The organism is Ruegeria sp. BA2 (genome assembly GCF_056539605.1).
Window position 1 is genome coordinate 55100 of the sequence record NZ_JBQFVE010000013.1, and the last position, 57671, is coordinate 112770.

Annotated in this window: 56 protein-coding genes and 1 tRNA gene (2 of these 57 running past the window's edge); 28 read left to right on the forward strand and 29 right to left on the reverse strand. The window is 56.0% G+C overall.

The window, feature by feature from the left end; translation table 11 throughout:
- The 4 genes from ACR0NN_RS20585 to ACR0NN_RS20600 all read right to left on the reverse strand — a co-directional run.
- On the reverse strand, positions 1 to 375 hold the 5' portion of the coding sequence (locus ACR0NN_RS20585) for a GcvT family protein (RefSeq protein WP_170723716.1). It extends 2133 nt beyond the left edge of the window; the window shows 375 of its 2508 coding nt (coding positions 1-375); it begins with the start codon at positions 373 to 375; its stop codon lies off the left edge, out of view.
- Between the two features lie 140 nt (positions 376 to 515).
- Positions 516 to 1844 (reverse strand): hypothetical protein, encoded by a 1329-nt coding sequence (locus ACR0NN_RS20590; protein ID WP_170723717.1) that lies wholly within the window; start codon positions 1842 to 1844, stop codon positions 516 to 518.
- An 86-nt stretch (positions 1845 to 1930) separates the two neighbouring features.
- Positions 1931 to 3328 (reverse strand): FAD-linked oxidase C-terminal domain-containing protein, encoded by a 1398-nt coding sequence (locus ACR0NN_RS20595; RefSeq protein WP_170723718.1) that lies wholly within the window; start codon positions 3326 to 3328, stop codon positions 1931 to 1933.
- Positions 3329 to 3355: 27 nt separating this feature from the next.
- Positions 3356 to 4342 carry a 2-hydroxyacid dehydrogenase gene (locus tag ACR0NN_RS20600; RefSeq protein WP_170723719.1) on the reverse strand — a complete coding sequence of 329 codons (987 nt, stop codon included), beginning with the start codon at positions 4340 to 4342 and terminating at the stop codon, positions 3356 to 3358.
- Between the two features lie 175 nt (positions 4343 to 4517).
- On the opposite strand from ACR0NN_RS20600, the gene ACR0NN_RS20605 reads away from it, so the two are divergent.
- Complete coding sequence (locus tag ACR0NN_RS20605; protein ID WP_170723786.1) at positions 4518 to 5000, forward strand: SH3 domain-containing protein; 483 nt, start codon at positions 4518 to 4520, stop codon at positions 4998 to 5000.
- A 22-nt stretch (positions 5001 to 5022) separates the two neighbouring features.
- Here ACR0NN_RS20605 and ACR0NN_RS20610 read toward each other — a convergent pair whose 3' ends face one another.
- Positions 5023 to 5538, reverse strand: coding sequence for a ferritin (locus ACR0NN_RS20610; RefSeq protein ID WP_170723720.1), 516 nt, complete (start codon positions 5536 to 5538; stop codon positions 5023 to 5025).
- 374 nt (positions 5539 to 5912) lie between these two features.
- Here ACR0NN_RS20610 and ACR0NN_RS20615 point away from each other — a divergent pair.
- The 5 genes from ACR0NN_RS20615 (at position 5913) to ACR0NN_RS20635 (ending at position 10145) form a co-directional block, all read left to right on the forward strand.
- Positions 5913 to 5987: transfer RNA gene (locus tag ACR0NN_RS20615), tRNA-Gln, on the forward strand.
- Positions 5988 to 6969: 982 nt separating this feature from the next.
- A complete protein-coding gene (locus tag ACR0NN_RS20620; RefSeq protein ID WP_480685428.1) occupies positions 6970 to 7386 on the forward strand; it encodes a DUF262 domain-containing protein in 417 nt (138 codons plus the stop codon).
- The gene (locus tag ACR0NN_RS20625) at positions 7349 to 8074 is read left to right on the forward strand and encodes a hypothetical protein (RefSeq protein WP_480685429.1); all 726 of its coding nucleotides are present in this window, start codon (positions 7349 to 7351) and stop codon (positions 8072 to 8074) included. Before ACR0NN_RS20620 ends, ACR0NN_RS20625 begins: the two co-directional genes overlap by 38 nt.
- Before the next feature lie 22 nt (positions 8075 to 8096).
- Positions 8097 to 8399, forward strand: coding sequence for a hypothetical protein (locus ACR0NN_RS20630; protein ID WP_480685431.1), 303 nt, complete (start codon positions 8097 to 8099; stop codon positions 8397 to 8399).
- A gap of 57 nt (positions 8400 to 8456) precedes the next feature.
- The gene (locus tag ACR0NN_RS20635; protein WP_480685433.1) at positions 8457 to 10145 is read left to right on the forward strand and encodes a hypothetical protein; all 1689 of its coding nucleotides are present in this window, start codon (positions 8457 to 8459) and stop codon (positions 10143 to 10145) included.
- A 493-nt stretch (positions 10146 to 10638) separates the two neighbouring features.
- Here the strand turns inward: ACR0NN_RS20635 and ACR0NN_RS20640 are convergent, their stop codons facing one another.
- From ACR0NN_RS20640 to ACR0NN_RS20685, 10 genes are all read right to left on the reverse strand, one after another.
- Complete coding sequence (locus ACR0NN_RS20640) at positions 10639 to 11043, reverse strand: methylglyoxal synthase (RefSeq protein WP_170723725.1); 405 nt, start codon at positions 11041 to 11043, stop codon at positions 10639 to 10641.
- The gene (locus tag ACR0NN_RS20645; protein WP_170723726.1) at positions 11021 to 11548 is read right to left on the reverse strand and encodes a 2,4'-dihydroxyacetophenone dioxygenase family protein; all 528 of its coding nucleotides are present in this window, start codon (positions 11546 to 11548) and stop codon (positions 11021 to 11023) included. The genes ACR0NN_RS20640 and ACR0NN_RS20645 overlap by 23 nt, the downstream gene beginning before the upstream one ends.
- 13 nt (positions 11549 to 11561) lie before the next feature.
- Positions 11562 to 12266: an SDR family oxidoreductase gene (locus ACR0NN_RS20650; protein ID WP_170723727.1), complete on the reverse strand. Its 705-nt coding sequence runs from the start codon at positions 12264 to 12266 to the stop codon at positions 11562 to 11564.
- A gap of 3 nt (positions 12267 to 12269) precedes the next feature.
- Entirely contained in the window at positions 12270 to 13187 is a 918-nt protein-coding gene (locus tag ACR0NN_RS20655) for a sugar kinase (protein ID WP_170723728.1), read from the reverse strand.
- A 63-nt stretch (positions 13188 to 13250) separates the two neighbouring features.
- Positions 13251 to 14441, reverse strand: coding sequence for an L-dopachrome tautomerase-related protein (locus tag ACR0NN_RS20660; RefSeq protein ID WP_170723729.1), 1191 nt, complete (start codon positions 14439 to 14441; stop codon positions 13251 to 13253).
- Positions 14442 to 14512: 71 nt separating this feature from the next.
- Positions 14513 to 15163 (reverse strand): RraA family protein, encoded by a 651-nt coding sequence (locus tag ACR0NN_RS20665; RefSeq protein ID WP_170683431.1) that lies wholly within the window; start codon positions 15161 to 15163, stop codon positions 14513 to 14515.
- Positions 15164 to 15260: 97 nt separating this feature from the next.
- Positions 15261 to 16229 carry a C-terminal binding protein gene (locus ACR0NN_RS20670; protein ID WP_170723730.1) on the reverse strand — a complete coding sequence of 323 codons (969 nt, stop codon included), beginning with the start codon at positions 16227 to 16229 and terminating at the stop codon, positions 15261 to 15263.
- A 21-nt stretch (positions 16230 to 16250) separates the two neighbouring features.
- The gene (locus ACR0NN_RS20675; protein ID WP_480685437.1) at positions 16251 to 17261 is read right to left on the reverse strand and encodes a DctP family TRAP transporter solute-binding subunit; all 1011 of its coding nucleotides are present in this window, start codon (positions 17259 to 17261) and stop codon (positions 16251 to 16253) included.
- A gap of 19 nt (positions 17262 to 17280) precedes the next feature.
- On the reverse strand, positions 17281 to 18567 hold the full coding sequence (locus tag ACR0NN_RS20680) for a TRAP transporter large permease (RefSeq protein ID WP_170723731.1): 1287 nt from the start codon (positions 18565 to 18567) through the stop codon (positions 17281 to 17283).
- 3 nt (positions 18568 to 18570) lie between these two features.
- Positions 18571 to 19077 carry a TRAP transporter small permease gene (locus tag ACR0NN_RS20685; RefSeq protein WP_170683434.1) on the reverse strand — a complete coding sequence of 169 codons (507 nt, stop codon included), beginning with the start codon at positions 19075 to 19077 and terminating at the stop codon, positions 18571 to 18573.
- A 124-nt stretch (positions 19078 to 19201) separates the two neighbouring features.
- Between ACR0NN_RS20685 and ACR0NN_RS20690 the strand changes: the two genes are divergently transcribed.
- The 5 genes from ACR0NN_RS20690 (at position 19202) to ACR0NN_RS20710 (ending at position 23268) form a co-directional block, all read left to right on the forward strand.
- Positions 19202 to 19882 carry a GntR family transcriptional regulator gene (locus tag ACR0NN_RS20690; protein ID WP_170723732.1) on the forward strand — a complete coding sequence of 227 codons (681 nt, stop codon included), beginning with the start codon at positions 19202 to 19204 and terminating at the stop codon, positions 19880 to 19882.
- A gap of 278 nt (positions 19883 to 20160) precedes the next feature.
- On the forward strand, positions 20161 to 20928 hold the full coding sequence (locus tag ACR0NN_RS20695; protein ID WP_480685440.1) for a helix-turn-helix domain-containing protein: 768 nt from the start codon (positions 20161 to 20163) through the stop codon (positions 20926 to 20928).
- A gap of 113 nt (positions 20929 to 21041) precedes the next feature.
- Positions 21042 to 21995 carry an alpha/beta hydrolase gene (locus ACR0NN_RS20700; protein ID WP_170723734.1) on the forward strand — a complete coding sequence of 318 codons (954 nt, stop codon included), beginning with the start codon at positions 21042 to 21044 and terminating at the stop codon, positions 21993 to 21995.
- A 60-nt stretch (positions 21996 to 22055) separates the two neighbouring features.
- A complete protein-coding gene (locus tag ACR0NN_RS20705; protein ID WP_170723735.1) occupies positions 22056 to 22565 on the forward strand; it encodes a nuclear transport factor 2 family protein in 510 nt (169 codons plus the stop codon).
- A 10-nt stretch (positions 22566 to 22575) separates the two neighbouring features.
- A complete protein-coding gene (locus ACR0NN_RS20710; RefSeq protein ID WP_170723736.1) occupies positions 22576 to 23268 on the forward strand; it encodes an SDR family oxidoreductase in 693 nt (230 codons plus the stop codon).
- A 204-nt stretch (positions 23269 to 23472) separates the two neighbouring features.
- Here ACR0NN_RS20710 and ACR0NN_RS20715 read toward each other — a convergent pair whose 3' ends face one another.
- Positions 23473 to 24360 carry a MurR/RpiR family transcriptional regulator gene (locus ACR0NN_RS20715; protein ID WP_170723737.1) on the reverse strand — a complete coding sequence of 296 codons (888 nt, stop codon included), beginning with the start codon at positions 24358 to 24360 and terminating at the stop codon, positions 23473 to 23475.
- Positions 24361 to 24486: 126 nt separating this feature from the next.
- On the opposite strand from ACR0NN_RS20715, the gene ACR0NN_RS20720 reads away from it, so the two are divergent.
- The 5 genes from ACR0NN_RS20720 to ACR0NN_RS20740 all read left to right on the forward strand — a co-directional run bounded on the left by ACR0NN_RS20720 (position 24487) and on the right by ACR0NN_RS20740 (position 28771).
- The gene (locus tag ACR0NN_RS20720) at positions 24487 to 25569 is read left to right on the forward strand and encodes an alcohol dehydrogenase family protein (protein ID WP_480685443.1); all 1083 of its coding nucleotides are present in this window, start codon (positions 24487 to 24489) and stop codon (positions 25567 to 25569) included.
- On the forward strand, positions 25566 to 26144 hold the full coding sequence (locus tag ACR0NN_RS20725; RefSeq protein ID WP_480685445.1) for a dimethylsulfonioproprionate lyase family protein: 579 nt from the start codon (positions 25566 to 25568) through the stop codon (positions 26142 to 26144). Before ACR0NN_RS20720 ends, ACR0NN_RS20725 begins: the two co-directional genes overlap by 4 nt.
- A 40-nt stretch (positions 26145 to 26184) precedes the next feature.
- Positions 26185 to 26469 (forward strand): cupin domain-containing protein, encoded by a 285-nt coding sequence (locus ACR0NN_RS20730; RefSeq protein WP_480685447.1) that lies wholly within the window; start codon positions 26185 to 26187, stop codon positions 26467 to 26469.
- The gene (locus ACR0NN_RS20735) at positions 26466 to 27575 is read left to right on the forward strand and encodes an enolase C-terminal domain-like protein (RefSeq protein ID WP_170723740.1); all 1110 of its coding nucleotides are present in this window, start codon (positions 26466 to 26468) and stop codon (positions 27573 to 27575) included. Before ACR0NN_RS20730 ends, ACR0NN_RS20735 begins: the two co-directional genes overlap by 4 nt.
- A gap of 74 nt (positions 27576 to 27649) precedes the next feature.
- Positions 27650 to 28771, forward strand: coding sequence for an aminotransferase (locus tag ACR0NN_RS20740; RefSeq protein ID WP_170723741.1), 1122 nt, complete (start codon positions 27650 to 27652; stop codon positions 28769 to 28771).
- Here ACR0NN_RS20740 and ACR0NN_RS20745 read toward each other — a convergent pair.
- The 5 genes from ACR0NN_RS20745 to ACR0NN_RS20765 form a co-directional block, all read right to left on the reverse strand.
- Entirely contained in the window at positions 28768 to 29850 is a 1083-nt protein-coding gene (locus ACR0NN_RS20745; protein ID WP_170723742.1) for a sn-glycerol-3-phosphate ABC transporter ATP-binding protein UgpC, read from the reverse strand. The two genes, ACR0NN_RS20740 and ACR0NN_RS20745, sit on opposite strands and share 4 nt — an antisense overlap.
- A 3-nt stretch (positions 29851 to 29853) precedes the next feature.
- The gene (locus ACR0NN_RS20750; protein ID WP_170723743.1) at positions 29854 to 31509 is read right to left on the reverse strand and encodes an alpha-amylase family glycosyl hydrolase; all 1656 of its coding nucleotides are present in this window, start codon (positions 31507 to 31509) and stop codon (positions 29854 to 29856) included.
- Between the two features lie 9 nt (positions 31510 to 31518).
- A complete protein-coding gene (locus ACR0NN_RS20755; RefSeq protein ID WP_170723744.1) occupies positions 31519 to 32667 on the reverse strand; it encodes a carbohydrate ABC transporter permease in 1149 nt (382 codons plus the stop codon).
- A 12-nt stretch (positions 32668 to 32679) separates the two neighbouring features.
- Positions 32680 to 33687: a carbohydrate ABC transporter permease gene (locus ACR0NN_RS20760; protein ID WP_170392559.1), complete on the reverse strand. Its 1008-nt coding sequence runs from the start codon at positions 33685 to 33687 to the stop codon at positions 32680 to 32682.
- A 66-nt stretch (positions 33688 to 33753) separates the two neighbouring features.
- Positions 33754 to 35109 (reverse strand): ABC transporter substrate-binding protein, encoded by a 1356-nt coding sequence (locus tag ACR0NN_RS20765; protein ID WP_170723745.1) that lies wholly within the window; start codon positions 35107 to 35109, stop codon positions 33754 to 33756.
- 213 nt (positions 35110 to 35322) lie between these two features.
- On the opposite strand from ACR0NN_RS20765, the gene ACR0NN_RS20770 reads away from it, so the two are divergent.
- Positions 35323 to 36354, forward strand: coding sequence for a substrate-binding domain-containing protein (locus ACR0NN_RS20770; protein WP_170723746.1), 1032 nt, complete (start codon positions 35323 to 35325; stop codon positions 36352 to 36354).
- A gap of 1 nt (position 36355) precedes the next feature.
- Entirely contained in the window at positions 36356 to 37666 is a 1311-nt protein-coding gene (locus ACR0NN_RS20775; protein WP_170723747.1) for a GH1 family beta-glucosidase, read from the forward strand.
- Between the two features lie 42 nt (positions 37667 to 37708).
- Here the strand turns inward: ACR0NN_RS20775 and ACR0NN_RS20780 are convergent, their stop codons facing one another.
- Positions 37709 to 38248 (reverse strand): ZrgA family zinc uptake protein, encoded by a 540-nt coding sequence (locus ACR0NN_RS20780; RefSeq protein ID WP_170723748.1) that lies wholly within the window; start codon positions 38246 to 38248, stop codon positions 37709 to 37711.
- 228 nt (positions 38249 to 38476) lie between these two features.
- Between ACR0NN_RS20780 and ACR0NN_RS20785 the strand changes: the two genes are divergently transcribed.
- The 10 genes from ACR0NN_RS20785 to speB all read left to right on the forward strand — a co-directional run bounded on the left by ACR0NN_RS20785 (position 38477) and on the right by speB (position 49515).
- A complete protein-coding gene (locus ACR0NN_RS20785) occupies positions 38477 to 39745 on the forward strand; it encodes an imelysin family protein (RefSeq protein WP_170723749.1) in 1269 nt (422 codons plus the stop codon).
- Between the two features lie 127 nt (positions 39746 to 39872).
- Complete coding sequence (locus ACR0NN_RS20790; RefSeq protein WP_170723750.1) at positions 39873 to 40166, forward strand: (2Fe-2S)-binding protein; 294 nt, start codon at positions 39873 to 39875, stop codon at positions 40164 to 40166.
- Complete coding sequence (gene bfr / locus ACR0NN_RS20795; protein WP_170723751.1) at positions 40114 to 40599, forward strand: bacterioferritin; 486 nt, start codon at positions 40114 to 40116, stop codon at positions 40597 to 40599. The genes ACR0NN_RS20790 and bfr overlap by 53 nt, the downstream gene beginning before the upstream one ends.
- Positions 40600 to 40615: 16 nt before the next feature.
- Positions 40616 to 42106, forward strand: a complete 1491-nt coding sequence (locus ACR0NN_RS20800) for a di-heme oxidoreductase family protein (protein ID WP_480685453.1) — start codon at positions 40616 to 40618, stop codon at positions 42104 to 42106.
- A gap of 3 nt (positions 42107 to 42109) precedes the next feature.
- Positions 42110 to 43120, forward strand: a complete 1011-nt coding sequence (locus tag ACR0NN_RS20805) for an imelysin family protein (protein WP_170723753.1) — start codon at positions 42110 to 42112, stop codon at positions 43118 to 43120.
- A gap of 3 nt (positions 43121 to 43123) precedes the next feature.
- Positions 43124 to 44209 (forward strand): DUF1513 domain-containing protein, encoded by a 1086-nt coding sequence (locus tag ACR0NN_RS20810; RefSeq protein ID WP_170723754.1) that lies wholly within the window; start codon positions 43124 to 43126, stop codon positions 44207 to 44209.
- Between the two features lie 102 nt (positions 44210 to 44311).
- The gene (speA, locus tag ACR0NN_RS20815) at positions 44312 to 46201 is read left to right on the forward strand and encodes a biosynthetic arginine decarboxylase (protein WP_170723755.1); all 1890 of its coding nucleotides are present in this window, start codon (positions 44312 to 44314) and stop codon (positions 46199 to 46201) included.
- A 14-nt stretch (positions 46202 to 46215) separates the two neighbouring features.
- On the forward strand, positions 46216 to 47427 hold the full coding sequence (locus ACR0NN_RS20820; RefSeq protein ID WP_480685456.1) for a saccharopine dehydrogenase family protein: 1212 nt from the start codon (positions 46216 to 46218) through the stop codon (positions 47425 to 47427).
- 79 nt (positions 47428 to 47506) lie between these two features.
- A complete protein-coding gene (gene nspC, locus ACR0NN_RS20825; protein ID WP_170723757.1) occupies positions 47507 to 48676 on the forward strand; it encodes a carboxynorspermidine decarboxylase in 1170 nt (389 codons plus the stop codon).
- The gene (gene speB, locus ACR0NN_RS20830; RefSeq protein WP_170723758.1) at positions 48673 to 49515 is read left to right on the forward strand and encodes an agmatinase; all 843 of its coding nucleotides are present in this window, start codon (positions 48673 to 48675) and stop codon (positions 49513 to 49515) included. The genes nspC and speB overlap by 4 nt, the downstream gene beginning before the upstream one ends.
- Here speB and ACR0NN_RS20835 read toward each other — a convergent pair.
- The 7 genes from ACR0NN_RS20835 to ACR0NN_RS20865 all read right to left on the reverse strand — a co-directional run.
- Positions 49512 to 50102: an HD domain-containing protein gene (locus tag ACR0NN_RS20835; RefSeq protein WP_170723759.1), complete on the reverse strand. Its 591-nt coding sequence runs from the start codon at positions 50100 to 50102 to the stop codon at positions 49512 to 49514. The two genes, speB and ACR0NN_RS20835, sit on opposite strands and share 4 nt — an antisense overlap.
- Positions 50103 to 50187: 85 nt before the next feature.
- Entirely contained in the window at positions 50188 to 51327 is a 1140-nt protein-coding gene (gene lptF, locus ACR0NN_RS20840) for an LPS export ABC transporter permease LptF (protein ID WP_170683464.1), read from the reverse strand.
- Between the two features lie 72 nt (positions 51328 to 51399).
- Positions 51400 to 52812, reverse strand: a complete 1413-nt coding sequence (gene qhpG, locus ACR0NN_RS20845) for a flavin-dependent monooxygenase QhpG (RefSeq protein WP_480685459.1) — start codon at positions 52810 to 52812, stop codon at positions 51400 to 51402.
- A gap of 7 nt (positions 52813 to 52819) precedes the next feature.
- Positions 52820 to 54130, reverse strand: a complete 1311-nt coding sequence (locus ACR0NN_RS20850) for a radical SAM/SPASM domain-containing protein (protein ID WP_170723761.1) — start codon at positions 54128 to 54130, stop codon at positions 52820 to 52822.
- On the reverse strand, positions 54127 to 55887 hold the full coding sequence (locus ACR0NN_RS20855) for a ferritin-like domain-containing protein (protein ID WP_170723762.1): 1761 nt from the start codon (positions 55885 to 55887) through the stop codon (positions 54127 to 54129). Before ACR0NN_RS20855 ends, ACR0NN_RS20850 begins: the two co-directional genes overlap by 4 nt.
- Complete coding sequence (locus tag ACR0NN_RS20860; RefSeq protein ID WP_170723763.1) at positions 55880 to 57553, reverse strand: hypothetical protein; 1674 nt, start codon at positions 57551 to 57553, stop codon at positions 55880 to 55882. The genes ACR0NN_RS20855 and ACR0NN_RS20860 overlap by 8 nt, the downstream gene beginning before the upstream one ends.
- A gap of 39 nt (positions 57554 to 57592) precedes the next feature.
- On the reverse strand, positions 57593 to 57671 hold the end of the coding sequence (locus ACR0NN_RS20865; RefSeq protein WP_170723764.1) for an FAD-binding oxidoreductase. Its footprint extends 1487 nt past the window's final position; only the last 79 of its 1566 coding nucleotides appear in the window; the start codon falls outside the window, past its right edge — the gene reads right to left on this strand; the stop codon is at positions 57593 to 57595.

Genomic DNA, 57671 nt, shown 5'->3' on the forward strand with positions numbered 1-57671 from the left:
CTTGATCTGATCCGGGGTCAGCCATTCATGGGCAACGTCGCAGGTTTCGGCGGTCGACGCATAGAGCATGTATTCATCCATACGATCCTGCGTCTGGGCCATGCGCAGGTTCCCGACCACAGCAAAACCCGCGTTCAGGCCTGTTTCTTCCTCAAGCGTCTTGTAGAAATCGACCGAGTATTTGTGGATGTGGGTCGTCGCATAAGACATGTTGAACAGCGGCAAAAGACCTGCCGCGTGCCATGTGGACCCGGATGTCAGTTCGTCCCGTTCGATCAGCATGACATCGTCCCAGCCTGCTTTGGCCAGGTGATAGGCGATCGAGGTCCCAACGGCGCCGCCGCCAACGACCAGTGCTTTGACTTGGGTTTTCATAGCCGGGTGTCTCCCCTTGGATTCTGATGACACCATATGGCGCATTTGCGGTACCCGCCGCGACATTCATCCGACCAGTGATAATAGAAAAACGACCCGACCCTTGTACCTGATCGTTTTTAGCCCTCTGACAGAGAGTCTTAGCCCCCTCCGAGCGTGCAACGCTTGAACGCCCCTTTGGACTGGCATTCGCTGATTGAGCCCGAACCGCCCTTGTTGACGCGCACCACAGTTTCCGTGTCGCCTCCCGATCCTGAAAATACCGACATCAGCCCGCTTAGAAACCCGCCGCCCACGCCCTGTGGCACCTCACCCTCGGGTTCAGAATCTCCACCAATCTTCGCAAAGAGCCGTCCGAGTACGCCGCCGCCGTCGGACTCGGCCTTCTGAATCTCGCCTTCCAGGATATCTGCGAGGCCTTTCCGATATCCAACCTGAACCAGATCTTCTGATGAATCGATCCTGTTTGCGGTTAGATCGAACGCGTCATTCGGCAGGCCATATTGACCGGCCAACGTATTGGCCATCAGCGAAAGCTCATCCATGTTCTCAAGACGCAGCTGAGCCAGTTCGCGGCGCAATTTTACGAATTCTTTGCGCAATCCGGCCATCTCTGCGGCCAGTTCACCTTCGCGTTCCGGGTCGGAATTTGCCCCATTGCCGACTCCGGGCACTGGCATGCTGAGCAAAGAGTTCAGTTGATCGTAGTCCAACTGCTCCAAAAAACCGCGCAGCTTTGATGCCGGTGCATCTGAATACAGTTGCAGGCGGATTTCTTCGCCCAATCCGATTGTCGCTTTGTAGATATCAAAGCTAGGCTCTTCTTTAAGATCGGTGATACCGGCGGTGACCATCGACCAAAAAGAACGATCATCCACTGTGATGGGGCTGTATTTGTTCCGCGCGAACTGAAAATACGCGACGCCACCGATCAGGCCGAATGGCGTATAGTCTCGTGTTCCGGTGCCCAAGCCTTCCATCGTCATCGATATGTTTCCGACCAGAGTATTGGACTTGGCGTTTTGTCTGAAACGCATCTGCAGCCATACTGTATGCTTGCCATCTTCATAGACTGCACTGGTGCGATCAAGTTTGATGGCCAATTGCTGAGCTTCCTGTACGGCAAGCTTCTTAGCCAGTGGCTGGGCGGCTTCGCTTATACCATCTTGCAGAACCCCCTCGCGGGCATCCCGGGCATAATCAGCATCAACGATTGCGCGGCGCACCCAGGTTTCACCAGAAGCTGGAAGATGCGGCTTGGGCCCTTCTTTCCAGCGTTTCTGCCGCGCTTGCGCAACCTCTTCGGCAGCGAGTTCAGCCTGATATAAGTTGAACCGATCGTTGATGGTATCCACGTACCCGTTGAAGGATAACCTGCTGTCGGTTTTCTTATCCTGCTGGTAATAGTCCAGACCTGCGATAACTACGGCGGCAACCAATAGGAATCCAATGAATCGCAATGCGCCCATAAATCAACCTCGGAATCAAATACTGCTCTGACCCAGTTTGTTCACATAAAAATGAGGCGTTGTTATGACTGCGCGACAGGATGAATTCAGAGAATCTTACCCGGATTCATGATGTTATCAGGATCCAGCGCAGATTTGATCGCCGCCATATAATCCGTCGCCGCACCAAGCTCTTTCACGAGATAAGGGCGCTTACCCTGCCCAATCCCGTGCTCACCCGTGCAGGTCCCCTCCATTGATATCGCAAGATCATTCAGCCATCCGACAAAGTTCTCTGCATTCGCAACTTCGGCAGCATTATCCATGTCGATCAACAACAGGGTATGGAAGTTTCCGTCACCCACGTGACCCACAATCGGGGCTATCAGGCCCAATTCAGTGGCCTTTTCCTGAGCCGCCGACACGCACTCGGCCAGGCGTGAGATTGGAACGCAGACATCGGTTGAAATTCCGCTGGAACCGGGGCGCAATTGTAGGCAAGCCCAATACATATCGTGGCGCGCCTGCCAAAGCTTGTTACGCTCTTCAGTTGTTGAGGTCGTAGCAAAGTCATTTCCACCGAACTCTTCAGCGATCTGACCAAAGGTTTCTGCCTGCTCCACCGCACCACTTTCCGAGCCATGAAATTCAAGCAGCAACAGCGGTGTCTCAGGAAGGTCCAGCCCGGAATACGCATTTGCCGCACTGACCGACATCTGATCGAGCAGTTCGATCCGTGCGACAGGGATGCCGTATTGAATGGTCATCATCACCGCCTGACAGGCCGCGTCCACCGTTGGGAACGAACACCGCGCCGAACTGATAGCCTCGGGGATACCGTGCAGACGCAGTGTAATCTTGGTGATGATGCCCAGAGTGCCCTCTGCGCCGATCAGCAAACGCGCCAGATCGTATCCGGCCGAGGATTTACGGGCCCGATGACCCGTACGGATCACTTGTCCGTCAGGCATGACCGCCTCAAGGCTGAGCACATTATCTCTCATCGTCCCATACCGAACAGCATTTGTGCCGGACGCGCGCGTCGCGGCCATGCCGCCCAGTGATGCGTTGGCACCTGGATCTATCGGAAAGAACAGACCCTGATCACGAAGGTGGGTATTCAGATCGGCACGAGTTACGCCCGGCTGAACCACGCAATCCAGATCACCAACATTGACCGCCAAAATCTTGTTCATCTGGCTCAGATCGACAGAGATGCCGCCGGCGGGGGCATTCACATGACCCTCAAGCGACGTGCCTGTGCCAAACGGTATTACCGGCACCTTATGTGCAGCACAGGTTTTAACGATCTCGGCCACTTCTTCCGTGGATTGAACGAACACGACCGCATCCGGGCTTTGGTTCTCGATCCACGTTGTGGTGTGTCCGTGCTGTTCACGGATTGCGGCCCCGGTGAGAAACCGATCCCCGAACCTTTGCTTTAATATCCCGATCGCCGTTTCAATCCCGGCTTCATTTCGCGGCAATGTGGCTGCCTGCACCATCAACTTTTCCTTTTCCCAGACCGGAACCTATAACATTGCGGGCACGACCTGATCGGGTGGGCGATGCCCATCCTCGAAAGTCTTGATGTTGATGATAACCTTCTCGCCCATCTCAATCCGCCCTTCGAGCGTGGCCGAGCCCATGTGAGGCAGCAGCACGACATTTGGCAACTGCCGAAGCCGTGGATTTACGTTCGTTCCCTGCTCATAGACATCAAGGCCTGCCCCTGCGATTTCCCCTGCTCGGATCATGCGTGTCAGGGCATTTTCATCGACCACTTCCCCACGAGACGTATTCACAATCACGGCCGACGGTTTCATCAATTTCAATCGCCGCGCGTTCATCAGATGAAAGGTCGAAGGCGTAGAGGGGCAATTGATTGAAATAACGTCCATCCGTGCCACCATTTGGTCTAGACTGTCCCAATAGGTTGCCTCTAAATCTTGTTCGGTCTCCGGGCGAAGTCTGCGGCGATTGTGATAGTGCACCTGCATCCCAAAGGCGCTGGCACGTCTGGCAACAGCTTGCCCGATCCGACCCATTCCAAGAATACCCAGGCGGCGTCCACCAACCCGGCCACCCAGCAATGCGGTTGGGGCCCAACCGGGCCAATCACCTTTCTGCATTACGCCCAGACCTTCGGGGATACGCCGCGTCACAGCCAGGATTAACGCCATGGTCATATCTGCTGTATCATCAGTCAAAACACCCGGAGTGTTCGAGACCAGAATGCCCCGCTGTCGCGCCGTCGCCACGTCGATGTTATCAACGCCCGCTCCGTAATTCGCGATTAGGCGCAAGTTATCACCCGCCTGCCCCAGAACGCCGCCATCAATGGTATCCGTTATGGTCGGAACCAGGACATCTGCCTCGTTAACAGCCGCCACCAACTCGTCCCGTGTCATAGGATCGTCCGTGTCGCGCAGCTTGACATCGAACAGCTCACTCAGCCGTGTTTCCACCATTTCGGGCAACCGTCGCGTAACAACAACACTCAGACGTTCTCTTGGCACCTCGACCCTCCTACCGCTTTGCAAACAGTCGCGCTCCATGGCATCGTGGCGCAGGATTACACGGGGCACAAGAACCCCTGGGGCATCGTCTCAACCTTTTTTGCGTACGATCGACAGGCATAAGAGCAGACAGGCAGTGAGTGCTAGTTTTTCAGTGAACCGCCGTTTTGTGGCGATGATTTCGGCGTTCCTTATCGTGTTCGGCGCATTGGCGGCCTATGGACAAGAAACGCGTGGGCAAGTGACAAATCTGCCGCTTCCCCGATACGTGTCGATGAAGGCTGCCGAAGGCAATGTACGGCGCGGTCCTTCTTTGACTCATCGAATCGATTGGGTGTTCAAGCGGCGTGGCATGCCCTTGCAGATCACAGCCGAATACGGAAACTGGCGCAAAGTGCAGGACCGCGATGGTGCCGGAGGCTGGGTGCACTATGCCTTGCTCTCTGGTGTGCGGACCGTTCTGATCGAATCCGATCTGTTGCCGGTTTACGCTCTGCCCGACCCGCAATCACAAGTGAACGCACAATTTGAGACCGGTGTCGTCGCGCGGCTAGAAAAGTGCTCGCCCGACTGGTGTCGCATATCTGCCGGTGGCTATCGCGGCTGGACTCTCAAAAGCAATCTTTGGGGCGTCGATCCTGCTGAAATTCGCGAGTGAAAAGCGGCGCCGACTAGCAAGCCTAAGCTTCGGGGGCAGCTTCACCACCGCCGCGATTGCCAAGCTCCTGATCCAGCAGCAAAAGGTTCCAACGATCACTACCTGCGGCTTTTGCCTTATCTAGAATCGTTGTGAACAGATCTTCTTCTTCAACTTGCTCGTTCAGAAACCAGTTCAGCATGTTCTGAGTGCCAAATTCCTTGACCTCATGCGCCAACTCAAACAACGCGTTTATCTGCCCTGTTACTGCCTGCTCCTGCGCCAAGGATTGCTCAAGCGCATCAACAGGTGACTCATATTCCGTCCGCGGCTTTGTAATACCGTCAAGCTCAACCCGACCACCACGCTTTGCGATAAAGTCGAAAATGCGCATCGCATGCGTATTCTCTTCAGCGGACTGCTCTCGGTACCAACTGGCAAAACCAGGCAGATCCTGCGCCTCAAAATATGCTGCCATTCCAAGATAGGTATATGAAGCATGAAGTTCGCTGTTGATCTGCCGATTCAGGGCATCTGCGACCGATGAATTCAGTTTCATTGCTCGTTCCTATTTACCGGATTACGACTGTATCCAAGTTAACTTCACATCTGAAAAATTCAATCTTCGTAAGTTATTTTCGATACCTATCAGCACATTACGCGAGATTGGACGTCGCTATAGATTTCGCGTCTGCCAATCTCCAACGCGATTTCGTGGTAACTCACGTGGTAACTTAGCAGTCTCGACAGACCCAATGGACGCTGAAGCAAATCGAACTTTGTAAACTAATAAACCTGTCGCCAATTGCCTAGCAATGGCAAAGCAAAGATCGCTATCAGACTTCGGATAATTTTTTTTGTAGATCGATATAGTTTTTGTCCAAAAAAGCCCTTGAACCCCACAAGCAACAGTCGTAGATAGCCGCTCACCGTTGGGGTGTAGCCAAGTGGTAAGGCAGCGGTTTTTGGTACCGTGTATCGTAGGTTCGAATCCTACCACCCCAGCCATATTTTTCCAATAAAAACAAATACTTGAAGGAAATTAATTTTCGCGTCCGGCCGAAGACTCGCGCAAGTTTGCCTAACATTCTAGGGCCAAACTGGGGGAAGAAGGAAAAAGCTGCGGAAAATCCAGAGTAAACCACTGTTTTAAAACAATTAAATAACCTACGATACACGGTTATAACGCACGCATATCGTAGGTTCTTTCCTGTCACCATTTCGCGCCTCGAACCCACTTTTCAATTACCTTGTCCAACAAATCTTCCCTATATCTTCTATACTTACCAACTTTTACGAACGGCAGTTCGCCTCGGTTAGTCTTGTTATCGACCCAAGTCTTGTTGACGTCGTCCATTCCTAACGCGTGCAGCTTCTCGACAACTTGATCCCAACGCAAAAGTCGTACTTGTTCCTTAGGCTTACGTGTTGTCCTGCGATTCATAAGGGCCTCCCTAAGCTATGGCCCCGATAGCTTACAACGCTAATTTTCCTTTTAATATGATAGTGTTACTGACATTGTAAGTGCATCTTGCAAACATCCGGCCCGGAGTTTCGACTTGATGTAAAAGGCGTGTTCTTCAAAATAACCCGTGGCTGAAAAGATTGTGAATCACGACTACCTAATCAGCGGACCGCTAGAAGGAATTGCGCCGGCAAGAAAATGTTCGCACAATTCGGTTTTTCTCTACTGGGGGAAAATCCCCCAGTTTTTGATCTCCAGCGAAGTTCTCTGATGCACACGTGTGGCGAACAGAATGAGAACCAAAACGGCGATGGCCAGCCAGAACAATCGGATGGCGCGTTGTCGGTAAATTGCGATATGCCAGATGCCATGATTTGCTTACCCGAATTGCGTCTGACTTGACCGAACTCGGCACTTCTCGATTCCCCCACTGGACCTTTGGCCAGCAAAGTTGCTAGATACGAGTGCATTCGAGTTGAGTGAAACACCTTATTGATTTGCTGCACTTTTCTACTGGAAAGCCTAATGACCGACGAAGCCCTGCTGGACACCGAGATAACCGAAGACCTAGAAGACCTAGAACACGTCGACAATTGGGCGGACGGTGCGGCGCTTTGGTCTACGGACTGGACAGCAGAGACGGTCCTTTCGCAGTTGCGTCGAGGCAATATCGATCTCAACCCGTCGTTTCAGCGGCGATCTGCATGGGCAGAAAGCAAACAAAGCCTTTTTGTTGAGTCGCTCATACTTGGCTTACCGATCCCTCAACTCATTCTGGCAGAAGATCGAAATCGAAAAGGTTCATTCATCGTGATCGATGGCAAACAACGTTTGCTGGCGATCAGACGTTTTGCAGCCGAGGATGGGGACGATGGCTTCACCCCGCTAAAGCTCAAGGGACTGAGTGAAAGGCACGACCTCAATAAAAAAACGCTACAGTGATCTGTTAGATGACGATGATCTAGCTGACGATCTTGCAGCGTTTCAGAACGCAAGCATCCGAACCGTAGTCATACGTAACTGGAAGAGTGAAGCTTACCTTTGGGAAGTGTTTCTTAGGATAAACACTGGTAGCGTTCAGCTTTCCCCTCAGGAATTGCGACAAGCTCTGCATCCGGGACCATTTTCAAATTTTGTGGACAACGCCTCGGCGGAATCTGTCGGCCTGAGGAACGCTCTAAATCTAAAGCAGCCTGACTTCAGGATGAGAGACGCGGAGATTCTCCTGCGGTACCTAGCTTACAGAAACTTCGCCGCCGATTATGCCGGAAATCTGAAATACTTTCTGGATGAGACTACTCGCCGTTTCAACGAATCTTGGGAACACAGAGAAAACACACTCATCGATCAAGTAGCTGAGATGGAAGATGCGTTCCAATACACAGAAGAGGTTTTTGGCAAAAAGAACTACTTAAGAAAATGGAATGGCGAAGAGTTTGAATCGAGAAAGAACAAAGCTGTTTTTGACATAATGCTGCAGTATTTTTCAGACGCAGATTTGCGTGCTGCGTTGCAGGGAAAAGAACAAGACGTCGTCAACGCTTTTAAGTCTCTTTGCGACAATGACGCTGATTTTCTTGGTTCGATTGAGCGCACCACAAAGACCAACGAGGCTACCCTCGAACCCTAGGGACCAAGGAAGCGGCAACCGATTGGATACGCTGATCGGAAAAGCAATATCTCTACAAAAAGCGGCCATAAAAAGAAACCACGGTATAAAACCGGAAAACCTATCAGAGCTATTTATTCCAATTGGATTACACCCAGATCAAATTGATGAAACTCTGCTAATTCAGCTTAGAAACTTTGGCGAACGCAGAGGTGATCAGGTTCACACGAACTCACAGATATCGTTACCTAAAATCCGCGATCCCTTTGACGACGAGTTGTCAGATATTTCTTTTTTGATTGATGAAATTGAGAAGTTTGACCTCGAAATCGCAAAACTCAAATGAACTGTGTGCGGCAACGTTCCTGCAAGTTTGAAAAGAAACACTGAAGAAAGGCCTAAAGTGGTTGGACTCGAGGATTTGTTGGAGGTGTCTGTTCCACCAAGTGACAAAAAGTCTACTTGGTTCACTGAGGCCGAAACTGCCGTCGACTATGTGGCGCGCAATGCGCGCGAAAACGAGATCGTTCTGTATACCAACGTTGGACAGACCTATATAAATGCAGTTCTACTTCCTTTAGCGAGCGTTACGCCTCCTGATACTCATGCACTTAAGCACGCGCACTTTGACCCAACCAATCAGTGGCGACTCGAGCACGTGTCCGGTGGCGGTCAACCGGATCGGATGTACCTATCCTCACCTTGTGATGACTTCGGCATCAAAGGATCAGAAAATGGCCAGCAACTGGTTTTTCGACGTCAGTTTGCCGATGTCGACAAAGGAGAGATGCGAACCGAAATATCGCAACAGTTGATACACGCGCTCGAAATCTACTGGCTGGATGAGGAAAACGCGTATTGCCGCCTGAACGAAGAAGGTGACATTGAACCAGTTATCCGGCAGCTCTGTTTAGAAAAGCAGGCAAATCAGCCGGGAGCTATTCTCGTAACCATTTTGGCTAAAGATCTGCACCGGTACATGGCGGTAACCGAGTGTGCATTGGTTACTAAGTTTGATTTTACACGCTTCATCAGCGGTAGCTTTTCGGGATGGCAAGATACTAAGCGTGACAACTTAGAAGCAACTGATTTGTTTTATGATTTCGGCGTGCAGCCCGGAGCAAGTTTCGCAAACGGGATTCTCATCACACGCCCCTTGGTTACAAAAGATGACCTGATCGCGAAAGCTAATGACGAATGGTCAGGAAAGAACAAAGAGTACGCTTCTTTCAAAGCACATGATTGGAAGAACAACCGATTGATCGAAACATCTTGCGCTCCCACATCATTGTCCAGCTACTTCGAAGAAGGCTCATCACTACCGTTCCAAACCACCCCAGCCTTCTTCAAAGGAGAGGTGCTGCAAAGGTATAAGGCTGACCCCGAAAAATTCCAGCTAGAGAACCGGTCCATTCACTCACGAGCTGGTTGGTATTTGAAAGCCTATGACGTAAACGACGCCGGCCAAGTACATGCATATTTATGCGACTTGGCAATGCTACCCTATAATGAGCAGTTGTATTGGAAGTCGTTTAACGAATGGCCCAAAGCTCCCATTTCAACTCGCTCATTCCAGACTGATTTTCAGGGCAGCTTCAGCTCGATTCCGGACCCGTTGGAAGAGCTAAAACACGAGGTGCAAAAGTTAGATAGTATTCGACCGGATTGGTGGAAGCCTCGCGGTAAAGCAGCAGCAAACTCGTTGCATTATCCTACCTCCACTTCCCCGGATGAATGGTCGAACGCAATTCTTGCCCTTGATCAATTTGTGGTCGAGGGCTTCGTCACCAAAGCGTTGAGAAAGAAGATAGACGAAGCTGGTGGTTCCTACGAAAAGCAGTGGCAATCAATTAGGCTACTGCAGCAGGTTCTGGTGCTTTCTAGTCTCAATGAAACAGAGGCTAGTGACTTGATTGAACCGCTCAAGAGAACACACGCTTTGCGCAGCAAGACAAAGGGACACTTAGCTCCGACTGAAAAGTCCGAAACAGTAAAGGAGCTGCGCAAAGAACACGGTTCGCTTTCCTCGCACTTCAGAAGCCTCGTTGAGGACGTTTTGAGAGCATTTGATCGTGTCGTTGAGTTGCTTTGATCTGGACGGAGGCCAACCTTTGTGAAGACCAATTCGATCAAACCGATTGAGCGCAATCAACATCTAGACATACATAGAAAACTGGGGGTTTTTCCCCCAAAAAAATATTGTTGGTCACATTCCATGACGTGAACCAATGCACAAAGTAGATATTAAGGAGGGTTCGGTAAGCAAAAGCACACACATGCCATGTTTGCCTTGCGTAATAGGCTGAAATTGCTGGGTTAAAGCCACACTACATGTAGAGATTGTCACAGATAATTACCTTTTGGTACCGTGTATCGTAGGTTCGAATCCTACCACCCCAGCCACAGATCAAAGCAAATTTGCGGCAGACTATTGACGCTTGTAAGCAACTATCTTTGCTGCGTTATCGGCGCAAAGATTGATAAATTGCAATCAGATTATCCGGCACCCAAAGTTCGACGTCAGATCCAGCCTTGGTCACGCTTTTGACCTAAAATTAGTAGTCGAAAGGGTACTTTGGCCATGCTCAACGGCTTGATTGAACGATTCCGTTCAGAACAAAATTTGCAGTGCTTGGGCTGCTTGCAAAGGGTATGTCGTACACAATCACCAGTCGGCTCAGGGCTTTGACATCCACATCATGAGGCATTGGTGACATTGGGTCGATAAAGAAGAACAACCCATCCAATCTGCCTTCACTTATCATTGCACCAAGCTGCTGGTCCCCACCCAATGGGCCGCTTTTAAGCGCCGTTACCTGCAAATCTGGCAAAGCAGCACTTATACGCGCACCAGTCGTGCCGGTTGCAAAAAGCTGAGCATTTTTCAGTGTATCAGCATGCGATTTGGCCCACTCGACCATCAGGTCTTTCTTGGCATCATGCGCGACAAGGGCCAGACGAAGGCGTTTAGCGGATGAATTGCTCGACATAATCCGCCCCCAAACCAACCTCTTCATAGTGCTTACGGCACATGTCGATCTTGGTAAACACGTCCTCATAGCCCATGGTTTTTCCCCATGGATCGACATAAAGCATGACACCATTGACCTGGAAGTAGGTGATCATTTCCTCGACATCGTCCGGAACCACAAGCGTGTGTGTTTCACCCGGCGGCTCAAAGACATAGCCGCCCTCTTCGGCGACCCAGTCATGTTCCAGATAATGCCAGCGGCCTTTCAGAACAAACCCATGCACGGGCTGAGGGTGCCGGTGCCGCGACAGGACCCCGGATTTGCGCACCCGCAAAAGGTTCATCCAATAGCCCTGTGACCGGTTCAAGCAAAGCGGCCGGAACGAGACGTTCTCGGTCTGAGGCACCCATATACGCTCATCTTCGGCAATAGCGTTGGGGACAACGATTTCTTCCTGCGCATCCTTTGGGAAGGGTAACTGATACGGCACCCTTGGATCGTCGTCGTGTCCTTGAACAGGCATGGGATTGTCCTTTTCACATTGCGGAATAGCCACCATCCACAGGATAGACGGCTCCGGTTACAAAAGCAGCCTCGTCAGACAAAAGCCACGCGGCCAATGCGCCGACCTCTGATGGCTTGCCCCAGCGGTCGAGTGGAGTGCGGCCTAGAATGGGTTGGTTACGGGTCGGATCGGCGCGCAACGCCTCAGTCATTTCGGTTTCGATCCAGCCCGGAGCCACGGCGTTGACGCGCACGCCTTCCGCCGCCCATTTCCCGGCCAGGGCTTTGGTCAACTGCGCCACTCCACCCTTGCTGGCAGAATAGGCCGGAACCAAAGGGCCACCAAAGTAGCTGAGCATCGAGGCCGTGTTCACAATCGCCCCGCCGGAGGCTGCCAGCAGGGGCTGCGCGGCCAGACAGCACCGCATGGTACCGGTCAGATTGATGTCGACGACCTTTTCAAAGGTTTCGATCTCGTATTCAGTTCCGCGCGCCAGAATGCCAGCGCAATTGACCAAACCGTCCAGGTGCCCAAGTCCTGCAAAGAAAGAGTTCACCGCCTGAGTGTCGCGCACATCCAGCTGTGCGGCGGTATCGTCGGGAAATTGCGCCGCATAGTCCGACACTTCGTCTGCACCGACACCAGTAGACGTCACACGCCATCCCTTGTCGCGCAAAGTTTGCGCGATCCCGGCACCGATACCGCGGGTGCCGCCTATGACGACGGCGTGTTTCATGGGTCAGTCCCCTTCAGCCAGAAATGCCTCGACCGCGTCCTTACGCGGCATCGGCGCAACCGCGCCATACCCTTGCGTCGACAAAGCGGCGGCTGCGTTGGCATAGCGTGCGGCGGCGAAGGGATCATCGCCAGCCACGATACGGGACAGGAACGCCCCATCAAACGTGTCGCCAGCGGCGGTTGCATCGACGGCTTCGACTCTGCGGCCCTTGACGCGTTCTCGTTTGTCGGGCGTAGCAACCAGCGTGCCCTCAGCCCCGAGGGTCAAGGCGACGATGTTCGCACCAAGGTCCAGATAGAAATCCGCAATTGCATCGGGATCGGACAACCCGGTCAGCTGTTCAGCGTCATCCAGCCCCGGCAGTGCGATGTCACATTGCGCCATGGCCGCATGGGTCACCGCGCGTGCGCGCTCAATCGGCCAAAGCTTGAGGCGCAGGTTGGTGTCGTATGAAACTAGGCCACCGGCGTCTTTCACGATTTTGATGGCGGCAAACACCGCATCGGCGGCAATGTCTGAAATCGCCTGGCTGATGCCTGAAACATGCAGGATTTTTGCCGATTGCAACGCTGCCACGGGCAGATCATCCGGGCCCATCCGACTGCTGGCAGAGCCCGCGCGGAAATAGCTGAATTCGTGCCCGTTTGCACCGTGGGTCACAAAGTAAACCCCGGTATGGGCGTCCGTCACCTGACGCACCGTGGTTGTGTCAATTCCTTCGGCCTTCCACAGGCCCATGAAGGAATTGCCGAACGTATCCGCCCCGATATGCGTCAAGTACCCGACCGACGCACCCTGCCGCGCGGCGGCGATGGCGCAGTTCGAGGTGTCTCCACCATGTCCCGGCAGGTAATTCCCGTCAGGCTGCTGATTGAATTCCAGCATCGGTTCGCCAAGGCAGAGGATATCAGGGGTCATGTTCATCTCATTTCAATAAAGGGGTCGGCCCTGACGGGCCGACCAAGTTTGTAGGTGGGAGGTTTATTCAGTGGTATAGCTTTTGCCAACACCCGGGATCTTCCAGATGCGGAAGTTGGGGATTTCAGGGTCGTCAAAGTTCATGTCGCCATCGACCCAGATATGCAGGTGGTTCGATACGACATACATCTCACCATCCGGACCCCAAGCCAGCGTATCGGGCCAGTTCATTTCGGGGTGGTGGACGAAGCGGCTAACCTCACGGGTGGATTCGTCGAACTTCATGATCCCGTCCAGCGACAGTGCAGTCATGTAGATGTTGCCCGCGTTATCCGCTGTCATACCGTCGGTGTTCGACGGCAGGACCGCCGCGACCTCAACCGCGTTTTCGATGACGGTCTCATTGGTCTCGAAGTTCCGCAGAATCTCTGTCGGCAGGCTGTAGAGGTGATTGCCGGTCAGGTTGGTCCAGTAGAGCGTTTCCTTGTCGCCCGACAACGCGATACCATCTGCACCAGTGCGCATTCCGCCATTCTTCAGAACCGGACGGTCGTCGATGTTGAAGAAGAAATTCGGCTCGTCATTGGTGAACCGGTGCTGGTCCAGAATGCGGCGTACCGAGTTGGTGTTGCTGTCATAGACGATCAGACCACCATGTAGCGGATCACAGAAGATGCCGCTGTCAGCGATATAGGCAAAGCCGGTGTCATTATCGACAGCCAGGTCGTTCAGGAACGAGCACTGCCGGTCCGCTTCTTCTGCGGTAAAGACATAGCGCTGGATTTCCTTGTTTTCTTTCAGGTCCCAAAGCACCAGCTTGGCGTCGCCATCTTCGAACGGAGGGCCCGCCACGTGGCCCTGATCCAGAATCCACATCACGTCATTGCGGTCGATCTCAAACCCCAGCACGGCCTTCAGGCCATCGGGGTTCGACATGCTGTTCATTTCCTCGGACGGGAATGCCTCCAGTTCCCAGGTGTCGCCGTTCTTGACCAGTTTGGACACGGTCGACGGAATCTCGGCCCCACCCCAACGCGCGGTCGAGACATAGATGTTGCCCTGACTGTCAACCTTGGCACCCTGTACCAACGCCTTGCCGTGGATTTCGCTGCCTTCCCAGGCAGATTTTTTGGCTTCGTCCTTGACGGCATAGGGCAGACTGTTCCATTCCGCTACCACCTCGGGCTCGTTCGCAAGCGCCGGGGTGGCCAGAACGGCGGTAAGGGCCACCGTGTTGAGTACTCGTTTCAGCATGTATACCTCCCTTGCTGAGTTTTGGTGTTCCGCAGGCTGCTGCAACAGCCTGCGGAACGTTTTTTTGATTTTTAGATACGGCCGTATTTCGCCAGACCTTCGCGCAGCGAGCCGCTTTCGATGATCAGACGCGCCTGTTCTGCTTCGCGCGCGTCAATCTCTCGTGCCATTTCCAGAATAGCTTGGGCGTGCTGGCGTGGAACCACGACAACACCGTCGACGTCGGCCACGATGATGTCGCCCGGGTGAACGATCACGCCGCCCATATCAACTTCGATATTCGATGCCAGGGTCTTGACGCGACCAACAGTTGTGCCCGGGTTCACGCAACGAGAATAAACAGGAAAATCATAGTCGCGCTTGATCTCGACCAGATCGCGCACACCACCATCCAGAACCGCACCTTCGTGCTTATTGGCAACTGCACCTGCGGTCATTAGGCCCCCCCACACGGCAACGTCTGTCGTACCGTTGGTCGAAATCACAATGACCGAACCGGCTTCAGCCTCGTCGATGGCATCCAGCGCGTGTTGCGGTGGCAGTGATTCATCTGTCGGGCCTTCGAGAACAGTCACAGCGGGGCCAACGATCTTTTTGTCGTTTATGCGAGGCTTGATCGATTCTGGCAGAAAACCTGTTTTGCCAGCAATGCTATCTACGGCATCCGCAACTGACGCAGTCGCGACCTCTCGAAACCCGGCAACGAGTTCTTGGGTATTCATGAGATTAGTCCTTTTTCAGTAAGTTGTTTTTTGAGCGTTGAGGCTGTCATCACTGTTTCAGGCAGGTGACGGGTTGATCGCCGCGTATCAGGCAAGGTCACCATTTATTCACCCAGTGATCCGGATGTTCATCATTCAGCACTTTGGCGATCTCACGCGCAGCACAGCGTTGCAGAACCGCGACCGAACGTTCCGAGTACCAGGCGGCATGGTCAGACACGATTGTGTTGGCGCTGTGCAGCAGCGGATTGTCAGAGTTGACCGGTTCCTGTTCAAAAACGTCGATACCGGCCCCGAAAATACGGCCCTGATTCAGGGCATCGGCCAGCGCGGCCTCATCGAGCAAGCCGCCGCGTGACACATTGATCACGACCGAAGTCGGCTTCATCAGGGCGATGTGCTCGGCATCCAGAATATGTCGCGTCTCAGGGGTGAGCGGTGCGTGCAGGCTGACCACATCGGCGGTTCTGCACAGCTCGGGCAGATCAACCTTTTGTACGCTGGCAGCCGCTGCGGCTTGATCGGTCAGGTAAGGGTCGAAGACCAGGACTGACGCAAATCCAAACGCCCGGAATTTCTGTGCTGCCTGCAGGCCGATCTTGCCGCAGCCAATCAGGCCAAGGGTGGCGTTTTCGCGGCTTGGGATCAGGGCCGCTTGGCCAATTCCCCAATGCCCAAGGCGTACTTCGGCATCGCGGGACAGGATACGGCGTTGAACTGCGAGATAAAGTGCCAGCGCATGTTCGCTGACCTCATTCTCGGCGCCATAGTCAGGCACGTTCGCGACATAGATTCCGCGCGACTTTGCATAGTCCAGGTCGACATTGTCGACGCCCACACCATAGCGGACGACGACTTTGAGGTTCGGGCAGGCATCGATGACAGCCGCATCCACGGTGCGTTCCCGCACGAGGATCGCGACCGGGTCCAATGCCTGCAAAGCCGGGACCGCCTCGGTTTCCGGCGCAACCGGCGCGATCTGAACATCCTGCGCGGCCAGCACCGAAGCCTCGGTGTCATAAGCGGCATAGCCGGGTTCAAGGATTGCGATGGTCTGGCTGGTCATGTGACGGTCCCTGGGCATAGTTTACTGAGCCTTGTAAGCTTCGACGGCTGCGTCGAGGCGGTTTGGCCAGTCTTCACCGATTTCGCTGACGATGTATTCGCGCACGGCAGGCTGAGCAGCTGCACGGAACAACGCCTTTTGCTCGGGGCTGACCGGCACAACTTCCATGCCTTTTTCCGACAGGATCGCAGTTGCGTTGGCGTCCTGAGCGGCGGTCATGCCGCGGTGGATCGTCTTCGAGATTTCCACGCACTGCTCAACGGCGCTTTTCTCGTCGTCGGTCAGGCCTTGGAAGAACGCATCCGACATCAGATAGGCGTGCCAGCTGAACACGTGACCATCCAGCGAGACGTATTTCTGGTGCTGGTACAGCGACGCGTTGACGATATTGGTCACACCGTTTTCCTGACCGTCCACAACACCCTGCTGCAGGGCACCAGGCAGTTCCGGCCACGGAACCGGTGTTGCCGATGCGCCAAGGCTTTCGACCAGCGTGACCCACACAGGCGCGGTCATCACGCGCATCTTCAGGCCTTCCATATCGGCAGGCTCGGCGACAGGTTTCACATTGTTGGTGAAGTTGCGGACGCCGTTGTCGGCCACACCAAAGTTGCGGATGCCGGTTTGCGCCAGCATGTCTTCGGCCAGTGCATCGCCGAATTCGCCGTCCATGACCGACCATGCCATGGCCTGATCGTCGAACAGGTAGGGCATCGCCAGAACCGAGAACGGTTTGTAGACAGCCGAGATCGGACCATCGTGGATTGCCGCCATCTGGACAGTGCCCAGTTGCAGGCCTTCCATGATTTCGGACCCTCCACCCAGCTGCGATGCCGGGAAAATCTGGACGTCGATCGAGCCCGAGGTTTTGCCCTCGACGCAAGCTTCGAATGCCAGCGCCGCAGCGTGTTTCGGCGAGTTCAGGTCAGCGGCCTGGAAATGTGCGTATTTCAGTTCCTTGGCCGAGGCCGCGCCAGCGGTGGTCATTGCGACAACAGCAGTGGCCGTCATCAGTTTCGACATGGTTTTCATGAGGTACCTCCCTTTCATGTCAGTTCGCAAATCCAAAAAGATTGGGGACAAAGGTGCTGACGCCGGGCACAAGAATGACCAGAAGCAACACCACGAGTTCAGCCAGCAGCAACGGCAAGACCGCCCTTGACAGCTTTTCAATTTTCAGTTGCCCGACTGTGGCGATTACGAACAGAACCGGGCCAACGGGGGGTGTAATCATCCCGATGGTCAGGTTCAGCACCAGCATCATGCCAAATTGCAGCGGGTCGATGCCGGCAGAATAGGCGATGGGGCCAAGGATTGGCGTCAGGATGATCAGCGCGGGCAACGTGTCGATGAAAAAGCCGCAGATCAGCGCAAAGGCGGCCAGAATGAACAGGATACCCAGTCGGCTGTCGGTGATCTGGGTGATCAGTTTGGCCAGTTCCTGTGGGATCTGCAGATAGGTCAGAAGCCAGGCAAAGATCGATGCCATCGCCACGATCAGGAACACCGATGAGGTCACCACCGCAGCGCGCACAAATGCGGCATACAGCGTGCGGAAGGTGAAGGCGCGAAGGATAAAGCCCAGAAACAGCGCATAAGCTGAAGCGACCGCGCCAGCCTCGGTCGGGGTGAAAACACCAAAAAGGATGCCCCCCAGAATGATTGCTGGCATGATCAGCGCAGGGATAGCGGATAGTGTTGCACTGCGAAGTTCGGACATTGTCGCGCGATGCTCACGTCCGCGATAGCCGTATTTCGTGGACACGATGTGGTTTGCGATGGCCAGCGCCACGCCAAGCATCACGCCTGGTACGATGCCCGCGAGGAACAGGCCGGCGACGGTTACGCCATTGGTCGAAATCGCAAAGATAACCGCAAGGATCGAAGGCGGGATGATCGGCCCGATAGTCGCTGTGGCCGCAGACAAGGCACCGGCATAGTTCTTCTCGTACCCGGCCTCACGCATCATCCGCATGACAATTGCGGACGGCCCCGCCGCGTCAGCCAGGGCGGAACCGCTGATCCCGGCAAACAGCATCGAAACCAGAATGTTCACGTGTCCCAGACCACCCCGGACATGTCCAACCAGCGCATTCGCAAACCGAAGAAGCGCGCGCGTCAGTCCGCAGGCTGTCATAAGCTCGGACGCAAGAATGAAGAATGGCACGGCCATCAGGGGAAAGCTGTCGATGCCTGCGAACATCCGTTGTGTTGCGACAAGGGGGTTCAGCGAACCGTCAATAAAGATCGCGGACAGACCCGCAATGCCCATGGTGAAAGCCACCGGAACGCCCAGAAACAGCGTGGCAAAGAACAATATGATAAGCGTTTTTGCCATGGCTCAGACCTCTGCCTCGTCACGTTCGGGGCTTGGTCCATGCTCAAATTCCTGACGTACGAAGCGTTTGGCGAAAAAGGCCAGCTGGATCAGGAACAATGCACAGCCAATCGGGATTGCCAGATAGGGAATTCCGCGGGAAATGCCGGTGGACATGGTTTCCTTGTTCCAGCCGAATTCCACGAATTGGATGCCCAGCCACAGCATCGTTGCCATGAAAACGAACATCACGATGACGATACCCCAACGCAGCGCCCTGGCTAAAGCGTCAGGCAACAGGTCCGGGATGGTGGTGATCGCAACCAAGCGCCCCTCGCGCAGGGCAAGGCCTGCACCACAAAACGCACCAAGGATCATCAGATGACGGGCGACCTCTTCTACCCATGCAAGGGATGTGCCTAGCCCATAGCGGCCAACTACATTGGCAAAGACAATTGCAAATACCGCAGCCAACGCCAAAGCGACCAGCGCGCGGTTCAGCGCAACGATCCATGTCTCCAAAGTTTGCAAAGACGCCCCTCCCAATGCCGTCCCTTAGTGAGAATCAAAACTGGCATACAGTATGCTAATGTGTCAACACTAACACATTGTATGCCAGGTAATCCGCTGCTACTGTCGAACTGAGGAGAGCGACATGAGCCCATTCAACAGACCGAAATCATTAACGGAATTGGTGACAGAGAACCTTCGGGAACGGATCATCAAAGGTGAATTCGAATTGGGTGAACAACTGTCAGAAGCCCGAATCGCAAAAAACCTTGAGGTCAGCCGCACCCCCGTGCGCGAGGCTATCAACCGGCTTGAGATGGAAGGGCTGCTGGTCGTCGAACCTCAGCGTGGGTCGTTCGTTTTTAACCTGGAACCCGAAGAATTGGCGAAGCTGTGCGATGCGCGTGTCTGCCTTGAAACAACCGCGTTGGCATCTGCAATGCGGGTAAATCCAACGTCACTTCATGATGCGCTTAGTGCTTGCGTTGATCGGATGGAAGCCGCCCGTGAGGATGGCGACGACACGGAGTATTTGTATCAGGATACGATGTTCCATCAGTGTTTCTTTGACCGCGCAGACAATCGTTTTCTGAATGACGCCTACCAGACGATCGCCCTGAAAATGGCGGCGTTGCGCAGTCGGTTGGGACACCATCCGGACCATATGGCTAAGTCCTATCGGGAACATGTTGAGTTAACCCAATGCGTGAAACAGAAAGACGTACCGAGGGCGCTCGAAATCCTGAAACTGCATATCGATAGGAAGGAAGGATCCTATTGGAGTGATGCAACGAATTTGGACAGCCCAATTCAGCAGGCGCATTGAACGCCCCAGCTTAGCTTGCACATGCCTATCTGAGACCGGAACTCAAAAACCACAAGCTACAGGCATGTGATACTTGTGTTTGCCAGCCAATAACCTAGTTCATAGTTTATCAGGCGATCACCCGTGATATTGTCCAAGCTTACCATTGGAACGTCCTGTTGCCGCTAAGATACGCAGACATATATCCCTCAGAACCATTGCTAAGCAGCGATGCGGTGGACCGACCGTCGGCAGCAGGGCTGATGTCAGTTCGGTATTTTCAAGCTGCTCCTGACCGCATGCCCGAGGACGTGTTCACTGAGCATCACGTCCTTCTGAACCTCCAGACAAAAGCGCACAGGGTGCAGAACTGGCGAGATGGTGAGTTGCGAGACTTTTCATTTCACAAGGATGACATCATCGTCACACCGGCAGGGATGCGTTCGGGTTGGCGATGGTTCGCGCCCTCAGATGTCATAGTTATCACGCTGGACCCGGCCAAAGTTGAACGCTTCGCGCAGTCCGAACTGGGCATGCTGCTCGACCCTCAGCAATTTCGGGACCTGCCGCAATTTTCAGATCCTGATCTTTGCAGCGCCGGCGTAATACTGCGCGATGCGCTGGAGACGGATGACATGTCCTCATGGGTCATGTTCGAAGCCATGAGCAGGGTGTTTCTGGTAAAACTGTTACAGAAATATGGCAAACGTCGCGCCGAAGATATCGAACTATCTTCACGCTTTACGTCAAAACACTACCAGCGCATTTTGGCCTATGTACAAAGCCGACTTGATCAAACCATCACAGTAGATCAGATGGCTGCTGAAGCCGGGATGAGTACCTCGCATTTCGCGCGTGTCTTCAAAGAGACTTTGGGCTCAACCCCTATGCAATACGTCATGGCCTACAGGATCGAGCAGGCGATGAAGATGATGGATGATCCGGGCCGCCCCCTTGGTCACATCGCCTTGGAGTGCGGATTTTCTGATCAAGCGCATTTCACGCGCAGTTTCAAACAGATAGTCGGCCAAACACCCAGAGCTTTTCGCGCTGGCGCAACTACCTGAAGCAGGATCTTTCAAAAACAAGGCAGTTGGGTGCAAGTATGCCAAACCCCAACCCAGTATCTGTTTGGTCATCGGGTTTACACCCATCCAGACAAGAATTGGGAGATACTGTCATGAAGACATTGACGATGAATACCGCTGCTGCCCTGCTGGCTTCAACAGCCGCTATCGCACAAGTCGAAACGCGGACTTTCACGTTTGAGAATGAGGGTGCCACCCTGTCTGGCACGCTTTACCTGCCTGAAGAAAGAGGTAGCGAACCTCTGCCAACCGTGGTGGTCACCGGAGCCTGGACTTCGGTGCAGGAACAGATGCCCGCCAACTATGCCCGAGCGATGGCCGAACGTGGCTTCGCCGCATTCACCTTCGATTTCCGTGGCTGGGGAAAATCAGGCGATTTGCCAAACGAAGTGCGCTTTGTCGAAAGCCCCGAAGCAAAGACGTCGGACATCAAGGCCGCAATTGATTTCGTCTCCACCCTGCCTGAGGTCGATGCTGATCACATCAATGGTTTGGGTATCTGTGCTTCGGCTGGCTACATGGTAGACGCCGTAGCTGGTAACCCCAAAGTTCAGCGCGTTGGTCTGGTGGCCCCTTGGCTGCAGAACCAAGAGATTGTTGAGGCTGTCTATGGTGGTGAAGAAGGGGTTGCCGGACTGATTCAAGTCTCACATGCAGCCGAAGCGTCTGGAGGTCAGATCATCCCCGCGGCTGGCCCGGAAGGTGCCGAAGGCGTGTTGATGCCGATTGGTGGCTACTATTATGAAGCCGACCGCGGTGCGATTCCCGAATATGACGACAAGTGGAACAATGCAGGCTGGGAAGGTTGGCTGACGTATCATCCTGCGGACAACCCGCAGCGTTTGGACAAACCACTGGCCATTGTGCATTCGGAAAGCGCGGCAATCCCACAGGGTGTTCAGACCTTCCTAGCCGGTTTTGCAGGTGAGGCGACAGCGCAATGGCTGGAGGATGTCACGCAGTTCGATTTCTATGACAACCCCGAGGATGTCACCCGAGCAGCTGACACCGTGGCCGACCACTTCCACGCGGATTCACACAACTAAGGCCTAACTGGGCGCCGAACGATATTTCGGCGTCCGCCCACAGTTAATCGGAGCATCTTCATGCATAATAAACTCGCATCCACTCTTGCAGCCGTATCCTTGATCGGAACCGCAGCATTCGCCGAGCAACGGGCCGATATTTCAACCGCAATCACCGATATCGCAGCAGGCGCCGACCGCCACGACTGGCCCCGTGTGCGCAGTGCATTTGCCGATACCGTCACCACGGATTACACCAGCCTCTGGGGCGGAGACCCGGTCACGCAACCCGCCGATGAGCTTGTGGCAGGATGGTCCGCTTTTCTGCCTGGGTTCGACTCGACGCACCACATGGTGGCCAATCATACGATCAACTCATTGACCGATACATCCGCCAAAGCACAGGCTGATTTTATTGCAACCCATCGTCTTGATGATGGCTTGTGGGTTCTTGGGGGTCGTTATGACTATGAACTTGAGAAATCGGATGACCGCTGGGTTGTCACGTCGATGACCATGACGGCACTCTGGGAAACCGGTGACCGTGGTCTGGTGGCAATTGCTGGCCAACGCGCGGCTGGGGCAAACTAAGGGAAAACACATGAACGGCCAACGCATCGCACTCGTGACTGGCGCCAATCGTGGCATTGGCAAAGAGGTCGCCCTTCAACTGGCCCGCGATCATAGGATGAAGGTCTTGATTGGCTGTCGTGACCTGCACAAAGGTCGCATCGCAGCCAGAGAGATCGGATTGGAGGCCGAGGCCCTGCAGCTCGATGTGTCCGATCAAGTTTCGGTCGATGCGGCCTTTGCTCAGATCGACTCTGCGTACGGGCGCCTCGACGTCCTGGTTAACAATGCAGGCGTGGACTATGACACCGATCAGCGCGCGCATAGTGCCGATCTTGATCGTGTGCGCCGAGCCTTCGAGACCAACCTCTTCGGTGCGTGGGCGACTACGATCGCTGCAAGTCCATTGCTTCGGCGTGGCGACAATGCCCGGATCGTCAACGTATCGTCTGGTGCCGGGGCGATAACGGGCATGTCGGCTGGTACGCCCGGTTATGGTGTATCCAAAGCGGCATTGAATGCGTTGACACTTAAGACCGCTGCTGAGCTGAGGCCTGACGGCATCCTCGTCAACGCTGTGTGCCCTGGTTGGGTTGCCACAGATATGGGTGGGGGCGGTCGCCCCATTCCCGAGGGCGCAAAAGGCGTTGTCTGGGCGGCGACATTGCCAAGGATGGGGCCAACGGGCGGGTTCTTTCGCGACGGGTTGGAGATCGATTGGTAGATAACAACCCCATCGCTGTGATGTTGACTAACTCATACACACGTTGTCGCTAAACCATGCAGTACCCTTCCAATTGGGCAGTAATTATGCTGCGAGGCGGCGCTTTTTCATAAATACAGCCGGTTTCTAAAAGCGCCCGCATCCAGAACAGCTGGCACAATTCTCAGCTGCATTCATTCCGCAAAGTGGATTTACCAGACCCCATCATCTGTCTTCAGTATGATATAGGCCAAGCTGGTGGCGGCGTTTATGGAATGTCGCCACCCGATCGACGATCTCATCGCTTGCGACGGCAATGACAAAGGACAACAATGTCTCAAGCAGCGCGATCGTACTGACTGAAGATGGGAAGAATTGCGGTGTGTCCGCCGAAATCACGAATCCATGCTGTGCATTGCGCAATACCGGGCTGGCGGGGCTATCAGAAAGTCCAATCACCTTCATACCCTGCTCGCGCGCGACCTGAACTGCCTCGACCACTTCGTTGCGGTAGGGTTTGCAGGTCATGGCAATCAGAACATCGCGCTTGTCGGCCCATGCCAGATCGTCGATCGGATTTGATCCGGCGCGCGGGATGGCATGAAATTGCACCATGCCGGTTGATGCCAAATACACAAAGTTGCGCGCATTCGAGTTGTTCACGCCAACACCCAGCACGAACACGTTTCGCGAGTTCCAAATGTCCTCGGCCGCTGCCTTCAACTGCTCGGATGAGATATTGGCAAAGGTCTCTTCGACATTGCGCAGGGCGTCCTGGACCATATCCGCATAAAGACCGCCCATGTTGCCGGATTTACGAATATCTTGCAGCCAGCGCGCGCGTTCCGGGAAATCGGTTTGTCCGCGCCGGATCGCCTCGCGGAACGGAACCCGGAAATCCTCGTAACCGTCGAACCCGACCTGTCTTGCCATGCGAACGATTGTGTTGGGTTTCACGTTTGCAGCTTCGGCGATTTCGCGTACTGTTGAGACACCGACATCACGCGGGTTCTCAAGCACGTAGGTTGCGGCCTTGCGTGCCTCAGGTGTCAGCTGCGACAATTCCTCTGCCAGCCTTTCCAGAATCGAATCTGATACATCTGTCCCATTCATGATTGACGATGGTATTTTTGTTTGCCTACGGTGTCGAGGCCAAATCGACTCAGGGGTCTATTCGGATGTCATCCGAAATCCTCTCACACTCTGAGCCGGTACAGGCGCATGGATGGAGAGTGCCGCATGAAACAACCCGCAACAATGAAAGCTATGGTCACGATGGGGCATGGTGACCTGGATCAGATGGTCTGGCACGAGGACTGGCCCTGCCCCACAACCAAGCCCGGCGAAGTGTTGATACAGGTCGGGGCCTGTGGCTTGAATAATACCGATGTGAACACCCGGTCCGGCTGGTATTCCAAAACCGTCAGTGATGCGACGACAGGTGGCGCGTTCGAAGAGGTGGGCAGCGATGATCCAACCTGGGGCGGAGCGCCGCTGGTCTTCCCGCGCATTCAAGGGGCGGATGTCTGCGGACAGATTGTGGGCGTCGGGGAAGGCGTGGACCAAGGCCGTATAGGTGAGCGGGTGATCACAGATTGCTGGCTGCGCGATCCTGCCGATCCGCTGAACAAGGACAAGACCGGGTATTTCGGATCAGAACGAGATGGCGGATTTGCCGAATACACGACAATTCCTGCCCAGAATGCCATCGCCATCCAGTCCTCGCTTTCGGATGCAGAACTTGCGACATTTTCCTGCTCATATTCCACCGCCGAAGGCATGCTGACCCGCGCCAAAGTAACCGAGGCTGATACCGTACTGGTCCCGGGCGCGTCTGGTGGCGTAGGCGGCGCGCTGGTTCAATTGGCCAAGCGCCGTAATGCGCGGGTCATCGCGATGGCATCGGAGGCCAAACATGATAACGTCGCCCTTCTTGGCCCCGATCTCATTCTACCCCGCGCGCCCGATGATCTGCGCGCCTCGTTGGGTGACGAGAAGATCACGGTCGTCGCGGATGTGGTTGGTGGGCCCTATTGGCCACAACTCATTGGCATTCTAGAACGGGGCGGGCGATATACCTGCTCGGGCGCTATTGCGGGTCCGATGGTCGATTTTGACTTGCGCACCTTCTATTTGCGGGATCTGACGTTCACCGGATCAACGGTTATCGACCCCGAAGTGATGCAAAATCTTGTACGCTACATCGAGGCCGGCGAAGTGAAGCCTGCCTTGGCAGCGACCTATCCGCTGAGCGAGCTGCATGAAGCGCAATCCGCCTTTATCACCAAGAAACACACCGGAAACATAGTAGTTGCCCCATGACATTGAACGACGTGTTAGCAGCCGCCCGACAGCTGCACCAGGTGCATCCCGATTTGGCCAGCTTTGGGGATTGGCCAACGGACCTGGCCGCAACCGAGCTATCGCCGGAACACGTTCCAGCGACCCGGCTGGTCAGCGAGTTTGACCTTGAAGGTACAGCCGCAACCCAAGCGATGATCAGGGCCATTGCCGCCTCTGCAGAACAGGCGCATTGGAAACGCACCTACACCGAAGATGAGGTCGGGGCGGATTTCCTTGCACGCTATGGATACTACGAGTTGTTCGGGCCTACCGGGCATTTCCACTCGACCCAGTTGCGGGGATATGTGGCCTATTGGGGCGCGGGTTTGAACTATGATTGGCACAGCCATCAGGCAGAAGAGCTGTATCTGACGCTCGCGGGCTCCGCCTGTTTCAAGATCGAAGGTAATGCAGAGTTTGTCGACCCCGGACAAACGCGCCAACATGCAAGCTGGCAAAGCCACGCGATGACGACAAGTGATCAGCCGATCCTGACCTTTGTACTTTGGAGGGGTGATGGAATTGGCGATCTGCCCCTGATGGATATGGCATGAGGATCACAGTTCACCGCGCCCTCAAGCAGGAGGCAACTCGATGAGGCCACAAGCGATTGCGACCCAGAAGATCGATGACGCACGGGTGCGTGTAACCCGTTTCGACTTTGCCCCCGGAGCTGAAACCGGCTGGCATCGGCATGCAATGGACTATGTCATCACCGCCGTTTCCGATTGTCATATGCGATTGGAGTTGCCGGACGGAAACACCAACGAAGTGACTGTCCCTGCCGGAACGGCCTATCGTCGCGACGAAGGGGTCGAGCACAATGTGATCAACGCGGGTGATACGCCAATGTCATTTGTCGAGGTGGAACTGAAATGAAGATCATTCAGATTTCAGTCTTTCAGATCGATCTACCATTGGAACACCCCTATTGGCTGTCTGGCGGGCGATTGAAATTCGAAACGCTGGACGCGACTCTGGTGAAAATCGATACCGACGCCGGGCTGGTAGGCTGGGGCGAAGGCACCCCTTGGGGCCACACCTATGTGCCCGCCCACGGCCCCGGCATTCGGGCGGGGATCGAGACGATGGCACCGTTTATTCTGGGCCTCGACCCGCGCCGCGTTCTGGATGTCGAACGCGCAATGGATTTGGCTTTGCCGGGGCATCTCTATGCTAAAAGCCCAGTCGACATGGCCTGTTGGGACATCGCCGGTCAGGCTGCTGATCTGCCCATTGCCGATCTAATGGGCGGCGGATCCCGTACACCACGCCCCATTGCGTCATCCGTAGGGGCGAAAACGGTCGAAGAAACCCGCGCGGTCATCGATCGATATCGCCAACGCGGCTATATCGCCCATTCCGTCAAGATCGGTGGAGATGTGACCCGGGATATCGCCCGCATCCGTGACGTCGAGAGCCTGCGAAACCCCGAGGATATTATCCTATATGATGTGAACCGCGGCTGGTCACGACAGCAGGCGCTGCGGGTGATGGGCGCGGTTGAAGACTTGAACGTCATGATCGAACAGCCCTGCGAGACATTGGATGATATCGCGGCAATTTCCGGCAAACATGCGTCGCCCGTTTCTGTTGATGAGAGCCTTGTAACCTTGCAGGACGCAACCCGTATTGCCCGGGATGGCATCGCCGAGATTTTCGGCATCAAGCTCAACCGTGTCGGCGGGCTGACCAAAGCGGCCCGGATGCGCGATGTCGCACTTGCACATGGGATCGACATGTTTGTGATGGCGACCGGTGGCTCGGTCCTGGCGGATACCGAAGCGCTCCATCTGGCGGCGACCATTCCGGACGCAAATTGTTATGCCGTCTGGGCCTGTCAGGACATGATCACAGTAGATATCGCCAGCGGGCGCGGACCACGGAACAAAAATGGCCACCTGCACTTGCCCGACGCACCTGGCCTTGGTGTACACCCGGACGAACATGCGTTGGGCGACCCGGTGGCGGTTTACCGATATTGATCTTTTGCTGTGGTTGACCTTACCCCTTGGCCATGGGAACGATGCCCGATGGCTTTGTCAGACAGGAAACTGCAATGAAGATCGAACCCTTTGGCGTCGAAATCTGGATGGACAAATGGGAAACCAAATGCGCCTATAATCTTGCGGAAACCTGCGTCGAGAGCCTGACGATCGCAGAATTGCTGCAGCTTGCCGGGCGAAATTCAGATGATCTGTCGGAACTTCTGGGGATGAAGATGACCTATGGCGCGATCCGGGGGTCAGACCGGCTGCGCGATGCGATCTGTGGCTTGTACGACCGTCAACAGCGCGAAAACATCATCGTCACGCATGGAACGATCGGGGCCAATATGCTGGTCCACAAAACGCTGGTCGAACGGGGCGACAAGGTGGTGGCCGTCGTGCCCACCTATCAGCAGCATTACTCAATCCCGGCCAGCATCGGTGCAGAAGTGACGCAAATCCATTTGCGGGCCGAGAATGCGTACTTGCCCGATCTGGACGAGCTGCGCGCCGCCGCAACTCCGGGCGCCAAGCTGATCGCGATCAACAACCCCAACAACCCGACCGGCGCAGTGATGGATCGCGCCCTTTTGCTTGAGATTGTTGACATCGCACGCGCTGCCGAGGCGTGGCTACTGTGTGATGAGGTTTATCGCGGCACCGGGCAAGAAGGCGCGGGCATGACTGATGCGATTGCCGATCTTTATGAGAAGGGGATTTCAACCGCGGGCATGTCCAAGGCATTCTCGCTGGCGGGACTACGGCTGGGTTGGATCGCGGCTGATCCGGAGCTGATCGAGGCGGTTTCGATCCATCGGGATTATGATACGATCTCGGTCGGTATGATCGATGACCATTTCGCTGCGATCGCACTGGAAAACCACGACAAGGTGCTGGCCCGCAGCCACACCATCACACGCGGCAACCTCGCCATGCTGGAAGAATGGGTCGATCAAGAGCCCAAGATCAGCTGGGTCAAACCCAAAGCCGGGACCACGGCGCTATTGCACTATGATCTCGACATGCCTTCACGCGAATTCTGCGTAAGGTTGCTGCAAGAAACCGGTGTGATGTTCACACCGGGCTCTGCGTTGGGTCTCGAAGGATGCGTTCGGATCGGATACGCCAATACACCGTCGATCATCAGAGCGGGATTGGCGAAGGTTTCCGGCTTTCTTGCAAAACTAGACTAGCGACGCATTGACTGACCGTTGTGGAACAAATGCACCTTCTCGGGTGCTGCAGTGACCGATACGTTCTGCCCCCTTAGGTTGCGTTGGATACCGGGTAGCTTGGCAATCACGGCCTCCCGCCCCTCGGGGGCTGCGAAGTAAAGCAGCGTAACCTCACCCAAAGCCTCGGTGAAATCGACCAGGCCTGTGTAAATCGGCGTCTCTTCCGTGATCACGAGATCCTCGGGCCGGACCCCGATATTGACCTTTTTGCCCTCATCGGCGGCATCTGTCGGGATTGATGAGATCGCCACACCTCCGTCATCCAGCGTTACGGTCGTTGTCTCCCCGGTCGCGGTGATGGTTCCCGGCAATAGGTTCATGGCTGGTGAGCCGATGAATTGCGCGACGAATTCATTGTCTGGAGTCTCATACAGCTCGAGCGGTGTACCGACCTGCGCGACCCCCTTATTGGCGAGAACGACGATACGGCTGGCGAGTGTCATCGCCTCGACCTGATCGTGGGTGACGTAGATCATCGTGCTGTCTGGCATCGCCTCTTTTAGGCGCGCGATCTCAATCCGCGTCGCAACGCGCAATGCGGCATCCAGGTTCGAAAGCGGCTCGTCAAACAAATATACCTTCGGATCACGCACAATCGCGCGCCCGATGGCAACCCGCTGACGCTGACCGCCTGACAAGGCTTTGGGCAGACGGTCCAGCAGAGGTTCAAGCTGCAGGATTTTCGCCGCACGTTCTACGGCTGCATCAACCTCGGCACTGGGCATCTTGGCGATTTTGAGCGCAAAGGCCATGTTTTCGCGCACGGTCATATGCGGATAAAGCGCATATGACTGGAACACCATCGCAATGCCGCGTTGCGCAGGCGGCACATCGTTTACCACCTGACCCTCGATCTCAAGCGTGCCGCCCGTGATTTTTTCAAGGCCAGCGATCATGCGCAGCAACGTGGATTTGCCGCAGCCTGACGGGCCGACAAAAACGATCAATTCGCCTTGCTCGATATCAAGATCGATATGTTTCAAAACATCGACCGGGCCATAGGATTTGGCCACATCCGTGAGCTTGAGTTCCGACATGACTTACCCCTTTCGACGCGCCAACAGGCAGAATTGAGCAGCGTCCAGCGTTACCGTGCCCGCCCCGTAAACACTGCCCACATTTTCACCGATGGACTGCCAGTTACCAGCAGGCAGCACCACGTCAGCAGCGTCTGATCCCAGATTGAACGCGCAGAACACCTGTTCGGCGTCATCTTCGCGCATGAAGGTCAGCACTGAACCATCTTGGGACATTCCGATCTGCGCACCCGACATCAGGGCCGAATGCGCGCGGCGCAGTGCGATCGCATGGCGGTAGTGGTGCAGCATGGAATCCGGGTCCTGCTCCAGCCGGTCCACAGCCTTTTCCGCCTGAACCGAACTGACCGGCAGCCACGGTCGGCTTGTGCTGAACCCCGATTGCTCATCCTGCGCAGTCCAGACCATCGGGGTGCGGCAGCCATCGCGCCCTTTGAACTCGGGCCAGAATTCGACGCCATAGGGGTCTTGTAGATCCTCAAAGGCCACATCCGCCTCGGGCAAGCCCAGTTCCTCGCCCTGAAACAGGCAAGCCGAGCCACGCAGGCACATCATCAGAACGGCATATTGCCGGATGGCCGCATCATCCAGACCCCAGCGCGTGGCATGGCGCTGCACATCGTGGTTCGAGAACGCCCAACAGGGCCAAGCGTCACCTGCTTTGTCTTCAAGCTGGTCAAAAACCTGCTTGGCGTAAGCTGCTGTGAGCACGCGCTTTTCGAGGAACTCGAAAGCGTAACACATATGCATCCGCTTGTCGCCGGTTGTGTATTCGCCCATGATTTCAAGCCCGCGCTGCGCGTCACCGACCTCACCCAGACACGCGCGGCCGTCGTATTCGTCGGTCAGGGCGCGCAGGCGTTCGAGAAAGGCGATATTCTCGGGCTGGCTTTTGGAATAGAGGTGATCCTGATGGTTATACGGGTTGACCATCGGCGCAATTGATGAGTTGCGCTGATCCATCGGCAAGCCAGGATTGTCGCGCATTTGAGCGTCATGGAAATAGAAGTTGATCGTGTCCAAACGGAATCCGTCGACGCCGAGATCCAGCCAAAACCGGGCCACATCCAGCAGGGCATCCTGAACCTCTTTGCAGTGGAAGTTCAAATCCGGCTGCGCACTCAAGAAGTTGTGCAGATAGTATTGCAAACGCCGCGCGTCCCACTGCCAGGCCGAGCCGCCAAAGATCGACAACCAGTTGTTCGGAGGTGTCCCATCCGGCTTGGGGTCAGCCCAGACGTACCAATCAGATTTGGGGTTATCGCGGCTGGCACGACTTTCGCTGAACCACGGATGCTGATCCGACGTATGTGACAGCACCAGATCGATCATCACCTTCAGCCCGTGTGAATGGGCCTGATCCAGCAGCTCTTTGAAGTCTGCCATGGTGCCGAACATCGGATCAACATCGCGATAGTCGCTGACGTCGTAACCAAAGTCCTTCATCGGGGACTTGAAGAACGGTGAAATCCAGATCGCATCCACCCCAAGCGAAGCGATATAGCCCAGCCGCTGGGTGATCCCCTTGAGGTCGCCAATCCCATCACCATTGCTGTCTTGAAAGCTGCGCGGATAGACCTGATAGATCACTCCGCCCCGCCACCAGTCAGACGCCGCTTTGGTTGTTTCGAATGCTGTTGCTTTGGTCTGCACGTTCATCACACGCCCTTATTTTACGGAACCGGCCAGCAAGCCGCGAACCAGATATTTCTGCATTGCAAAGAAGACGGCCAGCGGCACTGCGATTGAAACAAACGCCGCCGTCGCCAAGATTTCCCAGTTACCGCCCCGCGTCCCCAACAGCTCGACAATGCGGTTGGTCATGACCGTGGTCTGGCCGCTGGCGTCGATCAGGAACACTTTGGCAACCAGCAGGTCGTTCCATGTCCATAGGAACTGGAAGATCGCAAAGGAGGCCAGTGCCGGAAAGCTGAGCGGCAGGATCAGTTTGGTGAAAATCTGAAACTCGGTCGCCCCATCGACCCGCGCATTCTCGATCAGATCACGCGGCAGCCCGGCCATATAGTTACGTAACAAATAGATCGCCAATGGCATCCCGAACCCGGTATGGGCCATCCAAACGCCCAGATAGCCTTTGCCGATCCCGATATTGAGATGCAGTTTCAGCAACGGGATCAGCGCCAGCTGCAATGGCACCACCAACAGGCCAACGACGGCAGCAATCAGTAAGGCGCGGCCGGGGAAATCCATCCACGCCAGTGCATAGGCAGCAAAAGCCGCAACAAGGATCGGGATGATCGTGGCCGGGATCGTCACCGTGAGTGTATTGAAGAACGCCTTGCCCATACTGTCTGAACTGTTTGCGTTGAACAGAACATGGGCATAGTTCTCGGTCGTGAATTCAGGTGGCAAAGTGGTGGTCACAAAGACCCGAGGGCCGCGCTGACCAGAAAACTCTTCGGTGTTCTCCATCCGATAATCGCCGTTGGCTTGCACCGTGATAGTACCACCCCGGCGCAACTCGGCTGTTTCACCGGGCGCATAGGCATCAATCTCGCGCGAGTTCACACCCCATCTTGTTATGTCCGATGCTTTCTCGCCTTCGAAAATATTGCCTTCGATCACGTAAAGACCATCCTGCAAAACCTGCGTTTCAGGTGCGGCCGTACGCAAGGTCAGGTTCTGTTCGGACGGGAACAGCGCCCGCCACCAGCCACTGCTGGCAATCTGGTCTCCGGTTCTGAAAGACGAGATCAACAATCCGAGTGTCGGGAACACCCATAGCACCACAAGCAGCACGACCGAGGCGTGAACGACCCATCTTAGGGCTGGGCGGGTTCCTGCAATATCGCTCATATCCCCAACCTCCTACTGCATTTCTTTGCGCGCATTGCGCACGTTCCAGATCAGGATCGGCGTCACCAGCAACATGATCACCATGGCTGAGGCCGATCCGACGCCCCAATCATTGGCGCGGAACATCTTGTCGTACATGTAATTAGCCAGAACCTGCGTCTCCCACTGGCCATTGGTCATGGCAAAGACGATGTCAAAGACCTTGAGGACAACGATTGTGATGGTGGTCCAGACAACCATGATCGTGGTTTTGATCTGCGGCACTTTGATCTTGAAGAAAATCTGAAACGGGTTGGCCCCGTCCAGAATGGCGGCCTCGATGGTCTCTTCCGGGATACCGCGCAAGGCAGCAGACAGGATGACCATGGCAAAGCCGGTTTGAATCCAGACCAGTACGATCATCAGGAAGAAATTGTTCCAGAATGGCAGCGTCAGCCAAGTGTGCGTCTCGGTTCCGCCAAAGAAGATATAGATCGCGTTCAGCACACCGATCTGATCCTGATCAGGTGGACGTGCGTCATAGACCAATTTCCAGATCACCGAAGCCCCTACGAAAGAAATCGCCATCGGCATAAAGATCAACGACTTGGCCACATTGCCCCAGCGGATACGGTCTGTCAGCTGCGCCACAAGCAGGCCAAAAGCGGTCGACATGGCCGGGACAACAATCAGCCAAAGCATGTTGTTGCGCATCGCTTCCCAGAATTTCGGCTCGGCTAGCATTTGGGAGTAATTATTGAAGCCCGCCCATTCATATCCGCCACCGGCGACACGATCAGTCAGTGACAGGCGCAGCGTTTCAAACACCGGATAGGCAAGGTAAACCCCAAGCGCGAGGATCGCTGGCAACAGAAACAGCCATGGCCGGATCATGTTTGCGCGGTTGATGTTTCGCCCCGCGTTGGGGCCACGCGCAGGGAACAGAACCTTATCCAGAAACTGGTTGGACAGGTAGAAATAGCCCACGCATCCCGACACACCGATTACGATTGTCAGCAGGCCCTGAATTGCCGGATTCATGGCGTCCTCTCCCTTGTAAGGGTTTCGGGCAACCTGAGTGACAGGCTGCCCGAAGGGTTCAGCAGATTATTTAAGCGCGTCCCAGGACGACTGGATTTCGCCGGTGACTTCTTCCGCGGATTTACCACCTGTATAGTCAACCATACCGGTCCAGAAGGTACCCGCACCTACGGCGCCAGGCATCAGGTCCGACCCGTCAAAGCGGAAGGTCGTCGCGCCCAACAGAATGTCACCCAGACCGCGCAGGGTATCATCCTTGTAGGCCTCGGTATTCACGCCCGTATGAGGGGTCAGGAACCCGGTCTGCGCCATCATCACCTCATGCGCGAGCGGCTGCTTTAGGAACTCCATGAACGCGCTTGTCGCATCCGAAGGATTGCTGACCGCCAACAGGGTGCCGCCGCCCAGAACCGGGTTGCCCAGGTCTTTGTCGGCGAAGGACGGCATGTAGAAGAAATCAGCATCCAGGCCGAACTCGACATCTTCGGGGAAGAAGGCCGGAACGAATGACGCCTGACGATGCATGTAGCACTGTGGCGGGGATGAGAACATGCCCTTTGGGCTGTCGCGGAAGTCGGTCGAGGCCACTGCCCCCGCCCCGCCCGAGACCTTGGCATCGTCACGCGCAAACCAGCCGAATTCCTCGATCGCGGCGATCACGCGCGGATCGTCGAACGGAATCTCGTTTGTCACCCACTGGTCATAAACTTCAGGTGGCTGGGTCCGCAGCATCATGTCTTCGACCCAGTCAGTCGCGGGCCAGCCAGTCGCTGCACCTGATCCCAGGCCAATGCACCAAGGTGTCTCGCCGTCAGCAACGATCTGTTCGGTCAGCGCCTTCAGCTCTTCCATGCTGGTGGGCACTTCATAGCCCGCGTCTTCAAAGTTTTCTGGGTTGTACCAGACCAGCGACTTGACGTTCACGTTGTAGAAAAAGCCATACATCTGGTCATTGCCATCGGCATCCTTGTAGGTTCCCAGATCAACCCAGGAATCACCAGCGGCATAGTTGTCGCCGACCCAGCTGGCCATGTCGTTACCCAATGGCGTCAGCTGCCCCTTGGATGCCATGATCGCCGCCAAGCCAGGCTGCGGGAAAACTGCGATGTTGGGGGCAGACCCCGCCTCGGCATCAATCACGATCTGCTGCTCAAAGCTGTCAGAGCCGGTATAGATTACGTCAGCACCGGTCGCCGCTTCGAAATAGGCGATCATGTTGTTGAAATAGCCGTCCTCAGGCGTCAGCCATGGACCAAAGACCGTGACCGTTTGACCGCTCAGATCAGGGGCTCCTTCAGCCCAGGCATTGTAGCTGTCCCAGTTGAACGGCCCTTCGCCCGGCGTGAAGACCAGATCCTGTGCCTGTACCGGCCCAGCCAGCAGAGCGATCGCCGCCGCACCCGAATAAAGTGCGTGTCTCATGAGTTCTCCTCCCAATATTTTCGGCGCAAACGAGATTCGTTTTCAAAGCGCTTTGGATATTGCACTTTATCCGCTAACATTCAAACTCTGTCAACAACCACCTATCAGCCCCCAAAATAATGCTATTTCTAAGTACATTTCTGAAACAGGTTGACTGAACCCGAATTTCACAACAAAACAATTGAGCACCAATTTGAAGGCGCTTTGAATACAATGAACCTAAAGCAGCTCTCTGAGATTCTGGGTCTTTCACAGACAACCGTCAGCCGCGCGCTGAACGGATATCCCGAGGTCAACGAAGGAACGCGCATACGGGTTCAAGCTGCTGCGGACAAACATGGGTATCGCCCCAATAGTCGCGCCAAAGGGTTAGCCACCGGTCGCTCCATGGTCATAGGACATGTGATTCCCACCTCATCCCAACATGAAATGGTCAATCCGATTTTCGGGGACTTTGTTGCAGGCGCGGCAAGAACTTACGCCGAAAACAACTATGACATGATGTTCACCCATGCGCCCGATACCTCGATCGAAGAATCCTATCGAAATCTGTTCAATCGTGGTGTTGTCGACGGCATTGTGTTGCAGGGCCCGAAAGAGCGGGAACCACGTATCTCTGCGCTCTCGCGGCTGGGCGTACCTTTCATTGTCCACGGCCGATCAACCTACGCCGAAGAACCCTATGACTGGATCGATGTGAACAACCAGCGCTCATTCGAACGCGCCACCCGATTTCTGATTGATCTGGGCCACCGGCGTATCGCGTTGATCAACGGACTAGAAGAGATGGATTTTGCACGACGCCGTAGGAATGGCTATCTGGCAGCGCTGGAAAGTGCTGGCATCGCCATTGATCACAGCCTTCTGCGTAGTGCAGAGATGACCGAGATTTACGGGCACCAAACAGCTTGCGACATGCTGGAGCTTGGCGACCCGCCAACCGCCATTTTGGCCTCATCGATCATTTCGGCCGTTGGGGTCCGGCGCGCACTGGAAGAACGTGACCTGAAAATGGGGCGGGACATCTCGATTATCGCTCATGATGATGAATTGTCTTACATGCGCAATGGTATGGACGTTCCGATTTTCACGGCAACACGATCATCCGTCAGACATGCGGGCGAGTTGGCTGCCGAAATGTTGATCGAACGGATCAATGCGCCGAACGATCCCCCAAAAACTCGCTTGCTGGAAGCCGAACTCGTCGTCGGCAGCTCGACCGGCCCTGCCCCGCAAAGGACTTGAGATGAAATATAAACGCGCGGATTTCCCACAAGATTTTCAGTTTGGCGTGGCAACCTCAGCCTACCAGATCGAAGGCCACGCTCAAGGCGGTGCAGGAAAAACTCATTGGGATAGTTTCGCCGCGACCCCCGGCAATGTCGCCAACGCGGAAAACGGCGACCTAGCCTGCGACCACTATAATCGATACAAGCAGGATTTCGACCTAATCCGGGATGCCGGCTTCGACTGTTATCGCTTTTCAACCAGTTGGGCGCGGGTTCTGCCGGAAGGGCGCGGGCCGATTAATGAGCAAGGCCTTGATTTTTATGACCGCCTCACGGATGCGCTGCTTGAGCGCGGCATCAAACCCTGCGCAACGCTCTACCATTGGGAGCTGCCCTCTCCGCTTGCGGACTTAGGCGGCTGGCGGAACCGTGATATCGCGGATTGGTTCGCTGATTTCACTGAAATCATCATGGGTCGCATCGGTGATCGGATGTTCAGCGTTGCCCCTATCAACGAACCCTGGTGCGTAAGCTGGTTGAGCCATTTCGAAGGCCATCACGCGCCCGGTATGCGCGATATCCGGGCAGCTGCGCGTGCGATGCACCACGTCCTGCTGGCCCACGGTCGCGCAATCGAGACCATGCGCGGATTGGGGATGTCCAACCTTGGTGCCATATTCAATCTGGAATGGGCAGAGCCTGCAGATACAAGCCCTGAGGCGCGGGAAGCCGCAGCGCTCTATGATGGGATTTACAACCGCTTTTTTCTAAGCGGGGTTTTTCACAAATCTTACCCCGAAAATGTTCTGGAAGGATTGGCACCTCACCTGCCCAAGAACTGGCAAGATGACTTCGAGACGATTGGAACACCTGTCGATTGGTGCGGTCTGAACTACTATACGCGCAAATTGATCACGCGCGCCGATACACCCTGGCCCGCCGTTCAAGAGGTTCCCGGCCCACTACCAAAAACCCAGATGGGGTGGGAGATTGATCCCGCCGCCCTATCCCGTTTCCTGATCCGAGCCGCACAGGAGTACACTGGCGATCTGCCAATCTTCATAACCGAAAACGGCATGGCGAGCCCGGAACGCCAGAATGACGCCGATAGGATCGACTATTTAAACCAGCATCTCGCTGAAGTGCGCAAAGCACTTGATCATGGCGTCCCAGTCAAAGGTTATTTTGTCTGGTCTCTGCTTGACAATTACGAGTGGGCGCTTGGCTATGAAAAGCGGTTTGGATTGGTCGACGTGGATTTTGACACGCTGGAAAGAAGACCTAAAGCCTCGTATCACGCATTGCAGGCGGCACTTGCCAGAAGCTAAGCGCCCAATCAATCGGGTTCGCAGGTGCAAGGGTTTTTCAGTTCAATTCAAAAGCTTTAGCAGCGGCGCGGCACGTTCGATTGTATGGTTCTGAATCTCATCGGACGACATCAACTCCACAAACAAGCGCTCGGCGCGTGTAAATCGTTCAAAATAGGTAAACCGGATATATTCCACCAGCAAAAGCTCTTGGCACTGGACCAAGTAATCAGCTTGAAATTCGGTGTGATGCACCGCATTGTCCGATGCCTGGCCTTCATCCTGAGCGAAGACATCACCAACCAGCGCCACATTGGCCGTCGCGGTCATACACCCTGCCTCGGGTGCGACCTCGAATATTTCAAGGGGTTTGGAAAGGTCCGAAATCGCGGCCGCCACTTCTGCGCGTTCATCTTCGTTTTCAGCCGTATGTTCGAACCCGACGATATCGGCGCCCGGAACCTCGAGACTTAGGCTAAATCCGGTCTCCACAAACGAAATTGTCATGCGCCCCGCGCCATGAGAATGGGCGTTGATGGCAGTCAAACCCTGCGCCAGCGGAGCGACAGGTATGAGCGCAAGGAGTATGGCTGCGCATTTCATTCTACTCACCGTTAACCAAACAAACCGTATGACATTCTAGTGCAAATGCGCCTCAGCGCAATAATTGCCAGGCGCTCAGACCTCCCCAGATATGGTTAGTCAGAAACTGCACATATACCTGACAATAAAACTCAGGTTGACTTTGTTGACTAATTAACTCAGTTATTGCCCCGCCCGCCCCACACCAGTTGTGGGGCCCGAATCCCGTTAAGAAGGAAAGAGTTCCACATGACCAGATTATTCACCGCGGCCAGTGCCCTAACCTTTTGCGTCGCAAGCACAGCAGTTGCTGACGCCCCGTCCAAAGCCGATGTCCTAAACACCTATGCCGACATTGCAGAAGCCAAATATGACGACAGCCTGATCGCTGCAAAAAGACTGCAGACAGCAGTTAATGCGCTGATCGCCGATCCGTCAGATGTAACGCTAAACGCAGCCCGCGCCGCATGGATCGCTGCGCGTGTACCCTATCAGCAAACCGAAGTTTATCGGTTTGGCAACGCAATCGTCGACGATTGGGAAGGTAAAGTGAATGCGTGGCCGCTGGACGAGGGTTTGATTGACTACGTGGATGCCTCTTATGGCGGCCCGAGCGATGAGAACGAGTTCGCAGCCCTGAACGTCATCGCCAACCCCAGTTTCGAGCTGTCGGGTGAACCCGTCGATGCCAGCGAAATCACCCCCGCTCTGCTGGCGGATACCTTGCACGAAGCAGACGGGATTGAGGCGAATGTTGCCACAGGCTACCACGCCATCGAATTCCTGCTGTGGGGTCAAGACCTGAACGGTCACGGTGCAGGTGCGGGCAACCGCCCTTACACCGACTACGCACAAGGTGACGGCTGCACCAACGGTAATTGCGATCGCCGCGCACAGTATCTGAGCGCCGCAACTGACCTGCTGATCAGCGATCTGGAGTGGATGACTGCGCAATGGGCCGAAGGTGGCGATGCGCGCGCGGCCTTGAACGCGGATGAATCCGCTGGTGTCAGCGCGATCCTGACTGGTATGGGCTCACTGTCATACGGTGAACAGGCGGGTGAACGTATGCGCCTTGGCCTGATGTTGAACGATCCCGAGGAGGAACATGACTGCTTTGCCGACAACACCCATAACAGCCATTACTATGACGGTTTGGGCATTCAGAACGTTTACTTGGGCAGCTATACGCGTATCGATGGCACCCCGGTTTCGGGTGCATCATTGTCCGATCTCGTGACCGCGACAGATCCGGCGCTGGATGCCGAGATGAAGGCCAGGTTGGCGAATACTATGCTTGCCTTGGGTCGCATCAAATCGACCGCAGAAGCCGGCTTTGCCTATGACCAGATGCTGGAACGGGGCAACGAAGGCGGTGAGGCCCTGATCATGGGCGGCGTCAACGGACTGATCGATCAGACCAAGACGATTGAGCGCATCGTGACCACGTTGGAACTGGATCAGATCGATTTCGAGGGTTCGGACAGCCTGGATAACCCCGACGCGGTGTTCCACTAAAACCTTTGGTCGGGTGCGGTTTAAACGCATCCGGCCAACCTCGCCTAACGGCGCGGCGTCTTCGCTCTGGACGCGCCCCATATAACCGACTAATTCACTAGGATAAGACTAACCAAGCTGAGTCGCCATGATTGTTTGTCACTGCACCAATATCTCTGACCATGATATCCGGGCCGCAATAGACTGGATGCGTAAAGCGGATCCGCAGACCATCATTACCCCTGGCAAGATTTATCATGCCCTTGGAAAATCAGCGGATTGCGGTGGGTGTATGCCGCTTTTCCTAGACACAATGCGTTCAGACGATAATCTGAAAGTCCCCATGCAGCTCCGCAAATTACGGTTCGGAGCATCACAGGAGAAGTCACATGAAAGGCGATCCCAAGGTCATCGAATATCTCAACAAATCTCTGCGGCATGAGTTAACAGCGGTCAGCCAATACTGGTTGCACTATAGGCTTCAGGAAGATTGGGGCCTTGGCCATATGGCCAAGAAAAGCCGAGAAGAATCCATCGAAGAGATGGAGCACGCGGACAAACTGATCGAACGCATTATTTTTCTCGAAGGACACCCGAACCTTCAGAAACTTGACCCACTGCGGATTGGTCAGACACCCAAGGAAACTTTGGAATGCGATCTGGCGGCCGAAATTGATGCGAGAGCCCTTTACAAGGAAGCGCGCGAATATTGCCGGGAAGCCGGTGACTACGTGTCGATGTCGCTGTTCGAAAAGTTGATGTCCGACGAAGAGGACCACATCGACTTCCTCGAAACGCAGCTCGACCTCTACGAAAGGATCGGCGAAGCCAACTATGCGCAACTCAACGCATCAACCATGGACGAGGGCGAGTAAATTTGCCGTTTTAGCGGTGGCCGTTGTCTCGGCCACCCATTCCCAGGCGACCGAGCTGCGGGATATACATCTGAACTTCCTTCCACGAACTGTCGAAGAACGCACGCGCATCGAAGCTGCAACATCAGCACCTGATGACTTCAGTGCAGCGCAACGATTTGAAGAGCTTTCCGCCGGTGCCGCAACCGTGCGCGTTCGCAATGATGCAGACGCGTTTTCGCAGCCCTCGGCCAATATCAGTTTCGAACAGGAGCTGGATTTCAAGGTCGGCAATGGGTTGTTCAAGAAGATCTGGGTCTCGTCACCTTCTTCCACGTTGGCGTCCGACGGGTTGGGGCCTTTGTATAACGCCCGCTCCTGCCAGCGCTGCCATATCAAAGACGGTCGAGGCCATACGCCCAACGGGTCGGATGATAGCGCCGTCTCGATGTTTCTGAGGATTTCGATCCCGGGTTCGCCAGAAGACGCTCCTGCCGAAATCGAAGACTATATCGCCACCTTGCCAGACCCGAACTATGGCGGCCAGATGCAAGACTTTGCACTTGCGGGTCACCCGGCTGAATACAAGCTGGACATCGCTTACGAAGAGGTCCCGGTTGAGCTGTCTGATGGGGAAACCGCTTTGCTGCGTCAACCGACATACAAAGCTGCAGATCTGGGCTATGGCCCTCTGCATCCCGATGCGATGCTCAGCCCCAGGGTCGCGCCACAGATGATCGGATTGGGGTTGCTCGAAGCAATTCCGGTTGACGATCTGCTGGCGAAAGCTGACCCCGAAGATTTAGACGGCGATGGCATATCCGGGCGTCCGAACATCGTGTGGTCGAATGAGTTCGGTGAGCCCATGATCGGTCGCTTTGGCCATAAGGCCGGGATGCCCACAATCATGGAGCAATCCTCGGCTGCCTTTGCGGGTGACATTGGAATCTCAAGCCCGCTCTATCCTGCGCCGCACGGCGATTGCACCGAGTTTCAGACCAATTGCATCAATGCCCCGCATGGAGACTCCGATGCACGCGGTTTTGAGATTGATCAGATTGGAATGGATCTTGTCGCCTTTTACAGCCGCAATCTTGGTGTTCCGGCGCGGCGTGACGTTGATGATCCAGAGGTGTTGCGCGGTAAAGAGGTCTTCTACGTCTCAGGTTGTGCATCCTGCCACACACCAGCCTATGTCACGCACCGGACGCCCGAACGGCCTGAGCACAGTTTCCAACTAATCTGGCCCTACACCGATCTGTTGTTGCACGACATGGGCGAAGGTCTTGCCGACAATCGCCCCGAAGCCCGTGCCACGGGCCGTGAATGGCGTACCCCGCCGCTTTGGGGCATCGGCCTGACCGAGCGTGTGTCAGGCCACACTCAATTCCTGCACGACGGTCGGGCGCGATCCCTGCTTGAGGCGATCCTGTGGCATGGTGGAGAGGCGCAGGCAGCCCGCGACACTGTCGTGTCGATGCCGAAGGCCGACCGGGATGCCCTGATCAGATTTCTTGAAAGCCTTTGAACTATGCGTAGCCTTACCCTTATCACTGCCCTGCTGATCCCCTTAGGCGTTCACGCGCAGGTTCACGGGCCGATCCTGATGGATGTGACAGAAACGCATATTCTGCCGCGCTTTGCGCAATTGGCTGAGGCCACCGAAGTATTGGCAACGACCGTACGGGCCGATTGCACCCCGGAGTCCAATGAACTGCGCGCTGCCTACGGCACAGCATTCGACAGCTGGATTTCGACCAGCCATTTACGGTTCGGCCCAAGCGAAACCGAAGACCGTGCATTCGCCATGGCATTCTGGCCCGATACCAAAGGGTTCACGCCCAAAACCTTATCCCGGCACATCGAAGGCGAAGACCCCGCCGTCGAAACCCCCGAAGCTTACGCCGAAACGTCCATTGCTGGTCGGGGATTCCTGGCATTGGAGCGCATGCTCTATGATCCGGCGATGGCGGAAAGGGGCAGCGCTGAATATCGCTGCGCCCTGATCCAAGCGATCGCGATCGATATCGACCGAAATGCTGAGGCTATGAATGAAGGCTGGCAATCCTACGCACCAAAACTGACGCAGCCGAGCGGCGACAGCACCTATCGCTCGGACGATGCGGCGATGCAGGAGTTGTTCAGAGCGCTGACAACAGGCCTTGAGTTCACAGCCGATACAAGATTAGGCCGTCCTTTGGGTACCTACGAACGTCCCCGCCCCAACCGCGCCGAAGCGCGCCGGTCTGGCCGGTCGTTGCGCCACGTAGAATTGTCGCTGATAGCCTTGCGCGATTTGGCCGCGCGCCTCTCCTTTGACCATCCCGAGATTGCAGGCAATTTGGATGCCGCCTTTGCGCGCGCCATTGATCGGGCTCAGTCTCTGGATGACCCCACCTTCACCAGCGTCGACACACCGCAAGGCCGCATACGGATTGAAGCATTACAGCAATTGATCAACGAAATTCGTGCAATCGCTTCGGAAAAGCTTGGCCCGACGCTTGGAATTATCGCTGGGTTCAACTCATTGGACGGGGACTGAGCGTTGAGCAACCGCCGTACGTTCATCGCCGGCCTCGCCGTCGCTAGCCTAACCCCTGTCACGGGCTGGTCGTCAGTGGGCGCCCCGGACTATCTGGCCGCTGGACTCTTTCCCGATGGCAGTTATCGGCTTTCTGGACTTGACAGCACAGGCACCATCCTGTTCTCGCTCCCCCTACCTGCGCGTGGCCACGCGGCGGCAGCACATCCGCGCAAGGCACAAGCGGTGGCCTTTGCCCGCCGTCCCGGCACTTTCGCCATCGTCATCGATTGCACCGAAGGTTCCATCGTCAGGCAATTAGAGGCCCCAAGGGGTCGCCATTTCTACGGACATGGCACATTTACAGCCGATGGTACCCGTTTTTTCACAACCGAGAACGACTATGAAGCCGCTGAAGGAGTGATCGGCATCTGGGACGCGGCCACTTTTGCCCGGCTGGGGGAATTCCCGTCGGGCGGCATTGGCCCTCATGACATGCGCTTGCTGCCCGATGGTGATACGTTGGTCATTGCCAACGGTGGGATCGAAACACACCCTGACACCGGCCGGACCAAGCTAAATCTGCCCGCGATGCAACCCAACCTGACGTATCTGGATCTGTCAGGAACTGTCTTGGAACAGGTAGAGCTTCCCAACACGCTACACAAGAACTCGATCCGTCACCTTGCGGTGCGCGACGATGGCCTTATTGGCTTTGCTATGCAGTGGCAGGGCAGCCAAATTGAACACCCAGCCCTGCTTGGCCTTCATCAAAGGGGCGAAAACCCGCGTCTATTGTCGGCGCGCGATACGCATCAAAGCGGAATACGGGGCTATGCTGGCAGCGTCGCCTTTTCCTCGGATGGCCAATCTATTGCAATCACCTGCCCGCGTGGGAATGCTCTGCACCACTTTGATGTTCAAAGCAGATCCTTCCTCGGGGCGCACGCGCTCGAAGACGTATGCGGATTGGCAGCCGGTGAAACGGGATTGGTCTTCACGACCGGCACTGGGGCCTTTGGCGCGCTGAATAGCGACGGGGCAAAAATCTCTGCCCGATCAGCCTGCCAATGGGACAACCACCTGATCCCAATCCGTTCCGTCGGATAATTCTCGGCAGTCCCCCGTTTGTCAGATTACACTTGGACGAATCAAACCTCTGCCGTATTGGCGGGCGCGAAACCAGTATACCTAAGCCAAGGATTGACCTGATTGAAACAGACGCCCGACGCACCGCATTCCATCTACGGGGTTGAAAAATGGGGCAAAGGCCTCATCGAGGTGACGGATCAGGGCGAGATCGGTCTGCGCAATCCGATGACTCCGGAAACGGCGGCGATAAGCCTTCCCGGTATCCTCAGTGATCTGGACGACCGGGGTATCAAGGCCCCGATGGTCCTGCGCGTCACCTCCTATCTTGAGCACGAGATCGCACATCTTAACGAAAGTTTCCACGATGCCATTACGCGCGTGGGCTACAAGGGGGCTTATCGCGGCGTCTTTCCAATCAAAGTGAACCAGCAGGCGCAAGTCGTCGACCGGATCGTCGAGTTCGGCAAAAAATACAACTACGGCCTTGAAGCCGGGTCCAAGCCCGAACTTGTGGTCGCATTGGCGCACCGATTGGCCCCAGAGGCTCTGATCGTCTGCAATGGTGTCAAGGATGCCGAGTTCATTCAACTGGCGATCCTGTCCCGCAAAATCGGGTTCAACACGGTGATCGTTCTGGAAAGCCCGAAAGAGGCTGACACGGTCATCAATGTCTACAAAGAACTGGGCATTGAACCGCTGATCGGCGTGCGGGTGAAGCTCACGAACCAGATCAGCGGAAAATGGGAGGAAAGCTCGGGCGACCGTTCGGCCTTTGGTATGAACACCGATCAATTGGTCGCGACTGTCGACAAGCTGAAAGAGGCGGGCCTACTGCACTGCCTCAAGCTTCAGCACTCGCATCTCGGTTCACAAGTGCAGGATGTGAACGATGTGCGCCGCGCCGTGGGTGAAGCCTGTCGCTACTATACGGAACTAACCCGCGAGGGCGTTCCGCTGTCTCATTTGGACCTCGGCGGCGGCATGGGTGTGGACTACACGGGCGAGAAGAAAGCCGCTGAGAATTCAATCAACTACACAGTCGAAGAATACTGCGCCAACGTTGTTGAGACCGTCGCCTATGCGATGGACGAGGCTGAGATTGACCACCCGACATTGGTCACTGAAAGTGGCCGTGCCGTCGTCGCTACGTCTTCAATGCTGTTGTTCAACGTACTGGAAAGCACGCTCTACGACGCGCCGAATGGCCCCGAGGTTGAACCAGACGACCACCATCTCGTCGCAGACCTTGCTGCGGTACATGGCTATCTCAGCCAAGACCGTCTGCAGGAATGCTGGAACGACGCCACGTTTTATCGCAACGAGCTAAGGGCACTTTTCAGGCGCGGCTATGTCGATCTGCGCCAAATGGCCCGGGCCGAACGCATCTACCTGTCCCTGATGGCCCGCCTCAAGGCGCTGGCGGCCAGCGATGATCTGGAAACCGATGTGAACGATCAGCTTGAGAAAGTGGCCGATATCTACCACTGCAACTTCTCGCTGTTCCAATCCCTGCCGGATGTCTGGGCGATCGACCAACTGCACCCGATTGTGCCGCTGCAAGGCCTGAACGAAGCCCCAGACCGTCGCACAGTTCTGTCCGACATCACCTGCGACAGCGACGGCAAGATTGACCGGTTCATCCTCGCCGATGGCGTTTCCCCCAGCCTGCCGGTGCATTCGCTGCCGGATGATGGCGAGTATTTCATGGGCGTCTTCTTCGTCGGCGCCTATCAGGAAACGCTGGGCGATCTGCACAATCTGTTCGGCGACACCAATGTCGTCACCATCGACCTGCGCACAGATGGCGGGTTCGACCTGCTGCACGAGCAAGAGGGAGACACGATCAGCCAGGTCCTGTCTTACGTGGAATTCGATCCACAGGATTGCGTCGCCGCCTTCCGCAAAATGGTGGACGAGGCAATCTCGACCGGTACTCTGCAAGCCAAGGACCGCAAAACCCTGATGAGCGCCTATCGCGACTCGATCAACGGCTACACCTATTACGAATGAGAAGGAGACAGACCATGGGCAAAACACTGGTTGTCGGCGCGGGCGGCGTATCCCACGCAGCCGTGCACAAGATGGCGATGAATTCGGATATTTTCACCGAGATCACTCTGGCCAGCCGCACGAAATCAAAATGCGATGCCATCGCCAAGGCCGTGAAGGAACGTGTCGGCGTGGATATCGCGACCGCAGAACTGGACGCCTACAAGGTCGAAGACACAGTCAAGTTGATCCGCGAAACCGGCGCGGAAATCCTCGTAAACCTTGCCCTGCCCTATCAGGATCTCCTCCTGATGGATGCCTGTCTTGAGGCCGGTATCCACTACCTCGACACCGCAAACTACGAGCCCGAAGATGAGGCCAAGTTCGAATACCACTGGCAATGGGCCTATCAAGAGCGTTTCAAAGCGGCAGGCCTGACCGCAATCCTCGGCTCTGGCTTTGATCCGGGCGTGACATCCGTCTTCGCCACATGGCTCAAGAAGCACAAGCTGGACACGATTCGTCAGATCGACGTGCTGGACGCCAATGGCGGCAGCAACGATCAGGAATTCGCGACCAACTTCAACCCGGAAATCAACCTGCGCGAAGTGCTGGCTGAGGTTCGCCACTGGGAAAACGGCGCGTGGCAGCATAGCCCGGCGATGACCCACAAGGTTGAGTTCGATTTTCCTGCCATCGGCCCCAAGAACATGTACCTGATGTATCATGAGGAGCTGGAGAGCCTCAGCACCCACTTCCCCGAGATCGAACGCGCCCGATTCTGGATGACCTTTGGCGACGCCTACATCACCCACGCCAAGGTGCTGGAAAACGTCGGCATGACCCGCATCGACCCAGTGATGCACGACGGCAAGGAAATCATCCCGATCCAGTTCCTGAAAACCCTGCTGCCCGATCCCGGCGATCTGGGCGCGGAAACAAAGGGCAAAGCCTGCATTGGTGACATCGCCACGGGTCAGGCCAAAGACGGCTCGGGCGAAAAGACCTATTACATCTACAACATCTGCGACCACGAGGAATGCTATGCCGAGGTCGGCTCCCAAGCCGTCAGCTATACCACCGGCGTTCCCGCCATGATCGGCGCGGCACAGTTGCTGAAAGGCAACTGGCGCGAACCGGGCGTGTGGAACATGGAGCAACTCGACCCTGACAACTTCATGGACATGCTGAACACCCAAGGCCTCCCATGGCAAGTCCACGAACTCGACGGTCCCGTCAGTTTCTGATCTTCATCTTTTCCCAAATACTCCGGGGGGTCCGGGGGGGCTGGCCCCCCGGCCTCTCCAACAATCGGAGACGCCTGATATGTCCGACATGATGACCACTCAAGCGGGCGATGCCGGAGCGTTCCGCAATTTCGACCTTGCCCGCGTGCCCTCGCCCTGTTTCGTGGTCGACGAAAAAGCGGTCGAGCGGAACCTGCAAATCCTCTCCGATATCGGCACCCGATCCGGCGCGCATGTCCTCAGTGCACTCAAAGCATTCTCGATGTTCTCGCTCGCCCCGCTGGTCCGTCAACATCTTGGTGGCACCTGCGCCAGTGGCATCTACGAGGCCCGCCTGGGACGCGAGGAATATGGTGGCGAGGTTGCAACCTTTTGCGCGGGTTACAAGGATGCCGATATCGATGAAATCCTGTCGCTCTCCGACCACATCATCTTCAACTCTCCGGCACAGAAGGATCGGTTTCTGAGCAAGGCTCAGGCCGCAGACGTTCAGGTTGGCCTGCGCATCAACCCCGAACATTCCGAAGGCGAGATCCGCAAATACGACCCCTGCGCCCCTTGTTCGCGCCTTGGCACCCCTGTCAGCCAACTCACAGCAGGAACCCTGGCTGGAGTTGACGGTCTGCACATGCACACGCTCTGTGAACAGGGGTTTGAGCCGCTGCAGCGTACGTGGGCGGCAGTCGAGCCAAGGCTCAAACCATACCTCAACCAAATCAAATGGCTGAATTTCGGCGGCGGCCACCATATCACGCGCGACGACTATGACCGCGACGGGCTGGTCGCGTTCATCAAGGCCATCCGCGCAGAACACGATGTCGAAGTTTACATCGAACCCGGTGAGGCAGTCGCGCTGGATGCAGGTGTTCTGATCGGAGAAATCCTGGACCTGCCCACCAATGGCATGAACCTTGCGATCACCGATATCTCGGCCACATGCCATATGCCCGACGTGATCGAAGCGCCCTATCGACCTGCCCTCATGGATGAAGCCGAGGTGGGCCATACCTACCGCCTGGGCGGCCCCTCCTGCCTCGCCGGTGATGTGATCGGCGACTATACGTGGGAAAAGCCGCTCAAGAATGGCCAGCGCTTTGCCTTCCTCGATCAGGCGCATTACTCGATGGTCAAGACCAACACGTTCAACGGTGTGCCTCTGCCAACCATTGCACTTTGGAATAGCGAAACGGACGAGCTGAAAATTATCAAACAGTTCGGCTATGACGACTTCAAGGACCGCCTCTCATGAGCATCTTTCTCGAAAGTGAACTGACCGCATCCGAGCGAACCGAAGGCGCCCGCTTCCGTGTCATCCCGGTGCCACTGGAGCGCACTGTATCCTACGGGTCGGGCACCGCCAAAGGCCCCGAGGCCATTATTGAGGCCAGCAACGAACTGGAACGAATCACCGGCCACGCCGAACCTTGTGTCGAAGGTATCTTTACCGAAGACCCGCTGAACTGCGACGGTCCCCTGTCCGAAGTCATGGAGCGCCTCGCCCAGCGTACCGAAGCCGCCGTTCGCGCGGGCAAAGTACCGGTTACGTTAGGCGGAGAGCATTCGCTGAGTTATGGCGCAGTGATGGGCGTGGCGCGCGCACTGAACCAGCCCATCGGGATCGTCCAGATCGACGCCCATGCCGACCTGCGCAATGCTTATCAGGGTGAGAAACATTCGCACGCCTCGGTCATGCATCTGCTGGCTGAAGAAGGTATCCGGCTGGTCCAATTCGGCGTTCGCGCCTTTTCCACCGAAGAGGCGCAAAGCCGTTTGAAGAACCGCGTTTTCCACGTCGACGCCGAAGAACTGGTCACCGGCAACATCCACTCCGCCGACCTGCCCGCGGATTTCCCCGAACTGGTCTATGTCAGCTTTGATGTCGACGGTTTGGACCCGTCCCAGATGCCCGCCACCGGAACCCCGGTGCCAGGCGGGTTAGGTTACTATCAGGCGCTAAGGCTGGTCGAACACGCTCTGCAACACCGCACATGCGTGGGCTTTGATGTGGTTGAACTGGCCCCGGACGGCAATGCCGCCTGGGATTTTACCGCTGCTCAGATTGTCTATCGCCTGATGGCCGCCTGCTAGTCGTCAGCGGTTTCGTTCAGTTCCATATGCCCCTCGCCCTTGTTCAGGACGCGGCGTAGCATGGGCTCAAAAAACTCCAGCGGTTTTGTCGGATAGTCCGGATCAAACGCCTTCTGGTCATACTCGTGGCAAAAATAGCGGCAATCTTCCCAATATGGGCTGTCGCGATACTTGTCGCGCGCGTTACGATCGCCGCCAAGATGGTGATTGTAGTAATACCCCTGAAACACGCAGTGATGCTTGAGGATCCAGTGAGTCTTTTCGCTGACATAAGGCTTCATCATCGCCGCTGACAGCTCACCATGGTTGTAGGGCGACAGGATATCACCCGTGTCATGGATCAGGGCTGCAACGATCAGTTCTTCATCCGCGCCATCCTCGTAAGCCCGCGTCGCGGCTTGCAAACTGTGCTGATAGCGGTTCACCGGATAGGGTGTCCACTCTTCATCCAACGAGCGGATGGCGTCCAGAATACGATCCGGCAAGGCCGCGTTATAGGCCTCTTCATACTCCATCACGGCATCCCAATCCGCTTTGGTCGCCTCTTCAAAACTGGTCCAGGTGGGTTTGTGGCTTTTGTCCAGCACGGCGCGCTCCTATGGCTGCTAGCCAGCTCAAGTTACCCAAACCGGCCTGCAACGCAAAAGAATTCTATTAGGCGAATGCCTGAAATCACGCCGTGGTTACGGCACTACCTCTGTTAGCCGCTGAGCGACGCATCAGAGGCCGCCCGGCGATGGACAAGAAAACGCCGGACAGAGCGACCCCCAACACCGCAGGCAGATACAACAATATCCACAATCGTGGGTTTTCAATCACCAGAGGAGAGACAAACCCCCGCACGCCTTCGAGCAATACAAGGATCGTAAACGCGGCCAAAATCTGAGGCCACAGCCCAAATCGCGAAAAGCTGCCAAGCATAAGCGTAGAATACCCGACCAGCGCAACAGCGATACAAATTGCGATCCAGGAAAACCTCTGGTGAAGCTCGTCGATCAGATGTCCGACACTGTGATCATCCTTCACAGCAACCGCTTCCCGGTCCCAAATAAGCTCCACTGTGGGAATAGCCTCAAGGCTTCGGTGGCCCATTTCTGAATTCTGTGTCAGTTCGGAAATGTCATATGACGCATCTTCGAACAGCGTGGATGACAGCGTGTTTCCAGCTTCATCAAACCTCAGCGCCACACCATCCAACATGACCAGATGAATGCCCGAGGCTTGATTGACCAGATAGGCTGTGGTGCTGGAATAGCTGACGGGGTTGATATCGTCGCGCCGGTCTGAAACGAACACTTCTCGGAGCGTTCCATCCAGATCAATGCCACCGATGTAGACTGTCACACCGTCAGCCGGGTGCAGGAACTCACCCTCGTTCAGCAGTTGCGCTGTGACGTCCCCAGCGACCTCGTCTTGTCGCTGTTCCAACTGATCAACCGATGCAGGGCGCAGGAAAACGCTGATGACGGCCATCATCAGACCTGCGCTAAGCCCGAACATCAGGACGGCACGTGCCAATCGCCAAGGGCTGGAACCAGTTGCCAACATCACCGTCATCTCGCTTTCGCGGCTCAGGCGGTTGGTGGCATAGACTGCCGCTGCAAACACCGCCATAGGCATGACCGTTCGGATCAGTGTCGGCAAAGTCAGCGCTGTGAACTCAAGAAACACCATCGCCGATTGGCCACCACTGATGACGCGATCAAACAGGCTGACCGAACGCGTGATCCAGAAAACCCCGACAAGTACCAGAGTGAAAAAGCCAAACAGCACCAGCAATTGCCGCAGGAAATACCCATCAAAACGCGACATGCGACCTCTTGTTTCTTGGCGGTTGGCGTTGCGGCGAACCTTATGCCATTCGATGCGCCGAGGGAACCTCGATTACGACCGTTCGGCGGCAGGGATCAGGATACGGTGATACCAGAGCCAGCGCAGAATGCGTCGCGCACGTTGCGCATCGACGACGTTGGACCAACGTGTGGCAATCTCCAGTGCGGTGGCCGCACCATCCAGTCGCTGTAGCAGAGGGCCCAGCGATGCGCCTTCCAGATTTGCCACCGGTCGTGAAAGGTTCGGATGCGTGACAACCACACCCGGCTCAATACATGAGGCGGCCTGCACACCTGACGTGATTAGCGTAGCCTCTGTGGAAAGGCTCAAGGTTTGATCGTCGCGCAAATCCTCAAGATTTGGGTCTGTCTCAGCCGGCTTCAACCAATCCTGAGGTTGCGCGCGTTCCGCCCAAAAGGGCGACGGATTGGTTGCGTTCTGCCGGGCGTAGAAATCAGCCGAGAGCGCCGCATGGGTCTGTACGCGCTCAGCTTGGCGTTCGGAATAGAACGATAACGCCATTTCACTATGTTCTGGAGTTTCCAACACTGTGTTTACGACCGCTGCTGCCTGCATGGCCTGCCCCATCGCCAATTGAACACCTTGCGATGACAGCGGATCGACCGAAAAACTAGCCTCTCCAACGCGCAAAAGATCGCGTGATGGAGGTGTCGTCTCAACCCGACTGGTCGCATCCGCACGACGCACGGGCCCGGTCCGGCGCTGTTCGAGACAAGGCGACAGTAAGGTCGATTGTGCCAACAGGTTCAGGTAGAGATCGCGCCGGTCAGCAGGCGAAAGCCCGATGCAGGTATCCGGGTCGACGAAAACCATTGCATTGACCATGCCATCGGGCAGTAGAGCTCCCCAATACCAGTGCGACGCCCCAGCCTCGACCCGCGCTTGCGGTCCAAATCCCGGGGGGCTCTGCCAATAAGCATAAAGCGCTAAAAGTGGTTGGGAGGATGCGCGAAATCGGCGACCCAGACCGGCTTGCCGTCCTGCGGCATCCAGCAGAATTTGCGCCCGGATATGATAGGAATCCGTATTGGTCCGAACCGGAATCTCCCAACCGGACTGCCTACGTACCGGACGATAAACGCGCGCAGGTTGGAACACTTGAACCCCTGCCGCCCGGGCCGCGTTCAACAAGAGCATATCGAATTGGCCCCGGTCCACTAGAAGACCGGGATGATCACCGTCGATGCCGCGACGTTCGAACGAACCAGCCCAATGCAAAATCGATCCGTTGGCGCGCAGGAAATCGGCTTGTGCTATTCGTTCACTGACCCCAAGCAGGTTCAAGATTGGCCAGATCGAAGAGGGCAGAGACTCACCAACATGTTGGCGTGGGAACGCCTCACGCTCGATTAGGCAAACGCGGCGGCCCAACTGTGCCAGCCTCAGCGCAGCCGCGCTGCCTGCTGGGCCGCCACCGACCACGCAGATTTCGGTCTCTGTCATCATTTGATCAGGCTGATGCTGCCTGTGCGGGCGCGCCGAAATAGTCGGGGCGCGCCTCCGACAGGCGCACATAAGCCTGCAGGCAATAATGCAACCAGCCGCGAATGTAGTCGCAGGCCGGGCGCCCGCGATGAATAACCTCGTGATGACAGCCGCCACCGCATAGATACCGCGCCCAACAGGTGGTGCATGGCGATTGCGTGTGCACATGGCGCTCTGCCAGCCAATCTTCGCGCCGCAGGTCTGGGCCATCATATACATCGCCCATGGCACCGGCCTCGTCCTCGACAAAGCGATGACAAGCAAACAGGCCGCCATCGGCAGATACGCCGAAATAACCTCCACCTGCGCCGCAGGCATAGGGGCGGTGCGTGCCTCGATGAATTTCCTGCATCGCGGCCGCCATATTCGAGAACGGATAGCGCCGCCCTTGGATCACCGCCGCCTCGAATACCTCGCCGCAGCGTATCATCTGAGTCAGCATCTCGTGCAGATCGTTCAGATTCAGCTCGTGCTGACCATTGGGCGAGGCTAGCATCGGTGAGAACCCAATCGAATGGAAACCCATCTCGACAAACCGATCCAGCGTCTCGGGCAGGTTCATGTTTTGTGGTGTGACCGTCACCCGGGCACCGACCTGCATACAGTGCTGCACAGCCAGCAAGGGCTCGACCCGTTTCAAAATTGTATCGAAACTGCCGCGCCCACCGCGATTGGGTCGCAACTTGTCATGGACCTTGCCCACGCCATCCAGACTGATGGTGACGGCAAAGCCATGTTCTTCGAAGAATGACGCATCCTCGGGGCGCAGCAAGGTGCCGTTGGTCGTGATCGAGAACCCCACGCTTAACCCGTTTGCCTGCGCCTGTTCCAAAGCATATTCCGTGGTGCGCCGTACCAGATCGCGATTGATCAATGGCTCCCCGCCCAAATAGGCAAGGTTGATCCGCACTCCTGGCTCGGCCTCGGCAATCAGACGATCGACCGAAGCTTTGGCAACCTCCCATTCCATATTCCGCGCCGGGCCACCGAACTCTCCACCCGCTGCATAGCAATAAGTGCAGGCCAGATTGCATTTCTGAGCGACAGCGAGCGACAGCGAACGCACCGGCATGTCCTGTGGCGGCGCATCATCGATGAATGGCGTGCCATCCAACCCCATCGACCTGAGGAACGCGCTTTGGTCGGGCTCACCCATGACCGCAAACCGCTCCGCAGTCCCTGCTGGTACATCGAACACGCGCGAGCCATCGACGGCCAGCATGTGATCCCCATGCCCGGTGTCAAAGAAATGCACCTGCGCGGAGGTTGGGGTCACGCCTTGCCCTCCGACCAGAACGGAATACCGATCCCTTTTGCAGCCAACGCTTCGCCCTCGACACGGAACAGCTTCATGTCGTCACGGACCTGCTGGATATAGGTCTGGGATTCTTCGAACTTGCCGTCTGCCTCCAGCGTATAGGCCTTGGCCAACCCATCTTTGACCCTGGCGTACAGATCCAATGCCGTTTTGGCCTGCGCTTCGGTCCCGACCTCAATCGGGCGCAAGTATGCGGGTGTGTCCTCGCCCGTGTCGTATTTGGACAGAACGTCTTTCATCTGGCTAAACCGCAAAAAGTGCTCGTCCCCATCCGTGTCGATCCGAACCGCCAGTGCATAGAGGCGGCGTTCAGGGAACAAATCCTCTTGCTCCAGTGTCGCGACACATTGCGCATAAGCCCGGTCGATGGTGCCGCCGGGGCGCTCGATCTCAATGAAATCTGCCAGTGCTTCGGCCGTCAACGGCCGCAACTCTCGTGGCTGCGTCTTACCCTTGCCCGCTGGCAGGGTTTCTGACGGGGTCAGAACTGGTTCATACCCCTCTGGCTCAAGCTCCCACAACAATTGGTTTGCCCAGCGCATATGCGTCATCTCACCAATGGCGACCTCCAGCACCGAACGGCGGGCAAAGATCAGATCGTCCTTAAGCGTCGGCCATTTCTTGGTGTCCGCAGACTCTGGATCCGCCAGCGAGAAATAGGCATAGAGATACTGCAGGCTCAGCGTCATCTCCATCGCAGCCAGACGTGTCTTGAGGTCCTCGATCATCGCCTCGGGCTTGTCATAGGGCTCGACCCCCGGCAATTCGGGATCAACCTCGTAAACCTCGCCCGTTTCGCGGCCTTCGACGACGATGGGCAACTCGCTCCACATCTGATTCACCTGATAGTGGTCGATCTGATAGGGGCGGTTCTGTTCCACCGTATTCAGCGCTGCGACATTCCCGGACGGGGATTTATCCGAGCGCAGCCAGTCCAGATAGGTCTCGGCCTCGATCGGATTTTTCGACTGGCCCGATGGCAGCTGATCGTCATGGGCTACCTCGGCCATCACCACATCGGGGTGGTTCGAAGGCCAGTAGTGGCAGCCGCAGTCACGGAAATCATGGGACCACGGATTGCACAGGCTCTGCGTCAATTCACCGGGGTCATAGGCTTCGCTGAAGACACCCGCCTCGGTCCGGTACTGGCGGCGGAAACCGTGCAAGACAACCTGCTCGGTATCCACGATGCCCTCATGATTGCGCCGTTCCAGAGCAATGCTGACCGGTTTGTCATCGCCATGTTCCAGACTGCGGATAAACCGCCAGATCATCAGCCCGTCATAGGGTGTGCCGTCTTCCTCCTTGAAAGTGATGCGCTTACCGCTCTGCTCGACCCATGACAGGAACCAGCGCCCCTGGCTGAGCTTTGCGCCCACGTCGCCGCTGTAGGCCTCCAGCAAGGTCTGCACCCATTCTTCGGGACTGTTGTCGGGCAGCATCGGGTCGTAGAAATAATCGACAAAGACCAGATGGAAGCCTTGCGAATTTTTCGGCGCCTCGGGCACGGGGTTCAGCGGCACCCGTGCCGCGTTGAACACCAGACCGGGGAAAAAGCGCCGGTCCAGGTTACGTACATCCATTTCCAGACCGGGAAAGCAATTGCCCACCGATCCGTCCAGTCGCGTGTTGTCGGGGTTGCCCGGCACCTTATACGCCGCGCGGGCGGTCAGGTTGCGCGGTTTGACGCGGATTTGGCCGGGTTGATCAGACATTCTGAGCCTCCAATTCCTGTGCGACCAGATAGTCGATGAACGAGATCACCAGATGATACTGCCTGCGCGACAGGGACAGCGGGTAATAGTTGGAATCACGCATATAGGGCGGCATCCGCGCGTCATGCATTGAGTCGCGGATGATCCGCGGGTCGCGAAAATCCGGGTTCGGGTCCTGATCGGGGTTCGGGTCGGTCTCAAGCTCGGTCAGGATGCCATAGGGTGGGCGCAGTAGGGTTTTCACGAAATCCGGGCGGCGGCGCAGGAAATCCAGCAGGTTGGCCTCGTCGATCAACTGCTCATGCACGAACTTCGTCGCCACTGTATAGGGCAGACGGTCATTCGGCACCGAGTTGGAAAAGACCGAGATTGGCTGCGGGCGGATCAGTTCATCGATCTTGTCTGGCGGCCTTGCATCCTCTTCCGTCATGGATTTTGCGTCAGTCGAGGGCAAGCCGGGTGTTGGGGAAATCCCGGTCTTAGCCTGCAGTTTTGCATTGTCCTTCAATCCTTGCGCGCGGATATCGTCAAGGTTGATCAGGCTGTTGGTTTCGAACGCACGACGGAAGATATCGACCACTTCGATTTTGGCCTGTGTGTAGTTTTCCTCAGTTACCGAGATCAGCGACAGATCACGGTCGGCCAGATCATCCTCAAGGCTGTAGAAGGGCCGCGCGTCAGGTGCAAAATCGGGTGGTCCAGTCATGATCGTAGCGCGCGCGGTCAGACGCTCGCCGCGTACAGCCAGCGTCGCCTCAATTATACCATCGCTGGTGTCATCGGCCACGCCCCAGGATTGGTCATTGCCGACGCGGGCACCATCATAGCTGTCATGCGGCTCGGGGTCGTCCGAGGTGCCGGACATCATGATCCACTTCGACCACGGCGTGTCTGGATTCAGGATGCGATTCTGCTCGGGCACGATTTCATGGATGCGACCATATTCCGATTCCGGTGGGTCGTTTTGATATCCCGGAACCGCCAACGTCGCCGGACCATAAGCAGCATCCGGCGGGCCATAGACCTCGCCTTTCGGAGGCATGAAGCGCAGACGCAGGATGCTGCGGTCGATGAACTCACCTTCAACCGGCTCATCATAACCCTGCACCGGATGCATCGCACGGATCGAGCCCAGAGGGATCGGGTTGTGCTCATAGACCATCGGCTGTTGTTCGGACGTGTAGGGGCTAAAGGCTAGCAGCGGTTTCGGGGTGAAATCCTGCCCCGCAATCTCGACCCGTGCGCGAAATCCGCAGGCCGCATCACCGGTCCGACGCTCGGCCTTGGTATTTCCGACGGTGATCGAATAACGCACGTTCTGAAGTGACAGGCCCTGATCGTCGAGCAGGTCCAGCGTCACCGGCGTCTCATATTCTTCACCCGTCTCGGCATCATGCATCCGCGCCCACAGCTCAAAGAACGGAGCAACCGGACGCAGCGCGCCGCCTTCGTCACGAAAGCGGATCGTGTCGGGGTCGGGAAGATAGGCGGTGACACTGCCATCTTCGACTTCGCGCAGGGTTATGTTTGAACGGACGACTGTCTTGTTGTTGCCATGCGCATCCATATCCTGCTGCCACTCATAACTTTCCAGCGGCGTCTCGCCCGGCCCTAACCGGGCAACTGCCATGGGTGGCAGAAAGAAAATCTCCTGAATCGTGTCCATGCTGGGCCCTCTCCCGTTTGGCCGTGGCTGCCCCTGCTTTCAGGGGTTCGAATAGCTTTCGTATGTGATGGTCGGGTCGTCAAAGATCGACTTGGACGTATCTCGGATGATGTCCGGC

Excerpts from the sequence above, each read along its gene's own strand:
- ACR0NN_RS20590 (WP_170723717.1), bottom strand. The coding sequence starts at position 1,844 with ATGGGCGCATTGCGATTCATTGGATTCCTATTGGTTGCCGCCGTAGTT.
- ACR0NN_RS20595 (WP_170723718.1), bottom strand. The coding sequence starts at position 3,328 with ATGGTGCAGGCAGCCACATTGCCGCGAAATGAAGCCGGGATTGAAACG.
- ACR0NN_RS20605 (WP_170723786.1), top strand. The coding sequence starts at position 4,518 with ATGATTTCGGCGTTCCTTATCGTGTTCGGCGCATTGGCGGCCTATGGA.
- ACR0NN_RS20610 (WP_170723720.1), bottom strand. The coding sequence starts at position 5,538 with ATGAAACTGAATTCATCGGTCGCAGATGCCCTGAATCGGCAGATCAAC.
- ACR0NN_RS20620 (WP_480685428.1), top strand. The coding sequence starts at position 6,970 with ATGACCGACGAAGCCCTGCTGGACACCGAGATAACCGAAGACCTAGAA.
- ACR0NN_RS20640 (WP_170723725.1), bottom strand. The coding sequence starts at position 11,043 with ATGTCGAGCAATTCATCCGCTAAACGCCTTCGTCTGGCCCTTGTCGCG.
- ACR0NN_RS20645 (WP_170723726.1), bottom strand. The coding sequence starts at position 11,548 with ATGCCTGTTCAAGGACACGACGACGATCCAAGGGTGCCGTATCAGTTA.
- ACR0NN_RS20650 (WP_170723727.1), bottom strand. The coding sequence starts at position 12,266 with ATGAAACACGCCGTCGTCATAGGCGGCACCCGCGGTATCGGTGCCGGG.
- ACR0NN_RS20655 (WP_170723728.1), bottom strand. The coding sequence starts at position 13,187 with ATGACCCCTGATATCCTCTGCCTTGGCGAACCGATGCTGGAATTCAAT.
- ACR0NN_RS20660 (WP_170723729.1), bottom strand. The coding sequence starts at position 14,441 with ATGCTGAAACGAGTACTCAACACGGTGGCCCTTACCGCCGTTCTGGCC.
- ACR0NN_RS20665 (WP_170683431.1), bottom strand. The coding sequence starts at position 15,163 with ATGAATACCCAAGAACTCGTTGCCGGGTTTCGAGAGGTCGCGACTGCG.
- ACR0NN_RS20670 (WP_170723730.1), bottom strand. The coding sequence starts at position 16,229 with ATGACCAGCCAGACCATCGCAATCCTTGAACCCGGCTATGCCGCTTAT.
- ACR0NN_RS20675 (WP_480685437.1), bottom strand. The coding sequence starts at position 17,261 with ATGAAAACCATGTCGAAACTGATGACGGCCACTGCTGTTGTCGCAATG.
- ACR0NN_RS20680 (WP_170723731.1), bottom strand. The coding sequence starts at position 18,567 with ATGGCAAAAACGCTTATCATATTGTTCTTTGCCACGCTGTTTCTGGGC.
- ACR0NN_RS20690 (WP_170723732.1), top strand. The coding sequence starts at position 19,202 with ATGAGCCCATTCAACAGACCGAAATCATTAACGGAATTGGTGACAGAG.
- ACR0NN_RS20695 (WP_480685440.1), top strand. The coding sequence starts at position 20,161 with ATGCCCGAGGACGTGTTCACTGAGCATCACGTCCTTCTGAACCTCCAG.
- ACR0NN_RS20700 (WP_170723734.1), top strand. The coding sequence starts at position 21,042 with ATGAAGACATTGACGATGAATACCGCTGCTGCCCTGCTGGCTTCAACA.
- ACR0NN_RS20705 (WP_170723735.1), top strand. The coding sequence starts at position 22,056 with ATGCATAATAAACTCGCATCCACTCTTGCAGCCGTATCCTTGATCGGA.
- ACR0NN_RS20710 (WP_170723736.1), top strand. The coding sequence starts at position 22,576 with ATGAACGGCCAACGCATCGCACTCGTGACTGGCGCCAATCGTGGCATT.
- ACR0NN_RS20715 (WP_170723737.1), bottom strand. The coding sequence starts at position 24,360 with ATGAATGGGACAGATGTATCAGATTCGATTCTGGAAAGGCTGGCAGAG.
- ACR0NN_RS20720 (WP_480685443.1), top strand. The coding sequence starts at position 24,487 with ATGAAACAACCCGCAACAATGAAAGCTATGGTCACGATGGGGCATGGT.
- ACR0NN_RS20725 (WP_480685445.1), top strand. The coding sequence starts at position 25,566 with ATGACATTGAACGACGTGTTAGCAGCCGCCCGACAGCTGCACCAGGTG.
- ACR0NN_RS20730 (WP_480685447.1), top strand. The coding sequence starts at position 26,185 with ATGAGGCCACAAGCGATTGCGACCCAGAAGATCGATGACGCACGGGTG.
- ACR0NN_RS20735 (WP_170723740.1), top strand. The coding sequence starts at position 26,466 with ATGAAGATCATTCAGATTTCAGTCTTTCAGATCGATCTACCATTGGAA.
- ACR0NN_RS20740 (WP_170723741.1), top strand. The coding sequence starts at position 27,650 with ATGAAGATCGAACCCTTTGGCGTCGAAATCTGGATGGACAAATGGGAA.
- ACR0NN_RS20745 (WP_170723742.1), bottom strand. The coding sequence starts at position 29,850 with ATGTCGGAACTCAAGCTCACGGATGTGGCCAAATCCTATGGCCCGGTC.
- ACR0NN_RS20750 (WP_170723743.1), bottom strand. The coding sequence starts at position 31,509 with ATGAACGTGCAGACCAAAGCAACAGCATTCGAAACAACCAAAGCGGCG.
- ACR0NN_RS20755 (WP_170723744.1), bottom strand. The coding sequence starts at position 32,667 with ATGAGCGATATTGCAGGAACCCGCCCAGCCCTAAGATGGGTCGTTCAC.
- ACR0NN_RS20760 (WP_170392559.1), bottom strand. The coding sequence starts at position 33,687 with ATGAATCCGGCAATTCAGGGCCTGCTGACAATCGTAATCGGTGTGTCG.
- ACR0NN_RS20765 (WP_170723745.1), bottom strand. The coding sequence starts at position 35,109 with ATGAGACACGCACTTTATTCGGGTGCGGCGGCGATCGCTCTGCTGGCT.
- ACR0NN_RS20770 (WP_170723746.1), top strand. The coding sequence starts at position 35,323 with ATGAACCTAAAGCAGCTCTCTGAGATTCTGGGTCTTTCACAGACAACC.
- ACR0NN_RS20775 (WP_170723747.1), top strand. The coding sequence starts at position 36,356 with ATGAAATATAAACGCGCGGATTTCCCACAAGATTTTCAGTTTGGCGTG.
- ACR0NN_RS20780 (WP_170723748.1), bottom strand. The coding sequence starts at position 38,248 with ATGAAATGCGCAGCCATACTCCTTGCGCTCATACCTGTCGCTCCGCTG.
- ACR0NN_RS20785 (WP_170723749.1), top strand. The coding sequence starts at position 38,477 with ATGACCAGATTATTCACCGCGGCCAGTGCCCTAACCTTTTGCGTCGCA.
- ACR0NN_RS20790 (WP_170723750.1), top strand. The coding sequence starts at position 39,873 with ATGATTGTTTGTCACTGCACCAATATCTCTGACCATGATATCCGGGCC.
- bfr (WP_170723751.1), top strand. The coding sequence starts at position 40,114 with ATGAAAGGCGATCCCAAGGTCATCGAATATCTCAACAAATCTCTGCGG.
- ACR0NN_RS20805 (WP_170723753.1), top strand. The coding sequence starts at position 42,110 with ATGCGTAGCCTTACCCTTATCACTGCCCTGCTGATCCCCTTAGGCGTT.
- ACR0NN_RS20820 (WP_480685456.1), top strand. The coding sequence starts at position 46,216 with ATGGGCAAAACACTGGTTGTCGGCGCGGGCGGCGTATCCCACGCAGCC.
- nspC (WP_170723757.1), top strand. The coding sequence starts at position 47,507 with ATGTCCGACATGATGACCACTCAAGCGGGCGATGCCGGAGCGTTCCGC.
- speB (WP_170723758.1), top strand. The coding sequence starts at position 48,673 with ATGAGCATCTTTCTCGAAAGTGAACTGACCGCATCCGAGCGAACCGAA.
- lptF (WP_170683464.1), bottom strand. The coding sequence starts at position 51,327 with ATGTCGCGTTTTGATGGGTATTTCCTGCGGCAATTGCTGGTGCTGTTT.
- qhpG (WP_480685459.1), bottom strand. The coding sequence starts at position 52,812 with ATGACAGAGACCGAAATCTGCGTGGTCGGTGGCGGCCCAGCAGGCAGC.
- ACR0NN_RS20855 (WP_170723762.1), bottom strand. The coding sequence starts at position 55,887 with ATGTCTGATCAACCCGGCCAAATCCGCGTCAAACCGCGCAACCTGACC.
- ACR0NN_RS20860 (WP_170723763.1), bottom strand. The coding sequence starts at position 57,553 with ATGGACACGATTCAGGAGATTTTCTTTCTGCCACCCATGGCAGTTGCC.